We start from the raw sequence: 55,137 nt of genomic DNA, 5'->3' as shown, positions 1-55,137 counted from the left end.
CCGGGCGTCGCCCTGATGTCGGTGGTGCCGCTGGGCCAGAGCTTCGTGGTCGCCAACTTCAAGGAAACCCAGGTCGCCCGCCTGCGCGTCGGCCAGCCGGTCGAGATCAAGGCCGACGCCTTCGGCAAGCAGAAGATCGTCGGCAAGGTCGACAGCTTCGCCCCGGCCACCGGCCAGGAGTTCGCCCTGATCCCGGTCGAGAACGCGGTCGGCAACTTCACCAAGATCACCCAGCGCCTGCCGGTGAAGATCGCCGTCGACCGCACCGGCGCCGGCGCGGCCCTGCGCCCCGGCCTGTCGGTCGAGGTCAAGGTCGACGTCCGCGACCGTTCGGGCGCTTCGTTCGCCGAAGCCGGCCAGGGCGGGCAGCAGGTCGCCCGCGCTCCGACCGCGACCCAGGCCCGATAAGGCCGCGCCGTCTTGACCGACGCCGCCCTGCCCGCCTCCGCCAAGCCTGGCGCTCCCCCCGCGGCAAAGCCGGCGGGCGAGGTCGACTGGACCAAGCTGTTCCTCGGCTTCGGGGCCATGGTCATCGGCCAGTTCATGGCCATCCTCGACATCCAGATCGTCGCGGCCTCGCTGCCGCAGATCCAGGCGGGCGTCGGGGCCAGCGCCGACCAGGTCAGCTGGATCCAGACCGCCTACCTGATCCCCGAGGTCGTGATGATCCCGCTGTCGGGATACCTGTCGCGCCTGTGGGGCACCCAGCGGCTCTACATGGCCTCGTGCCTGGGCTTCATCCTGATGAGCGTCGCGACGGGCCTGTCGTCGTCGATCGACATGATGATCCTGACGCGGGCGCTGCAGGGCTTCATCGGCGGGGCGATGATCCCGACGGTGTTCGCCGTGGCCTTCACCGCCTTCCCGCCCGAGCGCCGGATCACCGCCAGCGTCATCATGGGCCTGATCGTCACCCTGGCCCCCACCGTCGGCCCCACCCTGGGCGGCCACCTGACCGAGTGGCTGAGCTGGCGCTGGCTGTTCTTCATCAACGTGCCACCCGGGATCCTGGTGCTGTTCGCGGTCGCCAAGTGGGGCGACTTCGACAAGGGCGACCCGAGCCTCGCCAAGGGCTTCGACTGGTCGGGCCTGGCCTTCATGGCCGTCTTCCTGATGAGCATGCAGTACGTGCTGGAGGAAGGCGCCAAGGAGAACTGGTTCGAGGACGACCTGATCCTCCTCCTCACCGTCGTGACCGTGGTCACCGGCGTGGTCTTCATCTGGCGGCAGCTGACCTACAGGAACCCGATCGTCGAGCTGAAGGCCTTCGCCAACCGGAACTTCAGCATCGGCGTGATGATGACCGCGATCTCGGGCGCCAGCCTGTTCGGCGGCACCTTCCTGCTGCCGCAGTTCCTCAGCCGCGTGCGGGGCTATTCGGCCTCGGAAGTGGGCACCACCATGGTGGTCTCGGGCCTGTCGATGTTCGCCACCGGCCCGATCGCCGGGCGCATCGTGCGCAAGGTCGATCCGCGCATTCCGATGTGCATCGGCTTCCTGCTGGCGGGCTGGGGCATGTACATGGCCCACGGCGTGACCAAAAACTGGGGTTTCTGGGAATTCGCGGGGGTCCAGGCTTGTCGCGGCGTCGGGGTCATGATCGCCATGATCGCGACCCAGCAGATCACGATGAGCACCCTGCCCCAGCACATGGTCAAAAACGCTTCCGGCCTCGTGAACCTGTCGCGCAACACCGGCGGCGCCATCGGCCTGGCGCTGCTGGCCACCAGCATCACCCAGCAGACCGCTCTCTACTTCAGCGACATGTCGTCGAAGGTGATGAACGGCGGCGAGGCGGCGACGATGATGGCGGGCCTGGCCGCGCGCATGCAGCAGTTGGGCGTCACCGACCCCGACGGCGCGGCGCGCAAGGCGATCGGCAACATGATGAACCAGCAGGCCACGGTCCTGGCCTTCGGCGACAGCTTCACCCTGCTGGCCTACGGCTGCTTTGCCGCCGCCGTCGTCAGCCTGCTGGCCGCCCCGCCCGAGGTCATTCCCCCGCCCCCCTCGGACGCCCACTGATGCCCAGGATCGCCGGACAGATCGACGTCGCCAAGACCGAGGCCATCCTCGACGCCGCCGTCGAGGTGATCGGCCAGCGCGGCCTGTCGGCCCCGATGGAAGCCATCGCCCGCCGGGCCGGGGTGTCCAAGCAGACGGTCTACAACCACTACGGCTCCAAGGCCGAGCTGGTGAAGGCGCTGATGGCCCGCCGCGTCGCCCGCATCACCGCGCCGCTGCGCGAGCCCGGCGCCATCGACAATCCGCGCGAGGCGCTTGAGGCCTTCGCCCGCTCGATGCTGGAGACGGTGATCACCACCAACGGCTATTCGGTGCTGCGGGTGATCATTCAGGGCGCGGGCGAAATGCCCGACGTCGCCAACGAGGTGTTCGAGGCCGGCCCCCGCCAGACCCGTCGCCAGCTCGCCGCCTTCCTGGAGACCGAGACGAAGCTCGGCCGCCTCGCCGTCGACGAACCCGAGCAGGCCGCCGAGTTCTTCGCCGGCATGGTGCTGGGCCACAGCCAGCTGCGCGCCCTGCTGCGCCTGCCGTCCGACCGCACCCCCGAACAGTTCGACGCCCTGGCCACGGCCGCGGCGGCGCGGTTCATGCGGGCCTACGCGCCCTGACCCCATCCTTCTCCCCTTGCGGGAGAAGGTGTCGGCGAAGCCGACGGATGAGGGGTCGCACACACGAAAAACGCCGCGACAGCGGGTCGGCTGTCGCGGCGTTCGATGTCTGAGAGACCCCTCACCCGACCTCCTTCGGAGGCCACCCTCTCCCGCAAGGGGAGAGGGCCCGGGAAAGCGATCAGCCCTCGGCTTCGTCGGGCATGCCCATCATGTGGAAACCGGCGTCGACGTGGACGACTTCGCCCGTGGTCGAGCGGCCCAGGTCCGAGACCAGCCACAGGGCCGCGCCCGCGACGCCTTCCATCGAGGTGTCTTCCTTCATGGCGCTGAAGGCGCGGCCCTGGGCGATCATGCCGCGGCCGCCGGCGATGCCGGCGAGAGCAAGCGTGCGCATGGCGCCGGCCGAGATGGCGTTGACGCGGATGCCCTTGGGGCCGAGGTCCCGGGCGATGTAGCGGGTCGCCGCTTCCAGGGCGGCCTTGGCCACGCCCATGGTGTTGTAGTTCGGAATGGTCCGCTCCGACCCCAGATAGGTCATGGTGATCAGCGAGCCGCCGTTCGGCATGATCTTGGCCGCGCGCTTGGCGACGTCGACGAAGCTGAAGGCCGAGATGTTCATGGCCGTGAGGAAGCCCTCACGGGTGGTGTTGTCGACGAACGAGCCCTTCAGCTCGTCCTTGTTGGCGAAGGCCACCGAGTGGACCACGAAGTCGAGCGTGCCGAACTTCTCCTCGACGGCGGCGAAGGCCGCGTCCATCGAGGCGTCGTCGGTGACGTCGGCCGGGATCAGGGTGTTGACGCCGATGCTTTCGGCCAGCGGGCGCACGCGGCGCTCCAGCGCTTCGCCCTGGTAGGTGAAGGCCATCTCGGCGCCCTGGGCGGCCAGCTGGCTGGCGATGCCCCAGGCGATCGAGTTGTGGTTGGCCACGCCCATGACCAGGCCCTTCTTGCCCGCCATCAGCTCGCCCTTGGGGAATGCGTAGTCGTCGGCCATAGGTCGGCTCCTTGGATCTTGGATCGCTGGTTAGCAGGCGGGCTTCCGCTTCGGAACCCGCCTGCCCCGGCGTGTCTGGAAAAGGCTCAGTCGGCCTGGCCGAAGATCAGCGTGCCGTTGGTGCCGCCGAAGCCGAAGCTGTTGGACATCACCGTGTCGAGCGGCTTGTCGGCGCGCTCGCGCAGGATCGGCAAGTCGGCGAACTCGGGATCGAGGTTCTCGATGTTGGCGCTCTCGGCGGCGAAGCCGTTCTTGAGCATCAGGATCGAGTAGATCGCCTCCTGCGCGCCGGCCGCGCCCAGGCTGTGGCCCGTCAGCGACTTGGTCGACGAGATCAGCGGCGCCTTGTCGCCGAACACCTCGCGCACCGCGCCCATCTCCTTGCTGTCGCCGACCGGCGTCGAGGTGCCGTGCGGGTTCAGGTAGTCGATGGTCCGGCCGCCGGCCTGCGCCATGGCCAGCTTCATGCAGCGGGCCGCGCCCTCGCCCGACGGCGCGACCATGTCGTAGCCGTCGGAGTTGGCGGCGTAGCCGATCAGCTCGCCATAGATCTTGGCCCCGCGCGCCTTGGCGTGCTCGTATTCCTCGAGCACCACGATGCCGGCCCCGCCGGCGATCACGAAGCCGTCGCGGTCCTTGTCGTAGGCGCGGCTGGCCACGGCCGGGCGGTCGTTGAAGTTGGTGCTCATGGCGCCCATGGCGTCGAACAGGTTCGACAGGGTCCAGTCCAGCTCCTCGCAGCCGCCGGCGAAGACGATGTCCTGCTTGCCCAGCTGGATCTGCTCGGCGCCTGCGCCGATGCAGTGGGCGCTGGTCGCGCAGGCCGAGCTGATCGAGTAGTTGATCCCGCGGATCTTGAACCAGGTCGACAGCACCGCCGACGGACCCGAGCTCATGGCCTTGGGCACCGCGAACGGACCGATCCGCTTGGGGCCCTTTTCCTTCGTCGTGGCCGCGGCCTCGACGATGACGCGGGTGGACGGACCGCCCGAACCGACGATCAGGCCGGTACGCTCGTGGGAGATCTGCGCCTCCTCGAGCCCCGAATCCGCGATCGCCTGTTCCATGGCGATGTGGGCGTAGGCCGTGCCGGGCGCCAGGAAGCGGGCGGCCCGGCGATCGACCAGGCCTTCCCACTCGATCTGGGGCGCGGCGTGCACCTGGCAGCGGAAGCCGAGTTCCGCGTACTCCGGCGCGGCGACCACGCCCGACTTGGCCTCGCGCAGCGAAGCCAGCACCTCGTTGGCGTTGTTGCCGATGGACGAGACGACGCCCAGTCCCGTGACGACGACGCGACGCATATCAGTACCTCTTTCTCCCCGATCGCCGGAGCCGGCTCCTTGAACAGAACGGCCGGCCTGTCGGTTGGATCAACCCGCCATCTGTTCGGCCGTGAACAGGCCGACCTTGAGGTCCTTGGTTTCGTAGATCACCTTGCCGTCGGCTTCCATGACGCCGTCGCCGATGCCCATGACCAGCTTGCGCATGATCACGCGCTTGAGGTCGATCTTGTAGACGACCTTCTTGACGTCCGGGGTCACCTGGCCGGTGAATTTCACTTCGCCAACGCCCAGGGCGCGGCCGCGACCCGGCGCGCCCGACCAGCCCAGGAAGAAGCCGACCAGCTGCCACATGGCGTCCAGGCCCAGGCAGCCGGGCATGACGGGGTCGCCGATGAAGTGGCAGCCGAAGAACCAGAGGTCCGGCTTGATGTCGAATTCGGCTTCGACATAGCCCTTGCCGTACTTGCCGCCCTCGGATTCGATCCGGACGATGCGATCGAACATCAGCATCGGCGGCACGGGCAGCTGGGCGTTGCCGGGTCCGAACATTTCGCCCCGGCCGCAGGCCAGGAGCTCTTCGAAGGTGTAGGCGCTCTTTTGCATGCGAACGCCCCTAGCACGGCGCCGGGGCGGGCCTCAATGTTACATTCGGCGACAATTGGTGAGAGAGCCGCCGAAAGGGGTCTAAATCAGCGCCCTTCCGGACACTGCAGGGCCTCTTTCGTCCCCCAGACCTCGCCTTCGGGGGCCCAGCCCGACGCGCCGTCGGCCTTCAGCCGGCACCAGCCCTTCTCGCACTTGTCGAGATTGGCGATCGCGCGACCAGCCAGATAGGCGCTGACCCGCGACTCCGCCTTGGGCGAAGCACGCAGGGGCAGGGGGCTGTCCTGCACCCGCATGGCGGTGCGCCGGCCGTCGGTGGTGCGCTTGTGCACCCAGGCCAGGCCCCCTTCGGGATCGCAGATCCGCCGCCACTCGCGGGTTTCGGCCACGACCTGCACCGGCAGGCCCTTGGCCTTGTAGATCCACAGCAGGCGGTGCTGTTCGTCCGGACCCTGGCGCGCATTGACCTCGCCGTACTTCAGCACGACGTAGCGCGGCACCGGCAGGCCCGACGGCGTGGTGGCCGGGGCCTGGGCCAGGGCCGGCCCCGCCAGCAGGGCCGCTGCGGCCACAACTCCGCCCAGCGCCAATCCGCCCAGCGAACGATGTTTGCATTTCACCGGCATGTTGCTTGGCCGCTTCCGGCCCCTTTGCTACAGATTTCGAACGCCCGTCAGGGAAAGGCTTTTCGGACCGCCCATGCCTGCCCGCAAGCTCAAAGTCGTCGTCACGCGCAAGCTGCCCGATCCGGTCGAGACGCGCATGTGCGAACTGTTCGACACCGAACTGAACCTGTCCGACAAGCCGATGACCGCCGACGAGCTGGTCGAGGCCATGGGACGGGCCGACGTGTTGGTGCCGACCATCACCGACCGCATCGACAGTCGCCTTCTGTCGCGATCCGGCGAAAGGCTCAAGCTGATCGCCAATTTCGGGGCCGGGGTCGACAATATCGACGTCGCCACCGCCAATGCGCGGGGGATCATCGTCACCAACACCCCCGGGGTGCTGACCGAAGACACCGCCGACCTGACCATGACCCTGATCATGGCCGCCGCCCGCCGGGTCGTCGAAGGCGCCGAGGTGGTCAAGGCCGGCGAGTTCCAGGGCTGGTCGCCGACCTGGATGCTGGGCCGCCGCCTGTGGGGCAAGCGCCTGGGCATCGTCGGGATGGGCCGCATCGGCCAGGCCGTGGCCCGTCGCGCCAAGGCCTTCGGCATGCAGGTGCACTATCACAACCGCAAGCCGGTCAGCCCGCGCATCGCCGAAGAGCTGGGCTGCACCTACTGGGAAAGCCTCGACCAGATGCTGGCCCGGATGGACATCATCTCGATCAACTGCCCGCACACCCCGGCCACCTACCACCTGCTGTCGGCGCGCCGGCTCAAGCTGCTGCGGCCGCACGCCATCGTCGTCAACACCGCCCGCGGCGAGGTGATCGACGAGGGGGCCCTGGCCAATATGCTGGCCCGGGGCGAGCTCGCGGGCGCGGGCCTCGACGTCTACGAGCACGAGCCGGCCATCAATCCCAAGCTGCTCAAGCTGCCCAACGTGGTGCTGCTGCCCCACATGGGCTCGGCCACGGTCGAGGGCCGCATCGACATGGGCGAGAAGGTCATCGTCAACGTGAAGACCTTCATGGACGGCCACCGCCCGCCCGACCGGGTCATCCCGGCGATGCTTTAAAACGCGCATAGCGCGCCCGCGACACACGCGACAACTTGACCTTGTCTTCGGCCAAGCCTTAGCTGACCCTCGTAGGTTGGGGGTTTTCATGATTTCGCGTCGTGACGTCGTTGGCGGCGTCGTGCTTGCGCCTGCGCTCTTGTCGGCAAGGGCTTCGATCGCCGCCGGGACCGCTCACAGTCCGCCCAGCCTCGAGGAACTGCTCAAGCCGGCCACGACACGCGGCGCGGCCCTGTCGCCCGACGGCCAGCAGATCGCCCTGCTTTCCGAGCGCGAGATCGACGGCAAGACCTACGGCATGGTCACCTTCGTCAAGGCCGCCGACCCGACCGCCACGCCCAGGACCCTCCGGGTCGGGACGATGAAGGTCCAGCGCATTGCCTGGGCCAACAACGAACGCCTGCTGATCTGGGCGGTCACCGATGCGCGGGTCGCCGGCGCGCCCGCCGTCGGCAGCCGCATGGGCGCGATCTACAAGGCGCCGAAGGTGCGCCGCGTCCTGGCCATCAACGCCGACGGCAGCGGCAAGGACGTCGTCCTGTTCGGCGCCAGCCGGATCAAGCTGCGCGAGAACTTCGACCTCGGCTACGTCGTCGACATGCTGCCGGACGATCCGCGCAACGTGCTGATGGCGATCGGGGAGCTGACCCGCCCGACGCTCGGTCTCTACAAAGTCGACGTCTATACCGGCGAGCCCGAGCTGGTGGAGTACGGCGGGACGTCCACCTACGGCTGGTGGGTCCAGGACGGCGTGCCGGTGCTGCGCTACGACTACAACAGCCGCGGCACGGTGCTGTCGCTCCATGCGCGGCCGCCTGGCGCCAAGGACTGGACCTTCGTGCGCAAGATCCGCGTCTCCGAGCTGGAGACCCCCGATTTCGAGATTCTCGCGGGCACCGACGACCCCGGCGTGCTGCTGGTGGCCTCGCGCCAGGACGGCGAGGAAACGCGGATCCTGCGCAAGTTCGACCTGCGCACCCGGGCCCTGGGCGAGGCCGTCTCGCAGCGGCCCGGCCGCGACGTAGAGAACGCCCTGGTCGACGAGCGGGGACGCTTCCTCGCCGCGCGCTATACCGACGACCGGGTGGTCTACCAGTTCGCCGATCCCAAGCTGAACAGCCACCACAAGGCGATGAACGCCTTCTTCAACAACGAGGCCAACGTCAAGCTGGTCGACGCCAGCGCCGACCGTGAGCGCTTCCTGGCCCATGTCAGCGGGCCGCGCATGCCCGGCTCGTATTTCTTCTACGACAAGCAGGCCAAGCGTTTCGACGCCCTGGGCGATCGCCAGCCCTGGCTTTCCGAGGCCCGGCTGGCGCCGATGGCGACCCTCGACGTCACCGCGCGCGACGGCGTCAAGCTGCGGGCCTATCTGTCCACGCCCATCACGCCGGGCCCGCATCCGCTCGTGGTCTTCCCGCACGGCGGGCCAGAGACCCGCGACAGCCTCAGCTACGACCTGTTCGCCCAGGCCTTCGCCGCCCAGGGCTGGCTGGTGCTGCAGGTCAACTTCCGCGGCTCCTCCGGCTACGGCCGCGCCTTCGCCGACGCCGGCCGCCGCCGCTGGGGCGACCGGATGCAGGAGGACGTCGAGGACGCCGTCGCCCAGGTGCTGGCGAGCGGCAAGGTCAGCCCCGGAAAGGTCGCCATCTGCGGCGCCAGCTATGGCGGCTACGCGGCCCTGATGGGGGCGGTGCGCAACCCGACCCTCTACAAGACCGTGGTCTCCATCGCCGGGGTGTCCGACCTGCCCGACATCCTCGCCTACGAGCGCGAGGACGGCGAGGATTCCCCCTCCTACCGCTACTGGGTGAAGACCATCGGCGACCCGGACACCGACAAGGCCGCCCTGGAAGCGGCCTCGCCCGCGCGGCGCGCCAAAGCCATCGCCGCGCCGGTCCTGCTGGTCCACGGCCTGCTGGACGGGGTCGTGCCCGCCCGGCAGTCGCGGATCATGGCCAAGGCCCTGCGGGACGCCGGCAAGACGGTCGAGCATGTCGAGGTGCGCGACCTGCCCCATGCCCCCCGGGACGAGGACGAGACCCGGATGATGCTCGATCCGGTCCTCGCCTACCTGAAGACCGCCCTGGCATAGCGGGGCATCAGCCCCGCATGTCGCCCGTTTCCATGAACCGCTGGTGCCAGGACAGGGCCTCGCCCGGCAGGGTGGGGGTCTGGCGGCCGTAGGCGCCCAGCTGGGCGCGCTGGAAATAGTCCTCCAGGGCCGGGCGGAAGTCGGGGTGGGCGCAGTTGTCGATGATCACCCGGGCCCGCTGCTTGGGCGACAGGCCGCGCAGGTCGGCCAGGCCCTGTTCGGTGACGATCACCTGGACGTCCTGGTTGATGTGGTCGACGTGGCTGACCTGCGGGACGATGGCCGAGATCTTGCCGCCCTTGGCCGTCGACGGGGTCATGAAGATCGACACATAGGCGTTGCGGGCGAAGTCGCCCGAGCCGCCGATGCCGTTCTGGATGCGCGAGCCCATCACGTGGGTCGAGTTCACCGCCCCGTAGATGTCGGCCTCGATCAGGCCGTTCATGGCGATGCAGCCCAGGCGCCGGATCAGCTCGGGGTGGTTGGAGATCTCCTGCGGGCGCAGGATCATCTTGTCGCGGAAGCTCTGCATGTCGGCGTTGAGGCCGGCGGCGGCCTCGGGGCTCAGCGAGAAGGCGGTCGCGGAAGCCATGCGCAGCTTGCCGGCGGCCAGCAGGTCGAGCATCCCGTCCTGGATCACCTCGGTATAGGCGGTCATGTTCTCGAACGGCGCGTTCACGAGGCCCGTCAGCACGGCGTTGGCGATGTTGCCCACGCCCGACTGCAGCGGCAGCAGGGACGGGGGCAGGCGGCCCATCTTCACCTCGTGTGCGAAGAACTCCAGCAGGTGGCCGGCGATCGCCAGGGCCGAGGCGTCGGGCGCGGCGAAGGGCAGGTTGCGGTCGGGCGCGTCGGTCTCGACCACCGCCACCACCTTGCTCGGATCCACCCGGAAATAGGCCTCGCCGATGCGGTCGTCGGGCCTCACCAGCGGGATCGGCACGCGGTTCGGCGGCAGGGCCGTGCCGTAGTAGATGTCGTGCATCCCCTCCAGCGCCGGGTTCTGCCAGCGATTGACCTCGAGGATGATCTTAGAGGCCCGGTCCAGCCAGGTCTTGTTGTTGCCCACCGACGAGGACGGGATCAGCGAGCCGTCGGCGCGGATCCCGGCGATCTCGACAACCGCCGTGTCGAGCGGACCCAGGAACCCCTGCCAGGCCATCGGGGCCACTTGGCTGAGGTGCATGTCGAAATACTCCATCTCGCCGCGATTGATCTTCTCGCGGGCGATGGGGTCGGAATTGTAGGGCAGGCGGAACTCGACGCCGTCGGTCTTGGCCAGGGCGCCGTCCAGCTCCGGGCCGGTCGAGGCGCCGGTCCACACCTTGACGCGGAACTTGTCGCCGGCGGCATGGGCGGTCTCGATGCGCTCGGCCAGGGCCATCGGCACGGCCTTGGGATAGCCAGAGCCGGTGAAGCCGCTCATGCCGACGGTCGAGCCCGGCTCGATCAGGCCGGCGGCGTCCTGCGCGCTCATGACCTTGGCCGCCAGGCCGGGGTGGGCGATGCGAGAGGTGGTCATCGGTTTTCTCCCTTGGCCGACCGGCGGCTAAGGGGGAGGGTCCGCCGGGACCGGCGGCCGGCAACCTAGACCAAACAATCCACCGACTCGACCCCGTAAAGCCCCGTAGGCACAAGGTTTTCGCCGAACAGCGCTATGCCCCGCAGGCGGGGCAGGCCGGGTCCGCGCCGATGCGCACCGTGCGGGTCTCGGCCGCCAGGGCGTCGTAGATCAGCAGGCGCCCGGCCAGCGGCTTTCCGGCCCCGGTGATGACCTTCACCGCCTCCAGCGCCATCATCGCGCCGATGACCCCGGCCAGGGCCCCGACCACGCCCACGAGGGCGCAGGTCTCGGCGTCCGGCGGGATTTCCGGCACCAGGCAGCGATAGCAGGGCTGGCCATGGAACACGCCCACCTGGCCGGTCCAGCGCCCCAGCGCCCCGCTGACCAGCACCTTGCCCTCGGCCAGGCAGGCGTCGCTGACGGCGAAGCGGGTGGCGAAGTCGTCCGTGCCGTCCAGCACGATGTCGTAGCCGCGCACGATCTCGCGGGCGTTGCTCGCATCCAGCCACACGGGGTGGGGAACCACCGCCACGTTCGGGTTCAGCGCCGCCAGATGCGTCGCGGCCGCCTCGACCTTGGGCTTGCCGACGTCGCCTTCCGCATAAAGCACCTGCCGCTGCAGGTTCGACAGCGACACCGTATCGGCGTCGGCGATGCCGATGGTTCCTACGCCCGCGGCCGCCAGATAAAGGGCCGCAGGCGCCCCCAGTCCCCCGGCGCCGACCAGCAGAACCTTGGCCGCCTTGAGCTTCTGTTGCCCCGGCCCGCCGATCTCGCGCAGCACCAGGTGACGGGCGTAGCGCTCGACCTCGCGTTCGGAAAAGCTCATGGCGCTTGACCCTCCAGGCCGGCCTCGCCACATGCGAAGCCATGCAAAGCTCGAACTCGTTCCCCGACTGGCACGGCACCACCATTCTCGCGGTGCGCAAGAACGGCCAGACCGTGATCGCCGGCGACGGACAGGTCTCCATGGGCCCAACCGTCGTCAAGGGCAACGCCCGCAAGGTCCGCCGCCTGGCCGGGGGCGCCGTCGTCGCCGGCTTCGCCGGGGCCACGGCCGACGCCTTCACCCTGATCGAGCGGCTGGAAGCCAAGCTCGAGCAGTATCCCAACCAACTGGCCCGGGCCTGCGTCGACCTGGCCAAGGACTGGCGCACCGACCGCTACCTGCGCCGCCTGGAAGCCATGCTGCTGGTGGCCGACAAGGACGCCATCTACACCGTCACCGGCGTCGGCGACGTGCTGGAGCCGGGCGAAAGCCCAGGCGGCGGCGCGGTCGCGGCCATCGGCTCGGGCGGCAACTACGCCCTGGCCGCCGCCAAGGCCCTGATCGACCAGGACCTGACCGCAGAAGAGATCGCCCGCCGCGCCATGGCCATCGCCGCCGAGATCTGCGTCTACACCAACGGCAACCTGACGGTGGAGGGGCTGTAGGCCTCTTCAAGTCGTCATCCCGGACGGCCGAAGGCCGATCCGGGACCCAGGGGACCGGGCTCCGCGCCAAGGTTCACAGCCCAGACGGCAGCCGGCGCAGTGCGGCGGCTCCTGGGTCCCGGCTCTCCGCTTCGCTGCGGCCGGGATGACGGCTAGAATGGACCAGACAGAGAAGCTGGCGTTCGAGGACCCGACACCATGCTCAAGATCCTTCCCCCCGCCCTGATCGCCGCCGCCATCGCCGGTCCGGCCATCGCCCAGGAGATCTCGGCCGCCCCCATCGAGGCCGCCGAGCGGGCCTTCGCGGCCGACGGCCTGGCCCTGGGGATCCGGGGCTCGTTCCTCAAGCACATGGCCGACGACGCCATCGTCTTCGCGCCCGGCCCGGTGAACGCCCGCGAGCTCTACGAAAAGCGCCCCGGGACGAACGAGCCCAAGCTCTTCTGGTGGCCGCAGAAGGTGGTGATCGCCCGCTCCGGCGACCTTGGCCTGTCGTTCGGGCCCTGGAGCATCGACGACAAGCGCGGCGGCTACTACGCCACCATCTGGCGCAAGGGCGCCGACGGGGTGTGGAAGTGGGTCTATGACGGCGGCGCCGAGGCCGATCCCGGCAGGGCCCCCGGTCCCGACGCCGCCGCCCAGGTCGGCCCGCTCGCGTCCGAGGGCGCGGCGTCCCAGGCCCAGGGCTTCGAGGAGGCCCGCGACGCCGAAGCCGCCCTGGCCTTGGCCGCCTCCACCGACGCCCCCGCCGCCTACAAGGCCGTGCTGACCGCCGACGCCTGGCTGCTGGGACCCAAGAGCGCCAAGGCCCTGGCCGGAAACGACCTCTCCGCCCGGCTGGCCCTGCGTCCGGCCTCGATCGCGCTGCGTCCGCAGGGCGGCGGCGCGTCGGGCGCGGGCGACCTCGTCTGGACCCATGGCGAGGCGACTTGGAGCGGACCCGATAACAAACCCGTCGCCGCGCACTATATGCACGTGTGGCAGAAACGCGCCGAAGGCTGGCGCCTGATCTTCGAGACCCTGATCAACGACACATGACCGAGTTCTCCCCCCGCGAAATCGTCTCCGAACTGGATCGCTTCATCGTCGGCCACGCCGAGGCCAAGCGCGCCGTCGCCGTCGCCCTGCGCAACCGCTGGCGCCGCCGTCGCACCCCGGCCGACCTGCAGGACGAGATCACCCCCAAGAACATCCTGCTGATCGGCCCCACGGGCGTGGGCAAGACCGAGATCGCCCGGCGCCTGGCCAAACTGGCCCAGGCCCCGTTCCTCAAGGTCGAGGCCACCAAGTTCACGGAGGTCGGCTATGTCGGCCGGGACGTCGACCAGATCGTCCGTGACCTGGTCGAAAGCGCCCTGGCCATGGTCCGCGACAAGCGTCGTTCGGGCGTGAAGGCCAAGGCCGAAGCCGCCGCCGAGGACCGCATCCTCGACGCCCTGACCGGCCCCGGCGCTACGGCGGCCCGCGACAGCTTCCGCAAGAAGCTCCGCGCCGGCGAGCTCGACGACAAGGAAATCGAGCTGACCCTGGCCGACAACGGCGGCGGCGGCATGTTCGAGATTCCCGGCCAGCCGGGCGCCTCGGTGCTGAACCTCGGCGAGATGATGAAGTCGTTCGGCGGCGGCCGCACCAAGACCCACAAGACCACGGTCTCGGGCGCCTGGGCCCCGCTGATCGCCGAGGAGAGCGACAAGCTGCTCGACCAGGAGGCTCTGACGCAGGAAGCCCTGGCCCTGGCCGAGAACCACGGCATCGTCTTCCTCGACGAGATCGACAAGGTCGCCAGCAGCTCGCAGCGCGGCGGCGCCGACGTTTCCCGGGAAGGCGTGCAGCGCGACCTGCTGCCGCTGATCGAGGGCACGACGGTGTCGACCAAGTATGGGCCGGTGAAGACCGACCACATCCTGTTCATCGCCTCGGGCGCCTTCCACGTGGCCAAGCCGTCGGACCTGCTGCCCGAGCTGCAAGGCCGCCTGCCGATCCGCGTCGAGCTGAAGGGCCTGTCGCGCGACGACATGCGCCGCATCCTCACCGAGCCGGAAGCCAACCTGCTGCGCCAGCACCAGGCCCTGATGGCCACCGAGGGCCTGACCCTTGTGTTCACCGACGAGGCCATCGACGCCCTGGCCGACGCGGCCGTGGCCGTCAACGCCTCGGTCGAGAACATCGGCGCCCGCCGCTTGCAGACGATCATGGAAAAGGTGGTCGAAGAGATCAGCTTCACCGCCACCGACCACGGCGGCGAGACGGTCACCATCGACGCCGACTACGTCAACAAGCGCGTCGGAACCCTGGCGGCCAATGCGGATCTGAGCCGGTATATTCTCTGAAGAATCCCTCTCCCCTTGCGGGAGAGGGTGGCCTCCCGAAGGGAGGTCGGGTGAGGGGTCGACGGACCTTTCCGCCGCGACGACGGACTGACGGGTACGTATTCAACCTTCTGAGAGACCCCTCATCCGACGGTCTTCGACCGCCACCTTCTCCCGCAAGGGGAGAAGGTGGCGGTCGTGACGAAAAACGACCCGGGCGTCGCCGCCCGGGTCGCGAAGTCAGAGGGGATGTTACTAGGGGGATACGGCATGGAAATGCACGTCCCACGACTCTGGTTCCATGAAGCTCTCGTGACGACCTGCGACACTAAGTCTTTGTTTCCAGAGGCCCCTCGATCCCGATCTCGGTAAACGCCCCTTAACCATCTGGGGCCACAAGGTAGCATTCGAAGTGCTTCGGAGTGGTTCATGGCGCGAGTTGCGCGGCGATCGAATGTGGAGCTGGTCTGGGAGGCGGTGCGCTATGGCTGGGATCAGCCATGGACGGCCCGGTTCCGGGGCGGCGTCCTGGCGGTTCTGGGCGCGGGTCTGCTGCTGTCCCTGGCGACCTATGACGCCTCCGATCCCAGCTTCAACGCCGTCAGCGGCGCGCCGGCCAGCAACGCCCTGGGCGGCGCCGGCGCGGTGATCGCCGACGTGGTCGTCCAGTCCCTCGGCCTGGCCGGCTGGGTCGCGGCGATCATGATGCTGGTGTTCGGCCTGGCCCGCACCGCCCAGCCTGATCCCGACGCCCACCGCCGCGAGTTGCGCGTGCGCGCTGGCGTCGGCGTGGCCGGCCTGCTGGCCCTGGCCGGCTTCCTGACCGTGCTGGCCAAGCCCGCCGTCTGGCCGCTGGCCAAGGGCCTGGGCGGCTTCTGGGGCGATGGCCTGCTCAACCTGCTGGCCGGGATCTTCAGCTTCGCCCACATCCCCGGCGCCCGGATCATCGCCGCCCTGCTGCTGCTGGTCGGGGCCGTGATCGGCGTCGGCTACGCCCTGGGCGTGCGCCGCATCGACCCCGAGAGCGTGCTGTCCCTGATCGCCCGCCTGACCGCGCCGCGCGAACGCGCGCCGCGCCAGGAGCCCGAGCCGCAGGCCGCCCGCGCCCCGCGCGCCAAGGCCGCCCCGCGCCGCCCGGTGCGCGAGGCCATGGACGCCATCGACAACGACGAGGCCCCCGCGCCCCGCCGCGCCGCCCGCACGCCGGCTCCCGCCGACGACGAGGACGGCATGGTCGTCGCCCCGCAGCCCGCGGCGCGCGCCGCCAAGGCCGCCCGTCCGGCCCCGCCGCCGGTCGAGGACGACGACGACGATTTCGCGCCCAGCTTCGAGGCCCGCCCGCTGGCGATCCGCCAGCCCAAGGCTCCGGCGGCGCCCAGCAACCGCGAACAGCGCGAGCAGCAGAAGACCTTCGACTTCGAGGAAGACGAGGACGGCTTCCAGTTGCCGGAACTGGCCATGCTGGCCAAGGCCAAGCCGCGCTCGTCGGAATTCGATGAAGGCGCCCTGCGCCAGAACGCCCGCCTTCTGGAAAGCGTGTTGGCCGAGTTCGGGGTGAAGGGCCAGATCGACCAGATCCGTCCCGGCCCGGTCGTGACCATGTACGAACTGGTGCCGGCGCCGGGCGTGAAGACCGCCCGCGTCGTCGCCCTGGCCGACGACATCGCCCGCTCGATGAGCGTGATCTCGTGCCGCGTCGCCGTGGCTCAAGGCCGCAACGCCATCGGCATCGAAATGCCCAACCAGCGTCGCGAGACCGTCTATCTGCGCGACCTGCTGTCGAGCGCCGACTACGACAAGGCCAGCCAGATCCTGCCCATGGCCCTGGGCGAAACCATCGGCGGCGAGCCCTACATCGCCGACCTCGCCAAGATGCCCCACCTGCTGATCGCCGGTACGACCGGCTCGGGCAAGTCGGTCGGCGTCAACGCCATGATCCTGTCGATCCTCTACAAGCTGCCGCCTGAAAAGTGCCGCTTCATCATGATCGACCCCAAGATGCTGGAACTGTCGGTCTATGACGGCATCCCGCACCTCCTGGCGCCGGTCGTGACCGATCCGAAGAAGGCCGTCGTGGCGCTGAAGTGGACCGTCCGCGAGATGGAGGACCGCTATCGCCGCATGTCCAAGATCGGCGTGCGCAACATCGGCGGCTACAACGAGAAGGCCAACGAGGCCCTGGAAAAGGGCGAACACTTCGAGCGGACCGTCCAGACCGGCTTCGACGACGCCGGCCGCCCGATCTACGAGACCGAGCAGATCCGCCCCGAGGCCATGCCCTACCTGGTCGTGGTCATCGACGAGGTGGCCGACCTAATGATGGTCGCCGGCAAGGACATCGAAGGCGCCGTGCAGCGCCTGGCCCAGATGGCCCGCGCCGCCGGCATCCACCTGATCATGGCCACCCAGCGTCCGTCGGTCGACGTCATCACCGGCACCATCAAGGCCAACTTCCCCACCCGGATCAGCTTCCAGGTGACCAGCAAGATCGACGCCCGCACCATCCTGGGCGAGCAGGGCGCCGAGCAGCTGCTGGGCCAGGGCGACATGCTCTACATGGCCGGCGGCGGCCGCATCACCCGCCTGCACGGCCCGTTCGTGTCGGACGGTGAAGTCGAGGCCGTGGCCAAGTTCCTGCGCGACCAGGGCATCCCCCAGTACCTGGAGGAGGTCACCGCCGGCGGCGACGAGGAGCAGGAAGAGGCCATCGAGGGCGCCTTCCAGGGCGAGGGCGGGGCCAACGACCTCTACGACCACGCCGTGGCCGTGGTCACCCGCGACCGCAAGGCCTCGACCAGCTACATCCAGCGCCGCCTGCAGATCGGCTACAACCGCGCCGCCTCGCTGATGGAGCGGATGGAGAAGGAAGGCGTCGTCGGCGCCGCCAATCACGCCGGCAAGCGCGAGATCCTCGCGCCGCCCCCGCCGCCGCTGTAGGGCTCAAGAGATCGGAAAAAGAAAACGCCGCGACAATCGATGTCGCGGCGTTTTTCGTTTCGAACTCCAACACCGCCCCCCTCTCGTCATCCCGGAAAGCGCGGAGCGCTTATCCGGGACCCAGGGGACTGGGCTCGGAGGCAGGGTTCGCCGCTCAGCGGCAGCCGGCGCAGTGCGGCGGCCCCTGGGTCCCGGCTCTACGCTACGCGGAGCCTGTCCTCGGGCGCGCTTCGCGCGACCCGGGTGGCCGGGATGACGATGGGTTTGGGTCGGAAAGACCTCAGACCAGGATGTTCAGCAGCGAACCCGGGCGCAGGATCTTCTGCGGCTGTTCGGTGGGAGCCGTGAAGGCCTTGGGCGGCACGGTGCGGCGCGCCTGGGGCTCGGTCTGGGTCTGCAGTTGCACCGTCATCGGCGAGGCCGTGGGGCGGGCGCTGGTCGCGTCGCTGACCGCCGCCTGGAAGAACGCCGCCGCGCGCGACTGGCCAGCCGGGGTCACGGCGCCGGACGTGGGTCGGGCGGTGACGGCGGGCAGGCCGGTGGGACGAACGGTGCTCATGACGCAGTTGATAGCATGGTTAATGCAGAGTGCGCGAGCGTGGTTAACGCCCTTCTAAGCCGGAAAGTGCGCGACGCTTCAACGCAGCTTGGAAACGAGCCCGTCCAGGTCTTCGGGCGTGATCGGCCCGGTATGCTTGGCCACCACCCGCCCTTGCGCGTCGACCACGAAGGTCTCGGGCACGCCGGTGACGCCGAACTCGACCCCGGCACGGCCGTCGCGATCCACCAGCCGGGCCGCGAACGGATCGCCCAGGCGGGAAAGGAACGCTTCGGTGTTGGCGGGCGCGTCCTTGTAGGCGACGCCGACGATCCGCACGCCGCGCGCCTTCAGCGCCATCAGCTGTGGATGCTCGATCTCGCAGGGCGCGCACCAGGAGGCGAAGAAGTTGATCAGCATCGGCCCGTCGCCGGCGGCGCGGACCGGGGCCGGCGTCCCACTGTCGAGGTCGGGCAACGACAGGGCCGGCACGGCCTTGCCGACCAGGGCGTCGGGGCTGACCTGCGGATTTCGCTTGAGGGCATAGCCGGCGAACAGCACCGCCAGGGCCGCCAGCACGATCAGCGGAGAAAACGCCAGCCAGCGCTTCACTTGCCGGCGTCTTTCGCCTGCGCCTGCCGGCGCTCGGCCTCGGCGCGCCAGCGGCGGGCGGCGGCCAGGCTGTCGACGATCATCCAGGCGAACACCACCGCCGTCAGGGCGAAGGCGGGCCAGACATAGACGGCGTACTTGCCGGCGTCGAAATCGAACGTCATCGCGGGATCAGGCCTCCGCCGCCTTCAGGGCCAGGCTGCGCGCCTTGCGCCGCCAGACCAGGGCCCGGATCCGCACCAGCCACAGCGACCCGAACGCCGACAGATAGGCCAGCTGCATCACCAGCATCGGCCAGGCATAGACCGCCGGCAGCCGGTTCTCCGGCTTGGCCAGCAGGGTCGAGGAGCCCTGGTGCAGGCTGTTCCACCAGTCGACCGAGAACTTGACGATCGGCAGGTTGATGACGCCAACCAGGGCCAGGATGGCGGCGGCGCGGGCGGCCTTCTGTTCGTCGTCGATGGCCCCGCGCAGGGCCAGGTAGCCCAGATAGAACAGCAGCAGCACCAGCACCGAGGTCAGGCGGGCGTCCCACACCCACCAGGTTCCCCACATCGGCTTGCCCCACAGCGAGCCGGTGGCCAGGGCCAGCACCGTGAAGGCCGCGCCCAGCGGGGCGCAGGCCTGGGCGGCCGCGTCGGCCAGGGCGTGGCGGAAAACCAGGGCCAGGAAACTGGCGATCCCCAGGCACAGATAGACGAACATCGCCAGCACGGCCGCCGGCACGTGGATGAACATCATCCGCACCGTGTCGCCCTGCTGGTAGTCCTCGGGAACCGTGAAGGTCAAAACAAGGCCGACCACCGCCAGCACGCCGGCGATCGCGCCGAACATGGGCGCGGCCCAGCGCGAGAAGGCCATGAACCGCTCGGGGTTGGCCAGGAAATCGAACGTGTTCTTGTTGTGGTTGCGGGCGCCCATCGACCTTGACTTAGATCGGCCGGCGGACGCCCGCAATCGTCTCGCGCGCTTACGAGCCCGACTTGCGCTGGATGATCACCCGACGTTCGCCGAAGCCGGCCTTTGGACCACGGGTCTCGAAGCGGCGGACGGTGACGTTAGGCGCGCCGGTCACTTCCGGACCCAGGGCATCGAAGGCCTTCTTCTGGCTGGGCGTCAGGGCGTTGTAGAAGCTGCGCGTGGCGTCGGCGCGGCCCTTGAGGTCGGCGGCGACCTTGGCCATGCGCTCGGCCTGCTCGTCGAGGCGCTCCAGCGCCGTCGGCGGAGCCTTGTCCTTGACGCTCTCGTCGCGCGCCGGCCTGGGCTCGGGGCGTTCCTTCGGACCGGTGGCGGCGATGTAGGCCTTCAGGGCGCCGTCCTGGCGGTCGGTCAGTTGCAGCACGTCGCGCAGGCGCTGGGCGCGGGCTTCCGGATCCTGGTGCATGCGGAAGGCCATGGCGCCTGGACCAGGATGACCGCGGAACATCAGGTTGTCGAAGCTCGGCGGCGGCGGGGGCGGCTCGGGCGCTTCCGGCGGGGCGGGCGGCGGGGGCGGAGCGGCCGGCTGGGCCGAGGCGGCGACGACGCCGGCCGCCAGGGCCGCGCCGGCGGCGAGGGTCAGGGATTTCAGGACGAGGCGCATGGCGATCTCCATCGAAGGGGCGGAAACGAACTGCGGCCTAGGTTGAAGGCGGTTGTGGCGCGAAAATGTCTGAAGATGTGAACAATGTTACACGAATGAAGCGTTGCCGGGAGCGCCGATACGAAGGGCATGCAAATCAAGCACTTGATCGTGAGGCTTCGAGGACGCGAGCTCCCACCTTTCGAAAATTTCATGTCGTGCCGGACCCTGCTGACAGCCCCTGACACCCGGCCGGGCGATATCCGGGTCCCGCCGCCTCTCGCCAGGCGGCCGCGGATACGCCATGAGGCCCCCATGAAACGCGTCGCCTTCCTCGCCCTGATCCTCGCCGGCACGCTGTGGGGCCTGGGCTTCCCGCTGGGCAAGCTGATCCTGCGCGAGACCGACGCGGCCCATATGGTGCTGCTGCGCTTCATCGTCGCCGCCGTGGTCGCCGCCCCCTTCGCCCTGCGGACCCCGGAAGCCCGCGCCCTGTTCAAGTCGCCGGTGATGCTGGCCTCGGGCGCGCTCTACGGCGTGGCCTTCATGGTCCAGTTCGAGGGCCTGGCCCATGTCAGCGTCACCCTGGCGGCGCTGTTGGTCGGGGCCATGCCGGCCCTGATCGCCGTCTGCGCCAAGGTGATGGGCGAGAAGGTCAGCCGGGCCTCGTGGATGGGCGTCGGCGCGGCCACCCTCGGGGCGGCCCTGATCGCCGGCAAGCCCGACGGCGCCGGCTCGCTGCTGGGCGTGGCCCTGTCGCTGGGCTCGCTGCTGATCTTCCTGGCCTGGCTGGTGGTGCTGAAACGCGCGCCCAAGGCCCCGACCCCGATGGCCATACCGGCGGTGACGGTGATCGTCGCGGCCTTCACCGTCCTGCCGATCGCCTTCGTCATGCACGGTCCGCCCAAGCTGGACCTGTCGCCGATCGCCTGGACCAGCGTGCTGGGCCTGGGCGCGCTGTCGACCCTGCTGGCCACGGCCGCCTGGCAGTACGGCTCGTCCCGCGTGGGTAGCGCCAGCGCCGGGGTGTTCATCAACATCGAGCCCCTGATGGGCGCCTCGATCGGCGTGCTGCTGCTGGGCGACCACCTGACCCTGGCCCTGGCCGTCGGCGGCCTGATGATCATCGCCGGCAGTTTCGTCGTCGTGCTGGGCGAAAGGCAGGCCGAGCCTGGCGACCTGCAGGCGGCGCCCGCGCCGGCGCCCTGACCTCTCCGCATCCCGCCGCCCGCGCCCCCGTTTCGCCATTCGGCGGCGCGCACTATGTGTGGCTGCAAGCAGGAGGAGAATCCATGGTCGCTTCGAGACCCGCCGCCATCGCGGCCGTCGCCGCCCTGGCGTTCGCCTTCGCCGTTCCGGCCGTCGCCCAGACCCCCTCGGTCGAATTGCAGCCGACCGACCCGGGCAGCGCCGTGGTCGAGGAACTGCTGGTCGTCGCCCGGCCGCCGGGTCCGGCCCTGTGGCTGGTCGAGAAGAACGGCGCCAAACTCTACGTCCTCGGCTCGGCCGCGCCCCTGCCGCACCAGCTGAAGTGGGACAGCCCCCGCCTCAACCGCGCCCTCGACGAGGCCGGACTGGTGCTGGTGCCGCCCGAGGCCTCGGTAGGGCCGATGCAGGTCACCAAGTTCTTCCTGACTGGCGGCGGCGGGGTGCGCCAGGGTTTCGGCAAGAAGCTGGAAGACCGCCTGCCGCCCGACCTGAAGGACCGCTTCGTCAGGGCCCGCACCCAGGCCCGCCGCACCGCCCTGCCCTACAAGGACTGGAAGCCCGCCGTGGCCGGCTTCATCGTGCTGTCGGACTTCCGCCAGGCCGCCGGCCTGTCCGAAGCCAAGCCGGTCAGCACCATCGAGCGCATGGCCAAGGCTAAGGGCGTCAAAGTCAAGGCCATGAGCCAGTATCGCCTGGGACCGGTGCTGAGTGCGGCCGGCAAGCTGTCGGACGAGGCCAATCTCGCCTGCCTGCGCGACGCCCTCAACGAGATCGACTACGAGGCCCCGCGCTGGAACACGCTGGGAACCGACTGGGCCAACGGCGACATCGCCTCGGTGCGGGCGCGCTATTCGTCCAGCGCGGCCCAGCGCTGCCTGCTGCGCGCGCCGGGCGGCGCGGGCCTTCTGAACGAGCAGATCGGTCAGTCGGCCAAGGCCCTTTCCGAAGCGCTCGAGCGCCCCAGCGTCACCATCGCCGTCGTCGACCTGGCCTTCCTGCTGCCCAGCAACGGCGTGCTCGACCGGCTGCGGGCGCAGGGTGCGACGGTGACGTCCCCGAGCTAGTGCACCTTTGAATGCTTCCCTCGCCCTTGTGGCGAGGGCCCATGCCAGCGACGTCTCAGACCCGGGTAATCTTGAAAAGGCCTGAGCGGCTGAACGATGGATCCCGGTCACAAGGCCCGGGAAAGCAAGGTAAGGAAGGGCGGCGAGTTTGGCCCTACCGCCCGATGAAGCGCCGCACGACGATCAGGCCGCCGCGGTACTCGTCCTGCTGGCCATAGCGCTCGATCAGCGGGCTGTCGGCGGCTTCGCCCAGGATGCGCTCGTAGTTGGCGAAGGTGCCGATGGCGTACTTGTCGCCGATCGGGGTCATCATCAGGAAGGCCACGCCCACCTGGTTCAGCCCGCCCTTGGGGTCGTATTCGTTCAGGCTCGGCACGGCCGCCACGTCCCTGGCGGTGACGCCATAGAAGGTGCGGTTGGTGTTCTTGTCGCCGCCGCGGGCATAGACCATCGACTGCAGCAGGCCCACCGGCGTCACGTCCTGGCGCGACACCGAGCCCCAGAAGTCCCAGCCGTCGGAGACGCTGGTGACGTCGCGGCCGATACGGCCGCCGACCACCCAGTCCTTCCAGGTGCGCTTGTAGGCATAGACGGCCAGGTCCGCGCCGGTGTCGGGGCTCTGGATACCGCTGTCGGTGTCGTCCGGACCGCCCCAGCGCGGACGCAGCTGGGCGCCGACGTGGAGGGTCTCGTCGTTGATGACGTTATAGCCCAGGCCGTCCAGGCCGTTGGCGTAGATCTTTCCCTTCCAGTGGGCGCTGCCCCAGAAGGTGAAGTTGGTCTTGTGCGGGTCCTTGCCGCCGGGGCTGAAGCCGTAGACCGGACCGCCGCCGACATCGACCTCCCAGGTCGAGGGGGCTTCGATGTCCTTGTAGGGCAGGGCCTGGGCGAGGGCCGCGGCGGGCAGGGCGAAGGCGGCCGTCGCCAGCAGGGCGAGAAGAGGCTTGGTCGACATGGAGTCCTTGCGATCAGACCAGAAGAAACGGGACCCCAATCCCTGACCGCATCCCGTCGAACGCGTTCGACGAAGCCCTTAATCCTCCGCGGACGGAAAGGCAAAGGGCTTCGCGCGGGCGCCCGCTCTTCGGCGAGCCCCTCAATCAACTGGGGCCAACCGACTCGAAATCCTTGCATTTTCCACAGCGCTCCCGCATAAGCGCGCACTTCCGGCGCTTTATCAGCAGCGCCTCCACCGTCACGACCCCGCCCCGGTAGCCCGGGACACCATGCGGACGAGGACGGCGAGGACCCCCGTCGACGTGATCGTCCACGGGGGCTGATCGCGTTTGGATCTTTGGTTTGGATCAGGGTTCGGCATGTTCGACGGCCTTACAGAGCGACTTTCCGGCGTCTTCGACCGCCTCGGCGGTCGCGGCGTGCTGTCCGAAAAGGACATCGACGAGGCGCTGCGCGAAGTCCGCGTCGCCCTGCTGGAAGCCGACGTCGCCCTGCCGGTCGTCAAGGACTTCATTTCCAAGGCCAAGGAAAAGGCCTCGGGCGAGTCCGTCATCCGCTCGGTCAAGCCGGCCGACCAGGTGGTCAAGATCGTCTATGACGGCCTGGTCGAGATGCTGGGCGGCGACGTCCCCACCGGCCTGAACCTGGCGCTGAACCCGCCCACCATCATCCTGATGGCCGGCCTGCAGGGCTCGGGCAAGACCACCACCACCGGCAAGCTGGCCCTGCGCCTGTCCAAGACCGAGCGCAAGAAGGTGCTGGTCGCCTCGCTCGACACCCGTCGCCCGGCCGCCATGGAGCAGCTGGCGACCCTGGCCAAGCAGGTCGGCGTCGAGAGCCTGCCGATCGTGGCCGGCCAGAGCGCCCCGGACATCGCCAGGCGCGCCCTCACCGCCGCCAAGCTCAGCGGCTACGACGTCCTGATCCTCGACACCGCCGGCCGCACCACGCTGGACGAGGCGATGATGAGCGAAGCGGCGGAAATCGCCCGCATCGCCAATCCCTCCGAGACTATCCTGGTCGCCGACAGCCTGACCGGCCAGGACGCCGTGCGTACGGCGAAAGCCTTCCACGAGCGTCTGCCGCTCACGGGCCTGATCCTGACCCGCGCCGACGGCGACGGCCGCGGCGGCGCGGCGCTGTCGATGCGCCACGTCACCGGCCTGCCGATCAAGTTCCTCGGCGCCGGCGAAAAGATCGACCAGCTCGACGTCTTCGACGCCCGCCGCGTCGCCGGCCGGATCCTGGGCCAGGGTGACGTCGTGGCGCTGGTCGAGAAGGCCGCCGCCGACCTCGACGCGGCCGAAGCCGAGCGCATGGCCCGCAAGCTGGCCAAGGGCAAGTTCGACCTCGACGACCTGTCGTCCCAGCTGTCGCAGATGCAGAAGATGGGCGGCATGGAAGGCATCATGGGCCTCCTGCCGGGCGTCCAGAAGGTCAAGAAGCAGATCGCCGAGAGCGGCATCGACGACAGCATCTTCCGCCGCCAGCAGGCGATCATCAGCTCGATGACCAAGGAAGAGCGCAAGAAGCCCGACATCCTGGCCGCCTCGCGCAAGCGCCGCATCGCCGCCGGTTCGGGCGTCGACGTGGCCGAGGTCAATCGCCTGCTCAAGCAGCACCGCCAGATGGCCGACATGTTCAAGTCGATGAGCAAGGACGGCGGCAAGGGCCTCGCCCGCATGGCCGGCATGCTCGGCGGCGGCGACATGGCTCGTTTGAAATCCCTCGGCGGCGGCAAGATGCCCGCCGGCGATCCCAACGCGACGGAAGGCCAAGGCCTTTCGGGGCTGCCCGGTCTGCCGGGCCTCGGGGGCGGGGCCAACCCGCTCTCCGGCCTGGGCGGCCTGCCGCCCGGCTTCAATCCGTTCAAGAAAAAATAGCTTTAGATCCAAGGACTAACGACAATGCTGAAGATCCGTCTCGCCCGTGGCGGCGCCAAGAAGCGCCCGTACTACTCGATCGTCGTCGCTGACAGCCACTCGCCGCGCGATGGCCGTTTCATCGAGAAGGTCGGCACCTACAACCCGCTCCTGAAGAAGGATGACCCGGCGCGCGTCACCCTGAAGCTCGAGTCGATCCAAGAGTGGCTCAAGAAGGGCGCCCAGCCGACCGACCGCGTCGCCCGCTTCCTGGCCGCCCAAGGCGTCGGCGCCTGGACCGCCGGCAACAACCCGCAGAAGGCCGAGCCGGGCAAGAAGGCCAAGGAACGCACCGCCGAGCGCGCCCAGCGCGAAGAAGAGCGTCTGGCCGCCGAAGCCCAAGCCAAGGAAGACGCCAAGGCCGCCGCTGAAGCCGCCGCCGCGGCCGCCGCCGAAGCCGCTGCTGCTCCGGCCGCTGAAGAAGCTCCGGCTGAAGCCCCGACTGAAGAAGCCTCGGAAGGCTAATCCCTTCCAACTTCGTGCGTGGTCCTCGTCCTTCGACAAGCTCAGGATGAGGACCATGTCACGAGGTGAAGCAGTAGAAACCCTCACCCTGAGCCTGTCGAAGGGCGAGGGTTTCGCTTCACCCACTGCCCCGGCCTGGTCCGGAAAGACTTGAAGTCGATGCCCATCTCTCCCGATGACCCGTTGATCCTGGTCGGCCGCGTGGCCGGCGGCTTCGGCGTGCGCGGCGAGGTGCGGATCTCGACCTATACCGAAGAGCCGATGGCCCTGAAGGGCTTCAAGCGGCTCCTGCGCCAGGACGGTTCGACCGCCCTGTCGATCTCCCAGGCCCGCGCCGTCAAGGACGGTCTGGTCTGCCGCAGCCCCGACATCGCCACCAAGGAAGCCGCCGACGCCCTGCGCGGCCTCAAGCTCTACGTCCCCCGCTCGGCCCTGCCCGAGCCGGACGAAGACGAATTCTACCTCACCGACCTGATCGGCATGGCCGTGCGCCACATCGCCACCGGCGAGGACCTGGGCAAGATCAAGAGCGTCCAGGATTTCGGCGCCGGCGACCTGCTCGAGATCATTCCCCCGCTCGGCGGCCAGACCTGGTACCTGCCCTTCACCCGCGCCGCCGCGCCGGAAGTGAAGCTGGCCGAGCGTCTGGTGCTCGCCGACCCGCCGCAGATGGTGGGCGAGCCCGAAGGGCCGAGCGAAGAAGACTGACACCAAGATGCTCCCCCTCTGGGGGAGCTGTCGCGGAGCGACTGAGGGGGGCCGTTTTCAGCTTCCGCAACGCCCGCCAGTAAGAACTGGCCCTTCCCCCTCCGTCGGTTTCGCCGACACCTCCCCCTTCAGGGGGAGGATCTCATGCGCCCAACCGCAGCAGCGCCGAGCCATGCGCCGGCAGTGTCCGCTCCACGCGGCCCGACACCCGCCCGAGCTCCTGCCCGCTCCACAGATCCCGCGCCGACACGCCCTCGGCCAAGCCGAGCTCGCGCAGACCGATCCCGACCGTCTTCGGCTTTCCCGTGGTGTTGAACAGCGCCAGATAGCGATCGCCTGAACGCCCCTCTGGCCGCGCCGACCAGACCCGCGCCCCGTCCTCGACGAAGTGCGGCCGGTTGCCGGTGCTGGCCTGGTTGACCGCCAGCACCTGGCGATTGGTCAGCAAGGCCAGGGTGGCGTCGTCCAGGTGACGCAGGTCGCCGCCCATGATCAGCGGCGAGCGGGCGATCGACCACAGGGTCATCAGGGTCTGCTGCTCGTCGGGGGTGAACTTGCTGTCGCGCTTGCCCAGGGCCAGCCGGCCCAGCGGCAGCATGTCCGCGTCGGGCCATGCGCCCGGCGCGCGGTAGGCGTTCCAGTTCTCCAGCCGCGTGAACTGCGCCTCCAGCATCGACCATTCGTCCCAGAAGTCGTCGGAGATGCGCCACATCTGGGCGAACCTGCGCACGTGTTCGGCGCGCGGCACGGGTGTCTCGCCCGGCGACAGGCTGAGGATCATCGGCCGGCCAGAAACCTCGATCGCCTTGTGCGCCGCCTCGATCTCGGCGGCGTGGGCGTCATAAGGGCGGCTCATGTCGTCCATCTTCACGAAGTCGACGCCCCATTGGGCGAACAATCGGAAGACACTGTCGTAATAGGCCTGGGCCCCGGGCTTGCGCATGTCGACGCCGTACATGTCGGGGTTCCAGGAGCAGATGCTCGTGGTGTCGGCGATGTCGGCGGCGCGGACGCCGGCCCCCAGCACCGGCAGGTTGGCCTTCACCGCCGCGCGCGGAATCCCGCGCATCAGGTGCACCCCGAACTTCAGGCCCAGAGCATGCACCTGATCGGCCAGCGGCTTGAAGCCCAGGCCGCCGGCGCTGGACGGGAAACGATTAGGGGCGGGGAGAAGGCGGCCATGGCCGTCCATCGCCGGCTGAGGATCGCGGTTGTACTCGTAGCTAGCGGCCGCCGGCTCGTACCACTGGATGTCGACCGTGAAGACGTCATAACCGAACGGCAGCAGTTTCGCGGCCATGATCCGGGCCGTCTCCAGCGCCTGGGCCTCGTTGATCGTGGTGGCGAAGCTGTTCCAGCTGTTCCAGCCCATCGGCGGGCGCTGAGCCAGCAGCGGCGACTTGGTCGCCGGCGCCGCCGCGACGCCCGAACCGGCCGCCAGGCTCGCGCCCATCCCCGCCAGCAGCACACCGCGCCGATCCATCGAGGGTCCCGTCATCGCCTGCCTCCCGCCCCGGCCGGCCTTCGCGCCGATCCTCCTGGACGGCGCTATTTGTCAGACAATTTCCCACTCGAGCAAGCCGCCACCGGCGGATGAACAATGGGTCATGACGCAAGCTTAACTGGCGTCGCGCCGCTTCGCCGTGGCCCATGGACGCTCACGAGGGACCTTCCATGCACCGCCTGCTCGCCGCCACAGCCGCCATCACCCTGCTGGCCGCGACCCCCGTCTTCGCTGAAGACGGCGAGACCCTCAATGTCGTCCAGTCGAGCCAGGTCATCGAGACCCTGAGCCGCAGCCTCGACGGCTATTTCGATCGACGTAAAGCCATCTCTGTGCAGGACGCCCTGCGGGCCCGCCGTACGCACCTCGCCACGATCCGCGACCGCGCCGAGCTGGCCGAGGCGCTCAGCGCCATCACCGTCGGCGTCTCGGGCGACCTGCACCTGCGGGTCTCGGTAGCCACGACCAGCGCCAAGGTCGCCGCCCTGACCGACGCCGAGCAGGCCCTGCTCGACCAGCGCCTGGCCTACGGCCTGATGGCCGCGCGCCGCCTGCCGGCCAATATCGGCTATCTGAAGCTGCGCTATTTCGAGCAGACCGACGCCGGCGCCGAGATGGTCGACGCGGCGCTGGGCCTGCTGAAGGACACCGACGCCCTGGTCATCGACCTGCGCGAGAACACCGGCGGCGGCGGCGCGGCCGACGAGCGCCTGCTGGGCCATCTGTCGAAGAACCCCCTGGTGCTGGAGACCATCCGCTGGACGCAGGGCGACGGCCGCGTCGAGGTCCAGCAGCGCCAGGTCCGCCAAGGGCCTGGCGCGCCGCTCTATGCCGACAAGCCGGTCTTCGTGCTGACCGCCGCCCGCACCTTCTCGGCCGCCGAGGCCTTCGCCTACAGCCTGAAAGCCAATGGCCGCGCCGTTCTGGTGGGCGAGAAAACCCGCGGCGGCGGCAATCCCGCCAACCGGCCTTCACCGCCCCTGGGCTTCGGCCTCGTCGTGTTCGTGCCCAACGGCCAGGTGGTGCACCCCCTGACCGGCAAGGGCTGGGAAGGGACCGGCGTCGTCCCGGACGTCGCCACCGCCCCGGACGCGGCCCTGACCGAGGCCTACCGCCGCGCCCTCGCCGTGGCCAAGCCGCTGGTCTCCACCCCGAAGTCGGAAAAGGAGCGCGCCGACGCCATCGCCGATCCGGCCGGAGCCCTGGCCGCCGATCAGAGGCTTTGAGCCCCAAGCTTTGAGCTGGCCGCCAAGGCGTCTAGGCTGGCGGCATGATCCGTCTGTTCACCGCGATCGCCATCCCCTCCGAGATCGGCGCGCCCCTCCAGTCCCGACAATCCGGCATCGAAGGCGCCCGCTGGCGGCCGCTGGAGGCGTTCCACATCACGCTGCGCTTCATCGGCGACGTGCAGGAAACGGTCGCCGCCGATCTCGACGAAGCCTTGGCGCAGATCGAGGCGCCCGCCTTCGACCTGGAGCTGAAGGGGGCCGGCCACTTCGGCGAGGGCGCCGACATGCACGCCGTCTGGGCCGGGGTCGAGGACGAGCCGCTGCTTCGCCGCCTGCAGAAGTCCAACGAAAGCGCCGCCCGCAAGGCCGAACTGAAGCCCGAGACCCGCACCTATCTGCCGCATGTCACCCTGGCCTATCTGAAGCGCGCCGCCGTCCCCGAGGTCGGCGCCTGGATCCAGCGCAACAACCTGCTGCACTCGCCGCCCTTCCGCGTCGACCGTTTCGGCCTCTATTCCAGCTGGCAGACCAAGGAAGGCTCGGTCTATCGGCTGGAGCGGGAGTATCCGCTGGCGGATTGAACGGCGAACCTCCCCCTGTGGGGGAGGCGGCCGAAGGCCCGTGGGGGGGCAGTTTTCAGCTTCCGCTGAAGGGGTCAGCGCCGCAACTTCTTCCCCCCCCCCCGATCGCTACGCGATCGCCTCCCCCACGGGGGGAGGTTTTATGGCGTGAACCACGGCCGGAACATCCAAGCCGGATCGGGGCGCTTGCGATTTGCTCCTGACGCGCGCCTGATCGCGGGCGGCGCTCGGGAGTTCTCGCATGACCCTCTACGTCCTCGCCCTGCTCATCGGCGTGATCGCCGGCCTGCGGGCCATGACCGCCCCCGCCGCCGTCGCCTGGGGCGCGCATCTGGGCTGGATTCCACTGGCCGGCACGCCGCTGGCCTGGCTGGGCGGCAATATCGCCACCTGGATCTTCACCGCCCTGGCGGCGGTCGAGCTGATCACCGACCAGCTGCCGATGACCCCCAGCCGCAAGGTCCCGCCGCAGTTCGGCGCCCGTATCGTCGCTGGCGGCTTCTCGGGGGCGGCCATCGGCTTCGCCGGCGGCGCCTGGATCGTCGGCGCGATCCTCGGCGTCGTCGGCGCGGTGATCGGCACCCTGGGCGGCGCCGAGCTGCGCGGCCGCCTGGCCAAGGCCTTCAAGCGCGACACGCCGGCGGCTCTTGTCGAAGACGTGATCGCCCTGGGCGGCGCCTACATGATCGTCTCGGCGGTTTCGTGAGCATGACCTTCGACGCCATCATCATCGGGGCCGGCCAGGCCGGACCTTCCCTCGCCGGTCGCCTGACCGCCGCCGGCTGGAAGGTGGCCCTGGTCGAGCGAAAGCTGTTCGGCGGCACCTGCGTCAACACCGGCTGCATGCCGACCAAGACCCTGGTGGCCAGCGCCTATGCCGCGCACCTGGCCCGCCGGGCCGCCGACTACGGCGTCGTGCTGCAAGGCCCCGTCGGCGTCGACATGAAGGCGGTCAAGGAACGCCAGCAGACCGTGGTTCGCAACGCCCGCGGCAATGTCGAGACATGGCTCAAGGGCATGGACGGCCTGACGGTGTTCGAAGGCCACGCCCGCCTGACCTCGCCCACCACCGTCGAGGTCGACGGCCAGGTGCTGGAGGCCCCGAAGATCTTCCTCAATGTCGGCGGCCGCGCCAACGTCCCGGACATGCCGGGCGTCAACGACATCTCGTATCTCACCAATGTCGGCATGATGCAGCTGGACGTGCTGCCCGAGCATCTGGTGATCGTCGGCGGCAGCTATATCGGTCTGGAGTTCGCCCAGATGTACCGGCGCTTCGGCGCCCAGGTGACCGTGGTCGAGATGGGCCCGCGCCTGATCGGCCGCGAGGATCCCGAGGTCTCCGACGCCGTGCGCGAGGTCCTCGAGGCCGAGGGCATCGCCGTTCGGCTGAACGCCGAATGCATCAGCTTCTCGCCCTGTGAAGAAGGGGTGTGTGTCCACGTCTCCTGCACCGAGGGCGAGCCGGCCGTGAAGGGCTCGCACACCCTGCTGGCCGTCGGCCGCAAGCCCAACACCGACGACCTGGGCCTGGAGGCGGCCGGCGTCGCCGTCGACAAGCGCGGCTACGTCACGGTCGATGACTCCTTGCGCACCAGCGTCCCGTCGATCTGGGCCATGGGCGACTGCAACGGGCGCGGGGCCTTCACCCATACCGCCTACAACGACTTCGAGATCATCGCCGCCAACCTGCTGGACAACGATCCCAGGAAGGTCACCGACCGCCTGACCGCCTACGCCCTCTATACCGACCCGCCGCTGGGCCGGGTGGGGATGAGCGAGGCCGAGGTTCGAGCCTCCGGCCGCCCGGCCCTGGTCGGAACCCGCCCGATGACCCGCGTCGGCCGCGCCATCGAGAAGGGCGAGACCAAGGGCTTCATGAAGGTGCTGGTCGACGCCGAGACCAAGCAAATCCTCGGCGCCGCGATCCTCGGAACCTCTGGCGACGAGGCCATCCATGGCATTTTGGACATCATGTACGCCAAGGCGCCCTACACGGTCCTGCAACGCACCGTGCCGATCCATCCGACGGTGTCGGAACTGATCCCCACGGTGCTGGGCGAGCTGAAGCCGCTGGCTTAGGCGGCGCACTTTCATCGATGCGACGCCACCAAAGTCGTCATCCCGGGCGAAGGCGCGCAAGCGCCGCAGACCCGGGACCCAGGGGCCGGAGCAGTGCGGTCGCCCCTGGGTCCCGGCTCTCCGCTTCGCTACGGCCGGGATGACGATCTTTTAGATCTCTGAACTGAAGCCGTGCTCGCAGCACAGTGGAACAGAGCGCCGCTGGCCCGCTACTCGCCCGCCCGTTCCTTGGCCAGGCGCGCATCCAGCCGCGCGGCGTAGCGGTCGGCATAGGCTCGGCAGACACCGGGATCGACGAAGGGATTTGGCGTCTTGCTCCGCCGGGCCCGTTCCAGCCGCTCGTCGCCGCCCGACTGGTCGGGGTGGGCGCTGATCAGCACGTCACACTTCAGGCCGCGCATCACGTCGAAGCTGCGGCGAAAGCCGGCGACGAGGCCGGCGTTCTTCGGGTCGGAGAACCGGTAGCCGTCGGACGACACCGGATTGAGGCTGGAGCCGAAAACCACCGCCTTGCACACCCGCCGCTCGCACGATGTCCAGGTCCAGCTCATGCTGCCGGCCGTGTGGCCCGGGGTGGCGCGGGCGGTGACCGCCACGTCGCCCAGCCGGATGACCTCGCCGTCGCCGACCACCCGCAGCTTCGTCACCGCCGGGAACTGCACGAGATCGGCCAGCTGGGGATCGTCCGCGCCCGGTCGGCCGCGCCGCAGAGCCTGCGCCGCCGGGGCGCTGGCCACCACCGTCGCGCCGCTGTCGCGGGCCAGGGCCGCGAGACCGCCGGCATGGTCGTAGTGCGGCTCGGTGCTGAGGATCAGCTTGATGTCGGTGACCTTGAAGCCCAGGGCCTTGATGTTGGCTTCGATGGCCGGAACGGCCTGGGGCAGGGCGGCGTCGACCACGATCAGGCCCTGGCTGGTCTTGATGAGAGCGACGCTCAGTCCGCCGAAGCCCACAACATAGCTATTGCCGTAGACCTGGATCGGCGTCTCGGGCTTCAGCCAGCGGGCGGCGTAGTCCGGCTCGATCGGGGCCAGCAGCGGGTCGTGCGCCGCCACCGGCGTTCCCATGGCGCACAGCGCTCCGGCCAGTCCAAAACCCATGATCCACTTGCAGTTCATGCCGCTCTCCCCTTCGGTTGGCGCGGCGAACCTGCCGATCGCAAGCGTCGGCGACAAAGCATCATATCTGGACGGAGCCATTAGGCTGGTTCATGCCTAGGCCATGGATCGCGCCCAGCTTCCGCTCAACGCCCTGCGCGCCTTCGAGGCCGCCGCCCGGCGCCTGAACTTCACCCGCGCCGCCGTCGAGCTGTGCGTCAGCCAGGGCGCGGTCAGCCACCAGGTCGCCCAGCTGGAGGCCCGTCTGGGCGTCTCGCTGTTTCGCCGCCTGCCGCGGGGCCTGGCCCTGACCGACGAGGGCCAGGCCCTCGTGCCGGTGCTGGTCGACGCCTTCGACCGCATCGGGGCGGTGCTCGACCGCTACAGCGACGGCCGCCTGCGCGAGGTGCTGACCCTGGGCGTGGTCGGTTCGTTCGCCGCCGGCTGGCTGCTGCCGCGCCTGGACGCCTTCCGCCGGGCCTGTCCTCAGGTCGACCTGCGGGTGATGACCAACAACAACCGCGTCGACCTGGCCGGGGAGGGGCTGGACCTCGCCATCCGCTTCGGCGACGGAGCCTGGCACGGCGTTCACGCCGAGCCGATCCTGACCGCTCCGCTGACGGCGCTGTGCACGCCGGCCATCGCCGAGCGCCTGACCGGTCCCGCTGACCTCGCCCGCGAGACGCTGCTGCGCTCCTATCGCGCCGACGAGTGGCCCCGCTGGTTCGCGGTCGCCGGGGCCGAGCCGCCGCCGCTGCGCGGGCCGATGTTCGACAATTCGGTGCTGATGGTCGCCGCCGCCGTCGCCGGGCAGGGCGTGGCCCTGGCCCCCGCGGCCCTGTTCGGATCCGACCTGGCGGCCGAGCGCCTCGTTCGCCCGTTCGCCGCCGAGGTGGTCACCGGCCGCTACTGGCTGACACGCCTGCACTCGCGCCCCGACGGAGCGGCCATGGCCGCCTTTCGCGGCTGGCTGCACGACGAAATCGGATAAGGGCGCCGGTTCGATCGGCTCGAACGTGAAAAGCAAGGGCGGCCTGGCCGCCGGCATGGCCGGCGAGGTCTGCATCACCGGCTCGTCCGTCCATGGCCTGACGATGAAGCCGGCCCCCTGACCGACGAAGACCTCACGCCGCCAGCGGCAGCACCACGCTGAAGGCCGAGCCTTCGCCCGGCCGGCTGTCGACGCCCAGGCGCCCGCCATGGGCCTCGACGATGGCCTTGCTGATCGCCAGGCCCAGGCCGTTGCCGTGGGCCGCGGCCGTCTCGCCCTGCCAGTTGCGCTCGAAGATCCGCGCGGCCTGTTCGGGGCTCATGCCCCAGCCGGTGTCGCGCACCTCGACCACGACGGCCTCGCCCTCCACGCGGCTGGACAGCGACACGGTCCCGCCCGGCTCGGTGAACTTGATGGCGTTCGACAACAGGTTGGCCACCACCTGCCCGAGGCGGCCGCCGTCGGCGTCCAGCAGCGGCTCGGCCGCGTCGGGCGTATAGGCGAAGTCCAGGCCCTTGCGGGCGGCCGAGAGGGCGAACTGGTCGGCGACGTCGGTCAGCAGGCGGCGCAGGTCGACCGTCTCCCGGGCCAGCACCAGGCCGCCGGCCTCAATCTTGGAATGGTCGAGTATGTTGCGGATCAGCCGGCGCATGGTCTCGGTCGCCAGCAGGATCGCCTCGACGCCCGAGCGCACCTTGGGCTGCTGCTCGACGCCCGGCTGGGCCAGCAGGTTTTCGCTGGCGAACAGGATGGTGGTGATCGGATTGTTGAGGTCGTGCGCCACCACCTCGACCGCCTCCTTGCGGGCCAGCGAGATCGCCTTTTCCCGCTCGGCGAGGCGCGCCGTCACCTGGTCATAGGTCCGCTTCTGCTCGACCAGCCGCAACAGCAGGCGGCCAAGGAAGGCGCAGAACACGAAGGCGCAGATCGAGGCCAGGACCAGCACCCCGAACACGCCCCGCACCACGCGCTGATTGCGGGCCCGCTCGGCCTGGTAGCGGGCGGCCGATCGGTCGGTGAAGCGGTTTATGGCCGCATCGATGCTGCTGGTCAGCGGTCCGGCGTTCCTTTGGAAATAGGCGTTGGCGCCGCTCATCGTGCCGCCGTCGAGGCGCTGGGCGACGCCGGCCCGCTGCAGCACCAGCAGCCGGCGCTGCAGGGCCGACACCTCGTCCAGCGCCGCGCGGGTCTCGTCGTCGCGGGCCAGCGCCTTCAGGCCGCCGACAAGGACGTCGAACCGATGGTTGGAGCGCTCCAGCTCGACCAGCAAGCCTCTTTCGCCGTTGATGACGATCACCGGCACCAGGGAGTTCTGGCGCATCTTCTCGCCGCGCAGGTCGTGGGCGAGGATCACGGTGCGGGTATAGACCGCGTCCAGCCGATCCTGGGCGGCCGAGAAACGGGCCAGGAAGAACAGCGACGCGGCCAGCAGCGGCAGGAAGGCCAGGGCGATCAGCCCGACCAGCACCAGCAGCCTGCGTTCGTAACCGACCATGCGGGACGTCCCTCCGGCCTGCGCCGTCTTCAGACCGCCGCGTGGTCCTTGAGCACGCCCAGCGTGACGATGGCCAGGGTCTCCTCATGGGTGGCCTCGAGGATCACCTGGGGGGCCATGCCGGCGTCCAGCGCCTCGCGCCACCGGCCGGCGCACAGGCACCAGCGGTCGCCGGGCTTGAGCCCCCGGAAGGCGAACTCCGGACGCGGCGTTGACAGGTCGTTGCCGGTGGACTTGGAGAAAGCCAGGAACTCCTCGGTCATCACCGCGCAGACGGTGTGCAGGCCAAGATCGTGGGGTCCCGTTTCGCAGCAGCCGTTGCGGTAGAAGCCGGTCACGGGATCCAGCGAGCAGGGGACCAGCTCGCCGCCCAGCACGTTGCGGGCCGTTTCGTCATAGCGCGTGGGGGCCGATTGCGTGGTCATGGCCACAGCTTAACCCCGTTTCCGCCTTTCCCGCCATGGCTTCGCCCGCCACGAGATCGACGCTTCCCGTCCCACGCGGCGAATGCTTTACAGTAGCCGTCCCGTCAGGATGATCCCGCCATGACCGACCTTGCCCGGCCGCGCCGCAGCGCCCTCTACATGCCCGCCTCCAACACCAAGGCCGTGGAAAAGGCCCGCACGCTGGACGCCGACGTGATCATCCTCGACCTGGAAGACGCCGTGGCGCCGGAGATGAAGCCGGCCGCCCGTGAGGCCGCCGTTGCGGCGGTGAGAGCCGGGGGCTTTGGCCCGCGAGAGATCGTCATCCGCACCAACGGCCTCGACACGCCCTGGGGCGCCGACGACCTGAAGGCCGCCGCCGAGGCCGGCCCCGACGCCGTTCTCGTGCCCAAGGTCAATGACGCCGCCGACGTCCACGCCTATGAGGCGGCCCTGCACGCCGCCCCGATCCACACCCGCCTGTGGACGATGATCGAGACCGCCAAGGCCGCCTTCCACCTGTGGGAGATCGGCGAGGCGGCCAAAGCCACGCGCCTTTCGGCCTGGGTGATGGGGGTCAACGACCTGGCCAAGGAAATGAGGGCCCGGCAGACGCCGGGCCGCGAGGCCTTCCTGCCGATCCTGTCGCTGGCCGTCGCCGCCGCGCGGGGCCACGGCCTGTCGATCCTCGACGGGGTGCACAACGACATCGAGGATCTGGCCGCCCTTGAGGCCGTCTGCGGCCAGGCCGTCGACTTCGGCTTCGACGGCAAGACCCTGATCCATCCCAAGCACCTGGACATCTGCAACCGGGTGTTCTCGCCCACGGACGACGAGATCGCCTGGAGCCGGGCGGTGATCGCCGCCTTCGCCTCGCCCGAGAACGCCGGCAAGGGCGCGTTGCGCGTCGAGGGCAGGATGGCCGAGCGGCTGCACCTGGTTCAGGCCCAGCGGCTGGTCGCCGTTTCCGAGGCCATCGCCGCGAAGACGGCGGGCTGATAAGGACCCTCATGCGTCGCCTTCTCGCTGTTTCCCTGTCCGCCCTGCTGTCGTTTCCGGCCGCCGCCCTGGCCCAGTCGCCGGCCTCCGAGGTGGTGACCACCAATCCGTCGGCGCCGGTCCAGACGACCGCCCAGCCGACGCCCCAGCCGGTCCCGGAAGCGGCGATCCCGCTGGTGGCGGCCCCGCCGGCGAGCGACCAGGCCGCGCCCGCGCAGAGCCCCGCGCCCGTCGCTCCGCAGGCGCCCGCGCCGCCGCCCGCCGCCGCCGATCCGCTGGCCGACCTGATCGCCGCCAGCGGTCCACAGACCACCGACGAGGAAGACGAAGCGCCGGCCGCGCCCGCCCCGCGTCACAAGCCGACCATCCTGCCGATCCCGGCCCCCGAAAGCGCCGCTCCGGCCGCGGCCGCCGGCGCGATGAGCGTCGAGCAGGCCTATGAGCTGCGGGTGAAGGGTTCGATCGCCGCCGCGCAAGGCCTGCAAGGCCCGCTCGACGGCGGCTGGATCCTGCGCGGCGCTGACGGCGCGGCCCTCTATTCGCTGCAGATCGCCGACCCGGCCGGCGGCTACGGACCGGTCGAGGGCGCCTGGCGCGATCTGCGCCGCCCCGGCTCGGTCGGCTCCACCGGCCTGATCGACAGCATCGAGCGCACCTATGACGGCGGTGCGGCCGTGCGCTTCATGCCCCGCCCCGGCGTCGGCTCGACCCTGGCGCTGAGCGTCGGCCCCGAGGGGACATGGAACGGCCGCCTGACCCAGGACGGCGCGGCGCCGACCCCGGTCGCCATCGAGCGCACCGGCGCGCCCGTGCTGCCGGCCGGCTACGCCGTCGCCACCCGCGGCCCGGTGATCTGGCCGCCGCGCGCCGCCCCGGCGGCCACGCGCACCGCCTCGGCGGCGCCGGCCCGCGCCACGCCCTGCTCGACCCGAGGCAAGACCGGCAAGGCCCTGAAGGCGGCCAAGGCCAAGTGCGCCGCCGCCGCCAAGAAGGGCGGCGGCAAGGGCAAGGCGACCGCCCGCTCGGGCAAGGCCGGCAAGGGCAAGGCGGTCAAGCCGGGGAGCCGCAAGAAGACCGCCGCGGCCGGCGCGCGCAAGAAGCGGCGGTAAGACCGCCGACACCGACACCGGCTTGGCATCCGTCGCGCGGCGACGCGCGGGCCCCGTCGACGGCCGCTGGCCGGCCGTCAGGCCAGGACCTCGAGGATCTCGCCCGAACCGACCGCCTTGGGGCCTTCCAGGATCCGCCAGACCCGGCCGGGATGAATGACCGGCCGCAGCTCCGGCCAGGCCATCAGCTCCAGCACGATCTCGATGCTCTCGCCGGGCGCCAGGTCCTGTCCGGCCGGCAGCTCGATGAAGCCCATGCACATCTCTCCCGTCCGCAGAGAGAAGTCATGGTTGGGGCGGTAGCTGTGGCCCCCGAGCGCGGGCCGGCTTCGGCCGCCCTCCTGCTGCGTCAACAGCCGGATGCGGGCCCGCACCCGGATCGTCTCGCTCTTGGCCACGGCCCTCGCCTTGAAAATCATCGCGCCGCCTCAGCCCCGCCTGTCCATGCGCCGTAGCCACTGGCGCAGCACGGCCACGGTCTCTTCGGGACGGTCGGTGAAGGTGGCGTGACCGGCGCCGGGCACGACGGCCAGTTCCGATCCACTGGCCCGGCGGGAGAAGGCGATGGCCGTGGCCGGACGAGCCTCGTCGTACTGGCCGACCATGAACAGGGTGCGCGGCCCGTCCAGGCGGTCGAGCAAGGGCTCTCCGTCATAGGCCTTCAGCGTCCCGGTGGCCGAAAACTCGGTCGCGCCCCACATGGTCTTGTAGAGCACCGGATTGAACCCCCGGTCGCCGGCCGGCCGATAGGCGCGGTGCGCCGCCGAGGGTGGCTCGCGGGTCAGGAAGGCGGCGTAGAAGGCGTTCGTCGCCGCATCGCAGGCCGCCGAGAACGCCTTGTCGGGCGGGGAAGAAGGCGTTTGCTCGCAGCGGGTCAGTTGATCCTGCACCGCCCCCGGCAGGTCACCGCGCAACAGATTGGCGTCGGCGATCCAACTGCGGGTCGAGACCAGCGGACTGGCCAGCATCAAGCTGGCCAAGGCCGGCGGGCGCCGAGCGCCGTATTCCAGAGCCACCGTGCCGCCCCAGCTGTGGCCCAGAACATGCCAGCGGGGAACCTTCAGCCCTTCGCGCACCGCTTCCAGCTCGTCGACGAAGCGGCTCACGGTCCAGTTGGCGGCGTCCATGGGATGGTCCGAGAGACCGGAATCCAGCTGATCATAGAGGATCACGGCGCGTTCGTCGGCCAGCGCCAGGGCGTCGAGAAAGCCGGCATGGGTGCCGCCAGGCCCGCCGTGGACCATGACGATCGGCGGCTTGCCGGTTCCGGCGATCGCCGCATCCAGGTCGCCATTGATCCGTGCATAGACTCGCCCGCCCGGCGCCGGCAGCCGCAGCTCGCGATCGGGCCTGGGAAAGCCGGGTGACGCTGCGCGCGCAGCCTGAGCCCAGGCGCGATGCGCCGCACCGGCGGCCACAACCGTGGTTCCGGCGGCGGCCAACCCGCCCAACAGTCCGCGCCTATCGATCACCTGCGTCATTCCAGGTCCATCCGTCATTCACGCACCGGGTCAGGCGTCCGGACGCGTCGAGCCCCCCCCGACGACGTCCGGCCATCCGGCCGCCGGCATGGCCGAACCTTCGCCCTCGACCGCGGGCTGAGCCCGCGACTGTGACATGGCGCCCCAAAGCCCGCGACGCGCCATTGCTTCCCTCAGTGCGCCCTGGCCTGACCGCCGCCGGGCTCCTCATCGTCGGCCTGCATCAGCTGACCTTCGATCGGCGAGGTAGGGCTGGCCAGTTCGTCGCGCATCGCTTCCAAAAGGACGTCGACCACCTCGACGGGGTCCCTGCGATAATAGTCTGACAGCCCCCGGCCCAGATGGCGCAGCAGGTCGGCCAGCATCATGCCCCAGGCGCGAGCCTCGTCGATGGGGGTCTCGTCATAGGCCCCGATGCGAAGGGCGCAGTGCAGGCCGTGCTCGGCCACCCAGATCCGCGCCAGCTCGGTGGCCGCCGGATCGCGCACAGCCGCGTCCGGGATCGGTTGCTCGTTCATGCCTTCCCCCCCCATCTCGCCCGGTCGCCGTCAGCCGGCGACGCCTTGCGCACGCCGGTCCGAGGCGGCCGTGCGCCGGTTTTGGCCCTCTTTCTGGCGACGCCAGTAGTCGGCCCCGTCGTCGGGCTTGAACATGGTGCGCGGCGCCCCCGCCCGGGTGACCACGGCGAAGACGTTGCCGGCCGGGTCGTAGATCAGGGTGTCGCCGTTCGTCCGCTTCAGGGTCTGGACCCCGGCCGGCGGCTTGGCCACGAAGGCGTGGGTCTTGCGCACATAGTCGTCGACGTCGCGGGCCCCGAAGGCCTCGCCGAACCGCTCGAAGCCGCGCTGGGCGTTCTCCTCGGCGCTGCGGGTGCGGTTGGCCGCCCACATCGGCCGGCCGGCGATCAGCCGCACCGGCGCATCGCGCGGATCGGCCGCCTGCCGGGCGCTCGCCGACGCGTCGGCGACCTCGCCCGGGATCGGCGCGCCGCCGCCGCTGCTGCTGGTTCCCTCGCTCGACGCGACCTGGCCGCCCTTGGGCGCCTTCACCGCCGAGGCCCCGCCGTCGCAGGCCGCCAGCAGCAAGGCCGGCAGGGCCAGAAATCCGAAACGCCACGCTCCCGTCATGATCGCCACACCTCGTTATTTACTACCTTAACGATTAGTGAACGAAAAAAGAACGCGAGTCGAGTCCCACCGTTAAGCTTTCCGCTCTCCGATGCGCGCCACGATTGCCTGTGGCCGCGAGGCGCTCTATGCGCGGAGGGGAACCGGCGGACGAGAGGCCTTCAAGGTGAGCGACATCCCGGGCGGCAAGCGCGTGCTCCTGATCGTCGGCGGCGGCGTGGCGGCCTACAAGGCCCTCGAACTGACCCGCCTGCTGCGCAAGGCCGGGATCGGCGTGCGGCCGATCCTGACCAAGGCCGGGGCCGAATTCGTCACCCCGCTGTCGCTGGCGGCGCTGAGCGAGGACAAGGTCTATGACGACCTGTTCTCGCTGACCGACGAGGCCGAGATGGGCCACATCCAGCTGTCGCGCTCGGCCGACCTGGTGGTGGTCGCCCCCGCCACCGCCGACCTGATCGCCAAGGCCGCCAATGGCCTGGCCGGCGACCTGGCCTCGACCACCCTGCTGGCCACCGACAAGCCGGTGCTGATGGCCCCGGCCATGAACGTGCGGATGTGGCTGCACCCGGCCGTGCAGCGCAACGTGGCGACCCTGAAGGCCGACGGCGTGTCGTTCGTCGGCCCCGACGAAGGCGCCATGGCCTGCGGCGAGTTCGGTCCTGGGCGACTGGCCGAGCCGCCGGAGATCTTCGAAGCCATCGTCGCCATGCTGCGCGGCCCCGCCGCCCGGCCGCTGGCCGGCAAGCACGCCCTGGTCACGGCCGGCCCCACCTTCGAGGCCATCGACCCCGTGCGCGGCATCACCAACCGCTCAAGCGGCCGCCAGGGCTACGCCATCGCCGAAGCCCTCGCCCGCCTGGGCGCGCGCGTCACCCTGGTCAGCGGCCCCGTGGCTCTGCCCACCCCGCCGGGCGTGACCCGCGTCGACGTCGAGAGCGCCCGCCAGATGCTGGCCGCCTGCGAGGCCGCCCTGCCGGCCGAGGTCGGCGTGTTCGTCGCCGCCGTCGCCGACTGGCGCGTCGACGAGGTGTTCGGCTCGAAGCTGAAGAAGGACAAGGGCGGCCCGCCGGCCCTGACCTTCGTCGAAAACCCCGACATCCTGGCCACCCTGGCCGCCACCGGCCCCGACCGGCCCAAGCTGGTGGTCGGCTTCGCGGCCGAGACCGACGATGTCGAGGCCCATGCCCGCGCCAAGCTGGCGCGCAAGGGCTGCGACTGGATCATCGCCAACGACGTCACCGAGCCGGGCGTCATGGGCGGAACCGAGAACGCGGTCCTGCTGATCGCCAAGGACCACACCGAACGCTGGGAGCGCGCGTCCAAGGACGCCGTCGCCCAGGCCATCGCCCAACGCATCGCGGAAGCTCTGACCTAAATGACCACCACGCCCCACATTCCTGTCGTCCAGCTCGCCCACGCCCACGGCCTGCCGCTGCCCGCCTACGAGACGGTCGGCGCCGCCGGCATGGACCTGCGCGCCGCTGTCGAGGAAGACGCGCCCCTGACCCTGAAGCCGGGCGCCCGGTTCATGGTGCCCACGGGTCTCGCGTTCGCCGTGCCGCAGGGCTTCGAGGCCCAGGTGCGGCCGCGCTCGGGCCTGGCGGCCAAGGCGGGGATCACCTGCCTGAACTCGCCGGGCACCATCGACAGCGACTATCGCGGCGAGGTGAAGGTGATCCTGGCCAACCTCGGTGAAGAGGATTTCGTCATCCGTCGCGGCGACCGCATCGCCCAGCTGGTGATCGCCCCGGTGGTGCAGGCCGCCTGGAGCCTGGTGGCCGCCCTGGACGACACCGACCGCGGCGCCGGCGGTTTCGGCTCGACCGGCGGCCGCTGAGGCCTTCGGCTTTCCGCCTTTCTCGCCGCCTATGCGGGAGAGGCGGAGGCCGCCTTCTAGCGCGTTCCCAGACCCACCAGCAGATATCCGCCGAAGCCGGCCGTGAAGGCGGCCGCCGCCAGCCACAGCATGGGGCCGATCAAGGGCAGGGGACGGGGAGCTTCCATCGGGGGCGTCCTGGCTCGGCCGAAAGCTCGGCCATGCTTGCTATACGCGCCGGCCCGCCCCCGGTTGCGACCGTGCGCCATCCCTTATCCCACGATTCCCGCCTGGCGCGTATAGATCGAAATTTCCCCATAATGGAGATTTCAACCCCAAATGCATCCGCAAGTAATCAGTATACAGATCAATTTCGACAATCCTGACCATTTCAATCCATAGCTGCGGCGAGATGACGCAGCGCTGCGCACACGCCTTCCCCCGCAATGAATTGCCCTCATCGAACAACGGGAAAAGACGCCTGAAAAGCGACGCCCGTGTTCATGAATAAAATCCATTAATTCTATCGAGCGAAAATCTTCCCAATTCTATCCTGGGAAGTTCTTAGATGCTCAGCAACCTCAAGGTGGCGCACAAGCTGGTGGTCGCCTTCGCCGTCCTGGTGGCGGCCGTGGCCGGCGCCGGCCTTCTGGCCTGGAACGGCCTGTCGTCGATCCAGCGCGTCACCGCCCTGAACGCCGAGAGCTACGCCTACCGCGCCACGGTCGAGAAGGCCGCGGCCGAACTCGTCGAGCAGCAGAACGCCGCACGCGGCTTCGTCGCCAGTCTCGATCCCTCCTTCATCCAGAAGTACGAAGACTTCCAGGCCAAGTACGACGAGGCCCACCAGACCCTCAGCGCCGGCGCCGAACAGCAGGAGCAGAAGGCGCGCCTGACCCGGCTGGACCAGGCCGTGGGCGTGTTCCGCGCCGAGACCCGCGCCCAGATCGCCGCCGCCCAGGATCCGGCCCGGCTGGACGCGGCTCGCCTCGACATCGGCAAGAGCGGACGCCTGACCAATGTGCGCAAGGCGCTGAAGACCATCGACGAGGCCGAAAGCGCCGAATTGGCCGCCCGCATCCAGGCCCAGGACAAGGCCTTCACCGCCGCGACCCTGGCCCTGGCGCTCGGCGGCGCGGCCGCCGTGGCCATCGCCGTGCTGATGGGCTGGCTGCTGGCGCGCAGCATCGCCACGCCGGTCGACGCCATGACCACCGCCATGCGCCGCCTGGCCGGCGGCGACAACGCCGTGGCCGTGCCGGCTCTCGGCCGTCGCGACGAGATCGGGGCGATGGCGCAGGCCGTTTCGACCTTCAAGGACGCCGCCATCGAGAAACTGCGCGTCGAGGGCGAAGCCGCCGAGCATCGCCGCCAGGCCGAGGCCGAGCGCGGCGCCAACGAGGCCGAGCGCGCCGCCGGCGCCCGCGAGCAGGCCGCCGTCGTCGCCCAGGTCGGCCAGGCCCTGGAGCATCTGGCGGCCGGCGACCTGACGGCTCGTCTCGACCAGGCCTTCCCGCCCGCCTATCGCAAGCTGCAGAGCGACTTCAACGCCGCCATGGGCCAGTTGCAGGAGACCATGACGACGATCAGCGGCGCGGTCGGCGGCATCCGCGCCGGCTCGGGCGAGATCAGCCACGCGGCCGATGACCTGTCGCGCCGCACCGAGCAGCAGGCCGCCAGCCTGGAAGAGACCGCCGCCGCCCTCGACGAGATCACCGCCACCGTCCGCCGCGCCGCAGAGGGCGCCGGCCATGCCCGCAAGTCGGTCGACGCCGCCCGCAAGGACGCCGAGGCCGGCGGCCAGGTGGTCGAGCGCGCCGTCGCGGCGATGACGCAGATCGAGGCTTCCTCGCGCGAGATCGGCAACATCATCGGGGTGATCGACGAGATCGCCTTCCAGACCAACCTCCTGGCCCTCAACGCCGGCGTCGAAGCCGCCCGCGCCGGCGACGCGGGCAAGGGCTTCGCCGTCGTGGCGTCGGAAGTGCGGGCCCTGGCCCAGCGCTCGGCCGAGGCCGCCAAGGAGATCAAAAGCCTGATCGGGGCTTCGGGCCAGCAGGTTGACGAAGGCGTGGCCCTGGTCGGCCAGACCGGCGAGGCCCTCAGCCGCATCACCGCCGGCGTGCAGGACATCAACCGCACCGTCGCCGAGATCGCCGCCGGCGCCCAGGAACAGGCCACGGGCCTGGCCCAGGTCAATGTCGCGGTGAACCAGATGGATCAGGCCACCCAGCAGAACGCCGCCATGGTCGAGCAATCGACCGCCGCCAGCCACTCGCTGTCGAACGAAGCCGCCGAGCTGGCGCGGCTGGTCAGCCGGTTCAAGATCGGGGCGGCTTCCGGCGCGGTGAAGCGGGCGGCTTAAGAAGATCCTCTCCCTGTGGGAGAGGTGTCGGCGAAGCCGACGGAGAGGGGAGGGGCTGCGAGATCGGCCGACGATTGCGGCAGCTGAAAACGGCCCCTCTCCGGCGCTTCGCGCCACCTCCCCCAGAGGGGGAGGATCTAACAAAAACGCCCCGCCTGGCTTTCACCGGGCGGGGCGCTGTCGTTTCAGTTAAGATCAGAGATGCGATCAGGCGCCCGGGGGCACCGGGAAGCCGCGGTCGCGCATCAGGGCCCCGATCTTCACGTCGCGGCCGCGGAAGGCGCGGAACTGCTCGGCCGGGTCGACCGAGTTGCCGCGCGACATGATGGTCTTGATCAGGCGCTGGCCGGTGGGCTTGTCGTAGAAACCGCCCGGCGCCTCCTGGAAGGCCTCGGCGACGTCGGCGGTCAGGGTGTCGGCCCACAGGTAGCTGTAGTAGCCGGCCGAGTAGCCGTCGCCCGAGAACACGTGACCGAACTGCGGCGTGCGGTGCCGCATGACGATCTCCTTGGGCATCTTCAGCTTGGCCAGTTCGTCACGCTCGAAGGCGTCCGGATCGATGTCCACGTCGCCGGCCAGGTGCAGCTTCATGTCGATCAGGGCGCTGGCCAGGTACTCGGTGGTGTCGAAGCCCTGGTTGAAGGTCGAGGCCTTCTTGATCTTGTCCACCAGGGCCTGCGGGATCGGCTTGCCGGTCTGGTAGTGGACGCAGAACTTGTTCAGCACCTCCGGCGTCGACAGCCAGTGCTCGTTCAGCTGGCTGGGGAACTCGACATAGTCGCGGGCGACGTTGGTGCCCGAGACGGTCGGATAGGTGGTGTCGGCGTTCAGGCCGTGGATGGCGTGGCCGAACTCGTGGAACAGGGTGTTGGCGTCATCCCACGAGATCAGCACCGGCTCGCCGGGCTTGCCCTGGATGAAGTTGGAGTTGTTGGAGACGATCGTGGCGATCGGCTTCTTGAAGCGCTCCTGGTTGCGGTAGGCGTTCATCCAGGCGCCCGAGCGCTTGCCCTGGCGGGCATAGGGGTCGAAGTACCACAGGCCCACGTGCTTGCCGTCGCGCAGCACCTCGTAGACGGTCATGGTCGGGTGATAGACCGGAACGCCTTCGACCTTCTTGAACTCGAAGCCGTAGACCTGGCCGGCGGCCCAGAACATGCCCTCGCGCAGCTTCTCCAGCTGCATGTACGGCTTCACCTCGTTCATATCGAGGTCGTACTTCGCCTTGCGGACCTTCTCGGCGTAGAAGCGGTAGTCCCACGGCTCGATCTTGAAGCCGCCGTTCTCCGCATCGACGATGGCCTGCATCTCGGCCACGTCCTTGGCCACCTGCTCGATGGCCGGGGTCCAGACGGCTTCCATCAGGGCCATGGCCTTGTCGGGCGTCTTGGCCATGGCGTTCTCGAGGCGCCAGTGGGCGTGGGTCTGGTAGCCCAGCAGCTTGGCGCGCTCGACGCGCAGCTTGAGGATCTTGGCGATCAGGGCGTTGTTGTCGGTCGCGCCGCCGTTGTCGCCGCGGTTGACGAAGGCCTTCCAGACCTTCTCGCGGGTGGCGCGCACCGGCGAGTTGGTGAGGTAGGGGTCCACGCTCGAGCGGGTGTTGACGATGATGTGCTTGCCCGGAAGCTTGCGCTGCTCGGCGCTGGAGGCGGCCGCGCCCTTGATCGAGTCCGGCAGGCCGACCAGGTCGGCGTCGGTCAGCTCGATATAGGTTTCTTCGTCGGCCAGCAGGTTCTGGCTGAACTTGGTGAAGTAGCCGGCCAGCTCGGTGTTGATGGCCGCGACCCGGGCCTTGGCCTTGGGGTCCAGCTTGGCGCCGGCGCGCACGAAGTTGGTGTAGTAAATCCAGGTGACGCGCTGCTGCTCGGGCGTCAGCTTGGCCTTCTCGGGGCTGTTGTAGACGGCCTCGATGCGGGCGAAGAGCGCGGCGTTCTGGGTGATCTTGTCGCCGAACTCGGCGAACTTGGCGTCAAGTTCAGGCTCGATGGCCTGGAACTCCGGCGAGCTCAGGTTCGAGCCCCAGATGCCGTAGTAGCAGACCACGTCGTTCAGCGTGCGGCCGCTGTCTTCAAGGGCGGCGATGGTGTTGGCGAAGGTCGGCGCGGCCTTGTTGGCGGTGATCGCGTCGATCTCGGCCTGGTTCTTGGCCATGGCGGCTTCGACGGCCGGCTTCAGGTCGGCGATCTTCATCTTGTCGAAGGCGGGAACCCCGCCGTACGGACCGGTCCACGTAGCGAGCAAGGGATTGGTCTCCGCGGCGAAGGAAAGGCCGGGCGCGGCGGCGCTCGCGGCGGCGGCCGCGGCGGTCGTGAGAAGGAAGGTGCGACGTTGCACGGAAGGCTCTCCGTTGAGTGTGGCCGGACCCTAGGCCAAGGTCGCGGCCTCGTCACATGACAGGACCGTAACCTTTTCGCGAAGCCGCCCCGGCGCATGGACGCCGGCGCCGACCGGGTCTAATGCTCGCCTCATGACCATCGGCGTCTTCGACTCCGGCGTGGGGGGGCTGAGCGTCCACCGCGCCCTCGTGCAGCGTCTGCCCCAGGCGGACTTCGTCTATCTGGCCGACCAGGCCAACGCCCCCTATGGCGGCCGTCCCGGCGAGGAGATCGTCGACCTGACGCGGGCCGGCTGCGAGCGATTGTTCGAGGCCGGCGCCAGCCTGGTGGTCCTGGCCTGCAACACCGCCAGCGCCATCGCCCTTCGCCGCCTGCAGCAGACCTGGCTGCCGGGCTATCGCAAGACGCTGGGCCGCCCGGTCAACATCCTGGGCATCATCGTGCCGACCATCGAGGCGGCCACCGGCCTGCCCTGGGAGCACGAGGCCGAGCGCCGCGGCGACAAGGTCGAGCAGCTGGACGTGCTGGGGGTGTTCTCCACGCAAGGGACGACCAATTCCCGCGTCTACGAAATCGAGATCGACAAGCGCAAGCAGGACCTGGCGGTGTTCTCTCAGCCCTGCCCGGACCTGGTGCCGATGATCGAGGCCGACGCCGGCGTCGTCGAACTGGCCAAGGCCGTCGAGGGCTATGTCCAGGCGCTGAAGACCCGGATCGGCCGCTATCCCGACCGCGCCGTGCTGGGCTGCACCCACTACGAGATCATCGCCGACATCTTCCGCGCCGCCCTGCCGGCCGGCACGCCGGTGATCCACCAGCCGGCCTCGACCGCCGACTCCCTGGAGCGCTACCTCGAGCGCCATCCCGAGTACGACCCGGGAACCGGCGGCGGCCGCGTGTTCCTGACCACCGGCCAGCCCGGCCCGCAGAACGGCCTCGTCCAGAGCTTCTGGGGCGGCCCGCTGGTGTTCGAGAAGGCTTAAACTTCGCGCCCCCTTAGTTCGTCATCCCGGAAAGCGCGCAGCGCTTATCCGGGACCCAGGCGACTGGGCGCCGCGGCAAAGCCATCCACCCATGCGGCCGTCGGCGCACTGCGACGGCTCCTGGGTCCCGGCTCTACGCTACGCTTCGGCCGGGATGACGAGCCAGGGAGTGCTCTTGCCTAGAAAGCCAAGCTGGCGCTTCATCGCGGAACATCGTTTCCGGAGACGCGCCATGAAGCTCGCCGCCCCCGTTCTCGCAGTCCTCACTCTACTGGCCGCCGGCGCCGCCAACGCCGAGGTGCTGGACGCCCAGCCGAACGGTTTTGCGACCAAGCGCTCGGTGGTCGTCGCCAAGCCCGCCGCCGAGGTCTGGACCGCGCTGGTGCAGCCCGCCAAGTGGTGGAACAGCGAGCATACCTGGTCGGGCTCGGCCGCCAACCTGTCGCTGGGCGCGGCCTCGGGGGCCTGTTTCTGCGAGAAGATGCCGAACGGCGGCTCGGTGCTGCACATGACCACGGTCAACGCCCAGCCCGGCAAGCAGCTGACCCTGTTCGGCGGCCTGGGTCCGCTCCAGCTGTCGGGCGCCACCGGCCACATGATCTGGGCCCTGGCCGAGAAGGACGGCCAGACCACGGTGACATGGAGCTACGACGCCGGCGGCTACATGAAGGGCGGCCTCGACAAGATCGCGCCTATCGTCGACCGGGTGCTGGGCCAGCAGCAGGACCGCCTGAAGGCCTATCTGGAGACCGGCAAGGCCGGGTAGGGCCTCATCGCGCCGCCGGTTCGACCACCACCCAGCCTTTGGCCTGGGGCTGGCTGGGCGAGGGATAAGCCACCCGCTCGAAGGTCCGCGTCCGCGGCGTCCATTGGTTCGGCGCGATCCGCAGGGCCGTCTGGTAGCTGCATTGGAAACGGCCCGCCTCGGCGGGAGCGCAGCGAAGGCCGCGAACAATGGTGCTGGCCACGCGGGCCATGCGGGCGCTGTCGCCGACCCCGACGGCCTGAACATTCTCGATCGTGGCGATGCCGGTCTCGATGCGGGCGACGCTCCTCGCGCTGGGCGGACCGCTGGCGGCCGAAACGCCGGAAGCGCAACCACCCGCACACAGCACCGTCAGCAAAAGCAGCCGCCGCATGATCGTCCTCCCGTTCCCGCCGGCAGCTTAGCCGACGTGGAGGGGCTAGCCAGCCTCAGTGCAACCCGCGCAGCAGGTCGATGCGGCGCATGGCCTTGCCCGGCAGTTGCGACATCCGGCCCAGCGGCAGGGCCTCGGCGACCTGGCGCACGCCCCAGGCGGCCGAGCGCACGAAGGTGGCCGGCGAGGGCGCGCCATAGAAGCCGAACACCACGGTCTGCCGGGCGTTGGAGAGCTCGCGCTTGAAGCGGTAGTCCCCGGTGCCCAGGTCCAGCCGGTGGTAGGACCCGGCGTTCATGCCTTTCAGAATGTCCTGGAACAGCAGCAGACCGGGTGAATAACGGTCGAACTTGGCGTTGTGGGCGATCAACCAGCCGTGGATCGTGTGCTTGCCGCGCAGGTGCAGGTGCACCGCCGCCAGTTCGTCGCCCAGGTGCAGGGTGTAGAGCCCGCCGCCGAAGTCGCCATCGCGGCGCTCGAACAGGTCGGTGACCAGCTTGGTGACCCAGTCGGTCTTGAAGAGGTCGGTCTGGCCGGTGGCCAGCAGCTGATCGCGCTTCCACTCGATCAACTGGTCGAAATCGGCGCGGCTGTCCGACATTGGCGTGTAGCGGCAAGGCCCGACCTCGCGCTCGGCCTTGCGGCGCTTCTTGTCGATGTCCTTGAGCACGCCCACCCCGGCGGTCTTGCGGTCGGCGGCATAGGCGTCATATCCGGCCGAGACGTCGACGATCCATGAGTCCGCCTGGCCGCGGCCGTGCCGGGCCAGGGTCTCGTCGTCGGCCAGCATATGGCAGAAATCCAGGCGCTGGGCCTTGAGGGCCGCCAGCAGATGGCGCGGATCGACGGCCACGTCGGGCGCCGACACCAGGGCCTGATAGTCGCACATCGGCGCGCCGGCCGGCATGGCCACACCGGCCTTGATGCGCGCCGGCAGGAAGGCCAGGGCCTGGCCTTCCTCGCCGCGGATGACGGCGACCTTCACGCGGTCGCCCTTTTCGCCTTGGGCGAGGGCGACCGCCTTGGCCCATTGCGGCGACAGGAAAGGAGAATCCAGGCGTGGCTGCAGCGTCTGCAGGGCGGTCCAGCGGGCGCTGTCCTCCGGCGTGAGCTGCAGGGCCTCGACGACGTCGATCTTCACGGGCGCCCCCCGAGCGCTGATCCGAGCCTCCAGAAGGCCAGCTCGGATCATGACGCCCAGAGATTGCAGTCCGGTTTACGGACCTTGCGTGATCAATCCATCAGTTTGCGGGTCAGATACGTATATTCGAGCGACACCCGGCGGGCGGTCTCGGCGAGGTTGGCGCTGGCGGCATGACCGCCGTCGACGTTCTCGTAGTAGAGCACGCTGTAGCCCAGGGCCTCGAGCCTGGCCGCCGCCTTGCGGGCGTGGGCCGGGTGGACGCGGTCGTCCTTGGTCGAGGTCTCGATGAACACCTCGGGATATTTCTGGCCGGCCTTGAGGTTCTGGTAGGGCGAGTACTTCTCGATCACCGCCAGGTCGGACGGGATCTGCGGATCGCCGTATTCGCCCATCCACGATGAGCCCGCGCCGATCTGGCTGTAACGGACCATGTCGAACAGCGGCACCTGGATGACGATGGCGTTGTAGAGCTCCGGACGCTGGGTCAGGGCGACACCCATCAGGAGGCCGCCGTTGCTGCCGCCCATGATCCCCAGCCGGCGCGGCGAGGTGATCTTGCGGGCGATCAGGTCCTCGGACACCGCGAAGAAGTCGTCATAGACCCGCTGACGGTTGGCTTTCAGGCCCTGCTCGTGCCAGCTGGGACCAAACTCGCCGCCGCCGCGGATGTTGGCCACCACATAGGCGCCGCCGCGCTCCAGCCACAGCTTGCCCATGGTCGGCGAATAGCCCGGCGTCATCGACGCCTGGAAGCCGCCATAGGCGTAGAGCAGGGTGGGGGTCGAGCCGTCGTACTTGGTGTTCTTCGGGCGGACCAGGAAGTACGGAATCTTGGTCCCGTCCTTCGACGTAGCCTCGAACTGCTCCACCACGTGGGTCGAGGCGTCGAACTTGGCCGGGGCGGCCTTGACCTGGTCGAGCTTGCCGGTGGCCGCGTCGGCCAGCCAGTAGGTCGTGGGGGTCAGATAGCCGGTCACGCTGACGAAGATGCGGTCGTCCTTGTCGGACGCCGAACCCAGGCTGACCGTCGAATTGGCCGGCAAATCAAGCTTGGTGCGGCTCCAGGCGCCGTCCTTGACGTCGTAGGCGTAGGCCGCGCCCTTGACGTTCTCGAACAGGGCCACGACCAGGCGGTCGCGGGTGGCGTTGACCCCCTGCACCGACTCCCGGGCCGTGGGGCGCAGGATCAGCTTGGCTTTCGCCTTGGCCGGATCGGCCTTCAGCGCGGCCAGGTCGAAGGCGGCCAGGTCGCCGGTCTTCAGGCCCTGCTCGGTCCAGTCCTGCTCGACGCTGAACACCAGCTGGCCCTTGACCAGGGCCTGGATCGACGACTTCAGCGGGAAGGGCAGCTTCACCGTCGTCTCGCCGACCACCAGGTGGGTCTCGGCGTTGAAGGTGTCGAGCGGGCGCAGCACGAACACGGCCCGCACCACGCCGTCATGGTCGCGCAGGGCGTAAGGGCTAACGCCGTAGCCGCCGTCGTCCTTGGCGCCGCGATAGACTTCCTTGGCCGCCGACAGGGGCTGACCGCGTTTGACCAGCTTGACCACGTAGGGGTAGCCGGACGTCGTCACTTCGCCAGGCGTCCAGTCGGTGGCGACGATCAGGGTGTCCTTGTCGATCCAGTCGAACCGGTGCTTGCCCTCGGGCAGTTCGAAGCCGCCGGCGACGAAGGTCTTGGTCTTGGTGTCGTACTCGCGCACGACCACGGCGTCCTTGCCGCCGTTCGACAGCGAGACCAGGCAATACCGGCTTTCCGGAGCCAGGCAGTCGGCGCCCTTCCAGACCCAGTTCTTGCCCTCGGCCTTGGCCAGGGCGTCCAGATCGAGGATCGTCGACCAGGCCGGATCGGCGGTGCGGTAGCTGGCCAGGGTGGTGGTGCGCCAGACGCCGCGCACGTGGTCGGCGTCCTGCCAGTAGTTCCGCAGGTCGTCCTCGGCGACGAACGACACGCCGGGAATGCGGTCCTTGGCGTTGACGATGGTCAGGGCCGCATCGTGCAGGCCGGCGTAGCGCGCGTCGCCCTGCAACACCGGCAGCGTGCGGTCGTTCTGGGCCTTGGCCCAGTCGAGCGCGCGCTGGCCCTCGATCTCCTCCATCCAGATGTAGGGATCGTCCTTGCCCAGCTCGGCCAGCGGGGTGCGGGCGGCGGCAGCGGCGGGCGCGGTGTCGGGAGCGGCGTGGGCGGATACGGTCATGAGGCTCGTGGCGGCGAGTAGGGCCAGGGTCAGGTTACGCATCTAGTGATCCATCAGCTGGCGCGACAGGTAGGTGTAGTGCAGCGCCCAGCGCTTGGCGTTGGCCGCCGGGTCGGCGCCGTTGGCGTGACCACCGTCGGTGTTCTCGTAGTACATGTAGGGCTGGCCCAGATCGGCCAGGCGGGCCGAGAACTTGCGGGCGTGACCGGGGTGCACCCGGTCGTCCTTGGTCGAGGTGGTGATGTAGGCCAGCGGGTATTTCACCCCGGCCTTCAGGTTCTGGTACGGGCTGTATTTCTCGATCCAGGCGCGTTCGGCCGGGATGGCCGGGTCGCCGTACTCGCCGATCCACGAGGCCCCGGCCGGCAGCTGGGTGTAGCGGATCATGTCCAGAAGCGGGCTTTCCACCACCACGGCGTTCCACAGGTCGGGCCGCTGGGTCAAAGCCACGCCCATCAGCAGGCCGCCGTTGCTCCGGCCATACGCACCCAGGTGACGCGGGCTGGTGACCTTGGTCGAGATCAGGTTCTCGGCCACGGCGAAGTAGTCGTCATAGGCGCGCTGGCGATTGGCCTTCAGCGCCGCCTCGTGCCAGGCGGGACCGAACTCGCCGCCGCCGCGGATGTTGGCCACCGCGTAGGAACCGCCGCGCTCGAGCCACAGCTTGCCGATCAGCGGGTCGTAGACCGGCAGCTTAGACAGCTGGAAGCCGCCGTAGGCGTGAAGCAAGGTGGGGGCCGAGCCGTCGAGCTTGGCGCCCTTCTGGCTGACCAGGAAGTAGGGGACCTTGGTCCCGTCCTTGGAGGTCGCTTCCTTCTGCTCGACCTGCAGCCTGGAGGCGTCGAAGCGGGCCGGCAGGGTCTTGACCCTCTCGGCGCCGGTCTTGGTCGCGTCGGCCAGCTTCAGCTGGGTCGGGGTGATGAAGCCCTCGACCGTGTAGAACACCTGGTCGCCGCTGTCGGCCGTGGCGACGATCGAGACGGCGGCGTTGTCCAGGCCCGGCAGGCCCTGGCTGCGCCAGCCGAACTCGCCGTGGTCGCTGAAGCTGCGGATGCCGCCCTTGACGTTGTCGTAGATCACCGCGACCACGCGGTTGTCGGTCACCGCCACCTGGTCGATCGACTGGCGCGCGCCGGGCTCGAAGATCGTGCACGGGTCGCAATCGTTGCTGATGATGATCTCGTCCTTGCCCGCCGCCGGCTTGGGCAGCAGGGCCTTGGGGCTGACCGAGACCAGCGAGCCGGCCGGGAAGTTGCGGCCCAGCGACGGCATCGGCTCGTAGTTCCAGGGCTCCTCGACCGTCAGGATCAGATCGCCGCCGACCATGCCGCGGATCGACGAGCGCTCGGGGATCGGCAGCAGGGTGGCCTTGCCGGCGTCGTCCAGCAGGAAGGTCTTGGTGTGGAAGAAGTCGGTGGCGCGCTCGATCAGCACCACGCGATTGCCCTTGGCGTCGCGCAGCACGTGCGGACGGGCGCTGACGTCGGCCTTCTCGCCGCGGAACACCTCGACGGCCTGCTCCAGCGACTGGCCGCGCTTGAGGGTCTTGACCACCATGCCGTAGCCGCTGTCGGTGGTGGTGCCCGCGCCCCAGTCGCGGGTGAGGATCAGGGTGTCGGCGTCCAGCCAGTCGATGGTCTGCTTGCTCTCGGGCAGGAAGAAGCCGTCCTTGACGAAGCTCTTGGTCGTCAGGTCGAACTCACGCACCTCGACGGCGTCCTTGCCGCCATTGGACAGCGAGACCAGGCACCGGTCATGGGTCTTGGGACGGCAGTCGGCGCCCTTCCAGATCCAGTTCTTGCCCTCGGCCTTGGCCAGGGCGTCGAGATCGATAATCGTCTCCCACTTGGGGTCGGCCGAGCGATAGCTCTCCAGGCTGGTGCGCCGCCAGACGCCGCGCACGTGGTCGGCGTCCTGCCAGAAGTTGAACACGCTGGTCCCGACGAAGGTCGGGGCGGCGATGCGGTCCTTGGCGGCCAGCACCTTCAGCGCCGCGTCGTGCAGGCCCTGGTAGCGCTTATCGCCGGTCAGGACGGGCAGGGTCTTGGCGTTCTCGGCCTTGACCCAGTCCAGCGACGAGGGCGTCTCGACGCCTTCCAGCGCCAGATGGGGATCGGCGGGTTCCTGGGCGCGGGCGGGGCCGGCGGCGAGGAGGGCGAGGGCCAGGGCGGCGGGCGAAACGGAGCGGAGCGTCAGCATGGCGCGGGACGTTAATGCCATTCCCGCCGCTGGCTAGGCCATTTTTGACCTTCGAGCTTCTAGTTGGATGGTGTCCTAGTACGCTAACTAGCTAACCCCCCCGCCTAAATCAGCACCGCATTCTCTGAGCCGACGGCAATCGAGCCGTCTGTCGAGGCAAAGGACATGGCTATGAACGCCACCCCTTACGAGAATGCTCTCAACCAACTGCTCTATGCTCTTGCTCTCATAGGGATCGAATACGATCCGGACTTCCTCAA

53 protein-coding genes and 1 pseudogene (2 of these 54 only partly in view) are annotated in these 55,137 nt (G+C 69.4%); 27 read left to right on the top strand and 27 right to left on the bottom strand.

Translation table 11 applies throughout. The annotated features are described in order from the left end of the window. The 3 genes in view from P7A99_RS14095 to P7A99_RS14085 are tightly spaced (at most 12 nt apart) and all read left to right on the top strand, a layout consistent with a single transcriptional unit that may run on beyond the window. Positions 1-408, top strand: the final stretch of a protein-coding gene (locus P7A99_RS14095; protein ID WP_277794490.1) for an HlyD family secretion protein. 711 nt of this gene lie to the left of the window's left edge; the window shows 408 of its 1,119 coding nt (coding positions 712-1,119); its start codon lies off the left edge, out of view; it ends in the stop codon at positions 406-408. 12 nt (positions 409-420) lie between these two features. Continuing rightward, on the top strand, positions 421-2,025 hold the full coding sequence (locus P7A99_RS14090; protein ID WP_277794457.1) for a DHA2 family efflux MFS transporter permease subunit: 1,605 nt from the start codon (positions 421-423) through the stop codon (positions 2,023-2,025). Beyond that, positions 2,025-2,633 (top strand): TetR/AcrR family transcriptional regulator, encoded by a 609-nt coding sequence (locus P7A99_RS14085; RefSeq protein ID WP_277794456.1) that lies wholly within the window; start codon positions 2,025-2,027, stop codon positions 2,631-2,633. Before P7A99_RS14090 ends, P7A99_RS14085 begins: the two co-directional genes overlap by 1 nt. Before the next feature lie 181 nt (positions 2,634-2,814). Here the strand turns inward: P7A99_RS14085 and P7A99_RS14080 are convergent, their stop codons facing one another. The 4 genes from P7A99_RS14080 to P7A99_RS14065 form a co-directional block, all read right to left on the bottom strand. Further along, complete coding sequence (locus tag P7A99_RS14080; RefSeq protein ID WP_277794455.1) at positions 2,815-3,630, bottom strand: enoyl-ACP reductase FabI; 816 nt, start codon at positions 3,628-3,630, stop codon at positions 2,815-2,817. An 86-nt stretch (positions 3,631-3,716) separates the two neighbouring features. Then, complete coding sequence (gene fabB, locus P7A99_RS14075; protein WP_277794454.1) at positions 3,717-4,931, bottom strand: beta-ketoacyl-ACP synthase I; 1,215 nt, start codon at positions 4,929-4,931, stop codon at positions 3,717-3,719. A 69-nt stretch (positions 4,932-5,000) separates the two neighbouring features. Continuing rightward, positions 5,001-5,516 carry a 3-hydroxyacyl-[acyl-carrier-protein] dehydratase FabA gene (fabA, locus tag P7A99_RS14070; protein WP_165258469.1) on the bottom strand — a complete coding sequence of 172 codons (516 nt, stop codon included), beginning with the start codon at positions 5,514-5,516 and terminating at the stop codon, positions 5,001-5,003. Between the two features lie 86 nt (positions 5,517-5,602). Then, positions 5,603-6,142 (bottom strand): SH3 domain-containing protein, encoded by a 540-nt coding sequence (locus P7A99_RS14065; protein WP_277794453.1) that lies wholly within the window; start codon positions 6,140-6,142, stop codon positions 5,603-5,605. Between the two features lie 73 nt (positions 6,143-6,215). On the opposite strand from P7A99_RS14065, the gene P7A99_RS14060 reads away from it, so the two are divergent. Beyond that, a complete protein-coding gene (locus tag P7A99_RS14060; RefSeq protein WP_101720352.1) occupies positions 6,216-7,202 on the top strand; it encodes a 2-hydroxyacid dehydrogenase in 987 nt (328 codons plus the stop codon). An 88-nt stretch (positions 7,203-7,290) separates the two neighbouring features. Next, entirely contained in the window at positions 7,291-9,297 is a 2,007-nt protein-coding gene (locus tag P7A99_RS14055; RefSeq protein ID WP_277794452.1) for an alpha/beta hydrolase family protein, read from the top strand. 7 nt (positions 9,298-9,304) lie between these two features. Here P7A99_RS14055 and P7A99_RS14050 read toward each other — a convergent pair whose 3' ends face one another. Next, positions 9,305-10,819: an acetyl-CoA hydrolase/transferase family protein gene (locus P7A99_RS14050; protein WP_277794451.1), complete on the bottom strand. Its 1,515-nt coding sequence runs from the start codon at positions 10,817-10,819 to the stop codon at positions 9,305-9,307. A 133-nt stretch (positions 10,820-10,952) separates the two neighbouring features. Beyond that, positions 10,953-11,690, bottom strand: a complete 738-nt coding sequence (locus tag P7A99_RS14045; protein WP_277794450.1) for a HesA/MoeB/ThiF family protein — start codon at positions 11,688-11,690, stop codon at positions 10,953-10,955. A 5-nt stretch (positions 11,691-11,695) separates the two neighbouring features. On the opposite strand from P7A99_RS14045, the gene hslV reads away from it, so the two are divergent. The 4 genes from hslV to P7A99_RS14025 all read left to right on the top strand — a co-directional run bounded on the left by hslV (position 11,696) and on the right by P7A99_RS14025 (position 17,541). Then, positions 11,696-12,295 (top strand): ATP-dependent protease subunit HslV, encoded by a 600-nt coding sequence (gene hslV / locus P7A99_RS14040; RefSeq protein WP_161934963.1) that lies wholly within the window; start codon positions 11,696-11,698, stop codon positions 12,293-12,295. 198 nt (positions 12,296-12,493) lie between these two features. Then, positions 12,494-13,333, top strand: a complete 840-nt coding sequence (locus tag P7A99_RS14035) for a DUF4440 domain-containing protein (RefSeq protein ID WP_277794449.1) — start codon at positions 12,494-12,496, stop codon at positions 13,331-13,333. After that, positions 13,330-14,625, top strand: coding sequence for an ATP-dependent protease ATPase subunit HslU (gene hslU, locus P7A99_RS14030; protein WP_277794448.1), 1,296 nt, complete (start codon positions 13,330-13,332; stop codon positions 14,623-14,625). Before P7A99_RS14035 ends, hslU begins: the two co-directional genes overlap by 4 nt. 408 nt (positions 14,626-15,033) lie before the next feature. Next, positions 15,034-17,541 carry an FtsK/SpoIIIE family DNA translocase gene (locus P7A99_RS14025; protein WP_277794447.1) on the top strand — a complete coding sequence of 836 codons (2,508 nt, stop codon included), beginning with the start codon at positions 15,034-15,036 and terminating at the stop codon, positions 17,539-17,541. A gap of 280 nt (positions 17,542-17,821) precedes the next feature. Here the strand turns inward: P7A99_RS14025 and P7A99_RS14020 are convergent, their stop codons facing one another. The 5 genes from P7A99_RS14020 to P7A99_RS14000 form a co-directional block, all read right to left on the bottom strand. Then, entirely contained in the window at positions 17,822-18,100 is a 279-nt protein-coding gene (locus tag P7A99_RS14020; protein WP_277794446.1) for a hypothetical protein, read from the bottom strand. A gap of 78 nt (positions 18,101-18,178) precedes the next feature. Continuing rightward, positions 18,179-18,691, bottom strand: coding sequence for a DsbE family thiol:disulfide interchange protein (locus P7A99_RS14015; protein WP_277794445.1), 513 nt, complete (start codon positions 18,689-18,691; stop codon positions 18,179-18,181). Continuing rightward, positions 18,688-18,855: a heme exporter protein CcmD gene (ccmD, locus tag P7A99_RS14010; RefSeq protein WP_277794444.1), complete on the bottom strand. Its 168-nt coding sequence runs from the start codon at positions 18,853-18,855 to the stop codon at positions 18,688-18,690. The genes P7A99_RS14015 and ccmD overlap by 4 nt, the downstream gene beginning before the upstream one ends. A gap of 7 nt (positions 18,856-18,862) precedes the next feature. Further along, entirely contained in the window at positions 18,863-19,612 is a 750-nt protein-coding gene (gene ccmC, locus P7A99_RS14005) for a heme ABC transporter permease CcmC (RefSeq protein WP_277794443.1), read from the bottom strand. A gap of 49 nt (positions 19,613-19,661) precedes the next feature. Then, entirely contained in the window at positions 19,662-20,273 is a 612-nt protein-coding gene (locus P7A99_RS14000) for a Spy/CpxP family protein refolding chaperone (RefSeq protein WP_277794442.1), read from the bottom strand. Between the two features lie 294 nt (positions 20,274-20,567). On the opposite strand from P7A99_RS14000, the gene P7A99_RS13995 reads away from it, so the two are divergent. Then, positions 20,568-21,461, top strand: a complete 894-nt coding sequence (locus P7A99_RS13995; RefSeq protein ID WP_277794441.1) for a DMT family transporter — start codon at positions 20,568-20,570, stop codon at positions 21,459-21,461. 83 nt (positions 21,462-21,544) lie between these two features. Further along, positions 21,545-22,525: a TraB/GumN family protein gene (locus tag P7A99_RS13990; RefSeq protein WP_277794440.1), complete on the top strand. Its 981-nt coding sequence runs from the start codon at positions 21,545-21,547 to the stop codon at positions 22,523-22,525. A 154-nt stretch (positions 22,526-22,679) separates the two neighbouring features. Here the strand turns inward: P7A99_RS13990 and P7A99_RS13985 are convergent, their stop codons facing one another. Continuing rightward, positions 22,680-23,480, bottom strand: coding sequence for a MipA/OmpV family protein (locus P7A99_RS13985; RefSeq protein ID WP_277794439.1), 801 nt, complete (start codon positions 23,478-23,480; stop codon positions 22,680-22,682). Positions 23,481-23,841: 361 nt separating this feature from the next. On the opposite strand from P7A99_RS13985, the gene ffh reads away from it, so the two are divergent. The 3 genes from ffh (at position 23,842) to rimM (ending at position 26,577) form a co-directional block, all read left to right on the top strand. Continuing rightward, positions 23,842-25,365: a signal recognition particle protein gene (gene ffh, locus P7A99_RS13980; RefSeq protein ID WP_277794438.1), complete on the top strand. Its 1,524-nt coding sequence runs from the start codon at positions 23,842-23,844 to the stop codon at positions 25,363-25,365. Between the two features lie 24 nt (positions 25,366-25,389). Beyond that, positions 25,390-25,869 carry a 30S ribosomal protein S16 gene (rpsP, locus tag P7A99_RS13975; RefSeq protein ID WP_277794437.1) on the top strand — a complete coding sequence of 160 codons (480 nt, stop codon included), beginning with the start codon at positions 25,390-25,392 and terminating at the stop codon, positions 25,867-25,869. Positions 25,870-26,028: 159 nt separating this feature from the next. Further along, on the top strand, positions 26,029-26,577 hold the full coding sequence (gene rimM, locus P7A99_RS13970; protein WP_277794436.1) for a ribosome maturation factor RimM: 549 nt from the start codon (positions 26,029-26,031) through the stop codon (positions 26,575-26,577). 142 nt (positions 26,578-26,719) lie between these two features. Here rimM and P7A99_RS13965 read toward each other — a convergent pair whose 3' ends face one another. Beyond that, positions 26,720-28,075 (bottom strand): glycoside hydrolase family 27 protein, encoded by a 1,356-nt coding sequence (locus P7A99_RS13965; RefSeq protein WP_277794435.1) that lies wholly within the window; start codon positions 28,073-28,075, stop codon positions 26,720-26,722. A 176-nt stretch (positions 28,076-28,251) separates the two neighbouring features. Here P7A99_RS13965 and P7A99_RS13960 point away from each other — a divergent pair, with 176 nt between their 5' ends. The 4 genes from P7A99_RS13960 (at position 28,252) to P7A99_RS13945 (ending at position 31,973) form a co-directional block, all read left to right on the top strand. Then, on the top strand, positions 28,252-29,307 hold the full coding sequence (locus tag P7A99_RS13960; RefSeq protein ID WP_277794434.1) for a S41 family peptidase: 1,056 nt from the start codon (positions 28,252-28,254) through the stop codon (positions 29,305-29,307). Positions 29,308-29,351: 44 nt separating this feature from the next. Continuing rightward, on the top strand, positions 29,352-29,891 hold the full coding sequence (thpR, locus tag P7A99_RS13955; RefSeq protein WP_277794433.1) for an RNA 2',3'-cyclic phosphodiesterase: 540 nt from the start codon (positions 29,352-29,354) through the stop codon (positions 29,889-29,891). A gap of 241 nt (positions 29,892-30,132) precedes the next feature. Further along, on the top strand, positions 30,133-30,597 hold the full coding sequence (locus tag P7A99_RS13950; RefSeq protein WP_277794432.1) for a DUF4126 family protein: 465 nt from the start codon (positions 30,133-30,135) through the stop codon (positions 30,595-30,597). A gap of 2 nt (positions 30,598-30,599) precedes the next feature. Then, on the top strand, positions 30,600-31,973 hold the full coding sequence (locus P7A99_RS13945) for an FAD-containing oxidoreductase (RefSeq protein ID WP_277794431.1): 1,374 nt from the start codon (positions 30,600-30,602) through the stop codon (positions 31,971-31,973). A 37-nt stretch (positions 31,974-32,010) separates the two neighbouring features. Here P7A99_RS13945 and P7A99_RS13940 read toward each other — a convergent pair. Then, positions 32,011-32,115, bottom strand: a pseudogene (locus P7A99_RS13940) (hypothetical protein); the annotation flags it as partial. Positions 32,116-32,182: 67 nt separating this feature from the next. After that, positions 32,183-33,091: a subclass B3 metallo-beta-lactamase gene (gene bla / locus P7A99_RS13935; protein WP_277794430.1), complete on the bottom strand. Its 909-nt coding sequence runs from the start codon at positions 33,089-33,091 to the stop codon at positions 32,183-32,185. 103 nt (positions 33,092-33,194) lie between these two features. On the opposite strand from bla, the gene P7A99_RS13930 reads away from it, so the two are divergent. After that, complete coding sequence (locus tag P7A99_RS13930; protein ID WP_277794429.1) at positions 33,195-34,061, top strand: LysR family transcriptional regulator; 867 nt, start codon at positions 33,195-33,197, stop codon at positions 34,059-34,061. A gap of 133 nt (positions 34,062-34,194) precedes the next feature. Here the strand turns inward: P7A99_RS13930 and P7A99_RS13925 are convergent, their stop codons facing one another. Next, entirely contained in the window at positions 34,195-35,556 is a 1,362-nt protein-coding gene (locus P7A99_RS13925; protein WP_277794428.1) for a sensor histidine kinase, read from the bottom strand. Positions 35,557-35,585: 29 nt separating this feature from the next. Further along, positions 35,586-35,981, bottom strand: a complete 396-nt coding sequence (locus P7A99_RS13920) for a DUF2237 family protein (RefSeq protein WP_277794427.1) — start codon at positions 35,979-35,981, stop codon at positions 35,586-35,588. Positions 35,982-36,101: 120 nt separating this feature from the next. Here P7A99_RS13920 and P7A99_RS13915 point away from each other — a divergent pair, with 120 nt between their 5' ends. Both P7A99_RS13915 and P7A99_RS13910 read left to right on the top strand, forming a co-directional pair. Then, on the top strand, positions 36,102-36,980 hold the full coding sequence (locus tag P7A99_RS13915; RefSeq protein ID WP_277794426.1) for an HpcH/HpaI aldolase/citrate lyase family protein: 879 nt from the start codon (positions 36,102-36,104) through the stop codon (positions 36,978-36,980). 11 nt (positions 36,981-36,991) lie between these two features. Further along, positions 36,992-38,089 (top strand): hypothetical protein, encoded by a 1,098-nt coding sequence (locus P7A99_RS13910; protein ID WP_277794425.1) that lies wholly within the window; start codon positions 36,992-36,994, stop codon positions 38,087-38,089. A gap of 77 nt (positions 38,090-38,166) precedes the next feature. Here the strand turns inward: P7A99_RS13910 and P7A99_RS13905 are convergent, their stop codons facing one another. From P7A99_RS13905 to P7A99_RS13890, 4 genes are all read right to left on the bottom strand, one after another. Then, the gene (locus tag P7A99_RS13905; protein WP_277794424.1) at positions 38,167-38,487 is read right to left on the bottom strand and encodes a hypothetical protein; all 321 of its coding nucleotides are present in this window, start codon (positions 38,485-38,487) and stop codon (positions 38,167-38,169) included. A 30-nt stretch (positions 38,488-38,517) separates the two neighbouring features. After that, a complete protein-coding gene (locus P7A99_RS13900) occupies positions 38,518-39,561 on the bottom strand; it encodes a proline iminopeptidase-family hydrolase (protein ID WP_277794423.1) in 1,044 nt (347 codons plus the stop codon). 182 nt (positions 39,562-39,743) lie between these two features. Next, entirely contained in the window at positions 39,744-40,088 is a 345-nt protein-coding gene (locus P7A99_RS13895) for a DUF5076 domain-containing protein (protein WP_277794422.1), read from the bottom strand. 30 nt (positions 40,089-40,118) lie between these two features. Then, entirely contained in the window at positions 40,119-40,697 is a 579-nt protein-coding gene (locus tag P7A99_RS13890) for a hypothetical protein (RefSeq protein WP_277794421.1), read from the bottom strand. Between the two features lie 175 nt (positions 40,698-40,872). On the opposite strand from P7A99_RS13890, the gene coaBC reads away from it, so the two are divergent. Further along, positions 40,873-42,072 carry a bifunctional phosphopantothenoylcysteine decarboxylase/phosphopantothenate--cysteine ligase CoaBC gene (gene coaBC / locus P7A99_RS13885; protein ID WP_277794489.1) on the top strand — a complete coding sequence of 400 codons (1,200 nt, stop codon included), beginning with the start codon at positions 40,873-40,875 and terminating at the stop codon, positions 42,070-42,072. Then, on the top strand, positions 42,073-42,534 hold the full coding sequence (dut, locus tag P7A99_RS13880) for a dUTP diphosphatase (protein WP_277794420.1): 462 nt from the start codon (positions 42,073-42,075) through the stop codon (positions 42,532-42,534). A 56-nt stretch (positions 42,535-42,590) separates the two neighbouring features. Here the strand turns inward: dut and P7A99_RS13875 are convergent, their stop codons facing one another. Beyond that, positions 42,591-42,701 carry a hypothetical protein gene (locus P7A99_RS13875; protein ID WP_243410635.1) on the bottom strand — a complete coding sequence of 37 codons (111 nt, stop codon included), beginning with the start codon at positions 42,699-42,701 and terminating at the stop codon, positions 42,591-42,593. 380 nt (positions 42,702-43,081) lie between these two features. On the opposite strand from P7A99_RS13875, the gene P7A99_RS13870 reads away from it, so the two are divergent. Then, complete coding sequence (locus P7A99_RS13870; RefSeq protein ID WP_277794419.1) at positions 43,082-44,878, top strand: methyl-accepting chemotaxis protein; 1,797 nt, start codon at positions 43,082-43,084, stop codon at positions 44,876-44,878. A 207-nt stretch (positions 44,879-45,085) separates the two neighbouring features. On the opposite strand, the gene P7A99_RS13865 is transcribed toward P7A99_RS13870, so the two are convergent. Continuing rightward, a complete protein-coding gene (locus P7A99_RS13865; RefSeq protein WP_277794418.1) occupies positions 45,086-47,212 on the bottom strand; it encodes a M3 family metallopeptidase in 2,127 nt (708 codons plus the stop codon). A 133-nt stretch (positions 47,213-47,345) separates the two neighbouring features. Between P7A99_RS13865 and P7A99_RS13860 the strand changes: the two genes are divergently transcribed. Further along, on the top strand, positions 47,346-48,197 hold the full coding sequence (locus P7A99_RS13860) for a glutamate racemase (RefSeq protein ID WP_277794417.1): 852 nt from the start codon (positions 47,346-47,348) through the stop codon (positions 48,195-48,197). A gap of 232 nt (positions 48,198-48,429) precedes the next feature. Then, complete coding sequence (locus P7A99_RS13855; RefSeq protein ID WP_277794416.1) at positions 48,430-48,963, top strand: SRPBCC family protein; 534 nt, start codon at positions 48,430-48,432, stop codon at positions 48,961-48,963. A gap of 4 nt (positions 48,964-48,967) precedes the next feature. Here the strand turns inward: P7A99_RS13855 and P7A99_RS13850 are convergent, their stop codons facing one another. From P7A99_RS13850 to P7A99_RS13835, 4 genes are all read right to left on the bottom strand, one after another. Then, positions 48,968-49,336, bottom strand: coding sequence for a hypothetical protein (locus P7A99_RS13850; RefSeq protein WP_277794415.1), 369 nt, complete (start codon positions 49,334-49,336; stop codon positions 48,968-48,970). Positions 49,337-49,391: 55 nt separating this feature from the next. Beyond that, positions 49,392-50,477, bottom strand: a complete 1,086-nt coding sequence (locus P7A99_RS13845; RefSeq protein WP_277794414.1) for a GNAT family N-acetyltransferase — start codon at positions 50,475-50,477, stop codon at positions 49,392-49,394. A 92-nt stretch (positions 50,478-50,569) separates the two neighbouring features. Next, a complete protein-coding gene (locus P7A99_RS13840; RefSeq protein WP_277794413.1) occupies positions 50,570-52,720 on the bottom strand; it encodes a prolyl oligopeptidase family serine peptidase in 2,151 nt (716 codons plus the stop codon). Then, entirely contained in the window at positions 52,721-54,898 is a 2,178-nt protein-coding gene (locus P7A99_RS13835) for a prolyl oligopeptidase family serine peptidase (RefSeq protein ID WP_277794412.1), read from the bottom strand. A gap of 144 nt (positions 54,899-55,042) precedes the next feature. Between P7A99_RS13835 and P7A99_RS13830 the strand changes: the two genes are divergently transcribed. Then, on the top strand, positions 55,043-55,137 hold the 5' end (the start) of the coding sequence (locus P7A99_RS13830) for a hypothetical protein (protein WP_277794411.1). The gene runs 118 nt beyond the window's last position; 95 of the gene's 213 nt are visible here — the first part of the coding sequence; it begins with the start codon at positions 55,043-55,045; the stop codon falls past the right edge of the window.

Origin of the sequence: Caulobacter endophyticus, assembly GCF_029543245.1 — a bacterium.
Taxonomy (GTDB): Bacteria; Pseudomonadota; Alphaproteobacteria; order Caulobacterales; family Caulobacteraceae; genus Caulobacter; species Caulobacter endophyticus_A.
This window is presented reverse-complemented; position numbering and strand designations above follow the sequence as displayed.

Coding starts and splice junctions, on each gene's coding strand:
- P7A99_RS13990 (WP_277794440.1), top strand. CDS start 21,545: ATGGTCGCTTCGAGACCCGCCGCCATCGCGGCCGTCGCCGCCCTGGCG.
- P7A99_RS13930 (WP_277794429.1), top strand. CDS start 33,195: ATGGATCGCGCCCAGCTTCCGCTCAACGCCCTGCGCGCCTTCGAGGCC.
- P7A99_RS13890 (WP_277794421.1), bottom strand. CDS start 40,697: ATGACGGGAGCGTGGCGTTTCGGATTTCTGGCCCTGCCGGCCTTGCTG.
- ffh (WP_277794438.1), top strand. CDS start 23,842: ATGTTCGACGGCCTTACAGAGCGACTTTCCGGCGTCTTCGACCGCCTC.
- P7A99_RS13855 (WP_277794416.1), top strand. CDS start 48,430: ATGAAGCTCGCCGCCCCCGTTCTCGCAGTCCTCACTCTACTGGCCGCC.
- rimM (WP_277794436.1), top strand. CDS start 26,029: ATGCCCATCTCTCCCGATGACCCGTTGATCCTGGTCGGCCGCGTGGCC.
- P7A99_RS14055 (WP_277794452.1), top strand. CDS start 7,291: ATGATTTCGCGTCGTGACGTCGTTGGCGGCGTCGTGCTTGCGCCTGCG.
- P7A99_RS13850 (WP_277794415.1), bottom strand. CDS start 49,336: ATGCGGCGGCTGCTTTTGCTGACGGTGCTGTGTGCGGGTGGTTGCGCT.
- rpsP (WP_277794437.1), top strand. CDS start 25,390: ATGCTGAAGATCCGTCTCGCCCGTGGCGGCGCCAAGAAGCGCCCGTAC.
- ccmC (WP_277794443.1), bottom strand. CDS start 19,612: ATGGGCGCCCGCAACCACAACAAGAACACGTTCGATTTCCTGGCCAAC.
- P7A99_RS14035 (WP_277794449.1), top strand. CDS start 12,494: ATGCTCAAGATCCTTCCCCCCGCCCTGATCGCCGCCGCCATCGCCGGT.
- ccmD (WP_277794444.1), bottom strand. CDS start 18,855: ATGACGTTCGATTTCGACGCCGGCAAGTACGCCGTCTATGTCTGGCCC.
- P7A99_RS14020 (WP_277794446.1), bottom strand. CDS start 18,100: ATGAGCACCGTTCGTCCCACCGGCCTGCCCGCCGTCACCGCCCGACCC.
- P7A99_RS14000 (WP_277794442.1), bottom strand. CDS start 20,273: ATGCGCCTCGTCCTGAAATCCCTGACCCTCGCCGCCGGCGCGGCCCTG.
- P7A99_RS13960 (WP_277794434.1), top strand. CDS start 28,252: ATGCACCGCCTGCTCGCCGCCACAGCCGCCATCACCCTGCTGGCCGCG.
- P7A99_RS13860 (WP_277794417.1), top strand. CDS start 47,346: ATGACCATCGGCGTCTTCGACTCCGGCGTGGGGGGGCTGAGCGTCCAC.
- P7A99_RS13870 (WP_277794419.1), top strand. CDS start 43,082: ATGCTCAGCAACCTCAAGGTGGCGCACAAGCTGGTGGTCGCCTTCGCC.
- P7A99_RS14065 (WP_277794453.1), bottom strand. CDS start 6,142: ATGCCGGTGAAATGCAAACATCGTTCGCTGGGCGGATTGGCGCTGGGC.
- P7A99_RS13945 (WP_277794431.1), top strand. CDS start 30,600: ATGACCTTCGACGCCATCATCATCGGGGCCGGCCAGGCCGGACCTTCC.
- thpR (WP_277794433.1), top strand. CDS start 29,352: ATGATCCGTCTGTTCACCGCGATCGCCATCCCCTCCGAGATCGGCGCG.
- P7A99_RS14080 (WP_277794455.1), bottom strand. CDS start 3,630: ATGGCCGACGACTACGCATTCCCCAAGGGCGAGCTGATGGCGGGCAAG.
- P7A99_RS13835 (WP_277794412.1), bottom strand. CDS start 54,898: ATGGCATTAACGTCCCGCGCCATGCTGACGCTCCGCTCCGTTTCGCCC.
- P7A99_RS13875 (WP_243410635.1), bottom strand. CDS start 42,701: ATGGAAGCTCCCCGTCCCCTGCCCTTGATCGGCCCCATGCTGTGGCTG.
- P7A99_RS13965 (WP_277794435.1), bottom strand. CDS start 28,075: ATGACGGGACCCTCGATGGATCGGCGCGGTGTGCTGCTGGCGGGGATG.
- dut (WP_277794420.1), top strand. CDS start 42,073: ATGACCACCACGCCCCACATTCCTGTCGTCCAGCTCGCCCACGCCCAC.
- P7A99_RS13915 (WP_277794426.1), top strand. CDS start 36,102: ATGACCGACCTTGCCCGGCCGCGCCGCAGCGCCCTCTACATGCCCGCC.
- P7A99_RS14045 (WP_277794450.1), bottom strand. CDS start 11,690: ATGAGCTTTTCCGAACGCGAGGTCGAGCGCTACGCCCGTCACCTGGTG.
- fabA (WP_165258469.1), bottom strand. CDS start 5,516: ATGCAAAAGAGCGCCTACACCTTCGAAGAGCTCCTGGCCTGCGGCCGG.
- P7A99_RS14050 (WP_277794451.1), bottom strand. CDS start 10,819: ATGACCACCTCTCGCATCGCCCACCCCGGCCTGGCGGCCAAGGTCATG.
- P7A99_RS13995 (WP_277794441.1), top strand. CDS start 20,568: ATGAAACGCGTCGCCTTCCTCGCCCTGATCCTCGCCGGCACGCTGTGG.
- hslU (WP_277794448.1), top strand. CDS start 13,330: ATGACCGAGTTCTCCCCCCGCGAAATCGTCTCCGAACTGGATCGCTTC.
- P7A99_RS14060 (WP_101720352.1), top strand. CDS start 6,216: ATGCCTGCCCGCAAGCTCAAAGTCGTCGTCACGCGCAAGCTGCCCGAT.
- P7A99_RS13895 (WP_277794422.1), bottom strand. CDS start 40,088: ATGAACGAGCAACCGATCCCGGACGCGGCTGTGCGCGATCCGGCGGCC.
- P7A99_RS13985 (WP_277794439.1), bottom strand. CDS start 23,480: ATGTCGACCAAGCCTCTTCTCGCCCTGCTGGCGACGGCCGCCTTCGCC.
- P7A99_RS13950 (WP_277794432.1), top strand. CDS start 30,133: ATGACCCTCTACGTCCTCGCCCTGCTCATCGGCGTGATCGCCGGCCTG.
- bla (WP_277794430.1), bottom strand. CDS start 33,091: ATGAACTGCAAGTGGATCATGGGTTTTGGACTGGCCGGAGCGCTGTGC.
- P7A99_RS13925 (WP_277794428.1), bottom strand. CDS start 35,556: ATGGTCGGTTACGAACGCAGGCTGCTGGTGCTGGTCGGGCTGATCGCC.
- P7A99_RS13920 (WP_277794427.1), bottom strand. CDS start 35,981: ATGACCACGCAATCGGCCCCCACGCGCTATGACGAAACGGCCCGCAAC.
- P7A99_RS14025 (WP_277794447.1), top strand. CDS start 15,034: ATGGCGCGAGTTGCGCGGCGATCGAATGTGGAGCTGGTCTGGGAGGCG.
- P7A99_RS14085 (WP_277794456.1), top strand. CDS start 2,025: ATGCCCAGGATCGCCGGACAGATCGACGTCGCCAAGACCGAGGCCATC.
- fabB (WP_277794454.1), bottom strand. CDS start 4,931: ATGCGTCGCGTCGTCGTCACGGGACTGGGCGTCGTCTCGTCCATCGGC.
- P7A99_RS13910 (WP_277794425.1), top strand. CDS start 36,992: ATGCGTCGCCTTCTCGCTGTTTCCCTGTCCGCCCTGCTGTCGTTTCCG.
- P7A99_RS13840 (WP_277794413.1), bottom strand. CDS start 52,720: ATGCGTAACCTGACCCTGGCCCTACTCGCCGCCACGAGCCTCATGACC.